This is a genomic window from Parvularculales bacterium, assembly GCA_036881865.1.
Taxonomy (GTDB): domain Bacteria; phylum Pseudomonadota; class Alphaproteobacteria; order JAPOUT01; family JBAJNM01; genus JBAJNM01.
In genome coordinates, this window is sequence record JBAJNM010000001.1 from 1 (window position 1) to 57671 (window position 57671).

Genomic DNA, 57671 nt, shown 5'->3' on the forward strand with positions numbered 1-57671 from the left:
CAAGTCGGCCCTCACCATGGCAGCCGTGAAATCCCGAGCGACAAGGGAGCCTACGAAATTGCCCCTGATGACGTTGTTTTCAATCTGCTGGAGATTATCCGGCGTCATTGTCTCGGCGGTGACTGTGCCGGGAATAACATCATCCGCCCGGATGCCTTCTTCTGTGATCTCCAGATAGCGCGTATTGGGTGTCCACAGAGACGTCACTGTCCGGCGCGCAACACCGGGCAGGAAAAACAGGTCGTCCGTCAGATCTTTATAGACCGAAAAAAACTCTCTGTTCCAGATACTGCCATGGCGGTTTTTGAGCACCACGATAACGCGGTTGGAGCCAAACAGCGTGTCACGGTATTCCTGAAAGGTCTGGATATATTCATGGCCGGCCGGCAGTTGTTTTTCAAACCCTGCATCCAGCTTCAAACTCGTCGCATAATAGCCACTGACCAGCGTAAACAGGGCTAATCCGGCAAGGATTAGAATCCGGTTCCCGAAAACAATCTTCTCGAATTTCTTTATCATGGCGAATCTGTCTCCCCGTACCGCCTCATTGACCCAAAGACAACCTTATCAAATCTTTCTTATTAAATCTTTGGTAATTATATACTTTAGTGGATGGAATTTACAAATATCCGCAGTATTCCGCCGGTTTTCGCCTGTAGAAAATTTTGAAACAATCACTTCGTTTTAATGGCGGAAAACTGCGCTAAAATGACGGTTCTTGGCTACTTAAAATGTCAGTTCTTGGCTACTAAAGAATATAATCACCAAATCTTTTTATCATGTCTTTTTATCATGGCGATCTCATGGCGAGTTCGCCTCCCCGTACCACCTCATTGATCCAAAGACGGCCTTATCAAATCTTTCTTATTAAATCTTTTTATCATGGCGAGTTCGCCTCCCCGTACCGCCTCATGGAACCCGTATTTTTCTCGTTATTTACGCACTACCGACCACACACTCAACCCCTTTTCATAGCATCTTTTTGCTATCTTGTAACCCACCTTATAGCTGTCTTAGGCATATAGCGGATTTGCGGGGCTAATCAACCTCCGATTATCCTGATCTTTCCCTCTCTACAGCCTGCCGCCAAGGCCTTAACAAGACATCAGGTGCCCCTTATAACATCACTTTTGCGTGCTATATTTACTTTTTGGTGAAAACTCGCCCTATAGGTATTATTATGCAAGCATCCTACACGAGATGAGGTAAACCCATGACCGATGTTCGACAGATAACCAAAGATGATGCCTATGACGCCGTGGCGCCGGATGATTTCGCCGCAATGATTGAAGTAGACCGCTATGCGGCGCGATCTACGGCTTTTGACAAAATTATATCGGCTACCCATGACCATTTTTGGGATCCTCTGGATGCTAAGTATATTGACTACACCACACCCTTTGACATGGACAATGAAACCATCATCCCTGAGGACATGATCATGGAAATGCGGCTAGGCTGTGTGAAACAACTCAGTGAAAAAAATCGCATTCGGTTAGGTAATGAAGTGGCCCGTTGGACTCTGTCTTCCATTTTGCATGGCGAGCAAGGGGCCCTGTCGCTGTCTGCCAGCCTGTGTCATGTTTTGCGTGACCCGGGCGCTCAAGAATATGCCGCCAATCAAGCCCGTGAGGAAGCCCGCCATGTGACTGGTTTTGCACGTTACATTGAGGCCCGGTGGGGCAAACCTTTGCCTATTGGCACCACCTTAGGGGGTTTACTTACGGACATTGTCAATAGTCCGGAGGTGTATAAAAAAATTGTCGGCATGCAAATGCTGGTTGAAGGGCTGGCTATGGGAGCCTTTGCTAGTTTGTACACCATCTCCAAAGACCCATTACTGGTGAAACTAACCCAATTGGTGATGACCGATGAGGCTTTTCATCACAAATTTGGCAAAATCTGGGCTGACCGCACCATCCCCAAACTCAATGAAGAAGAGCGCAACATTATTGAAGACTGGGCGGCGAAATGTTTCCAGACCCTTATGTTTAATCTGGTTAATCCGGAACAAAAGAAAATTATTTACGGTCAATTTGGTCTGGACTGGCAAGACGTCATGAGCGAAATGTTGGAAGCGGTCACCATGGACGAAAGACGCGAGCAGATGCAGAGGGAAACAAATATCTTCCGTGTTCTTGTGAAGACTCTTTTGAAGGCCGGCATCATCACAGAGCGCACCCGCTCATTTTATGCCACTTATGTGGATATGGACGAACTCAAGAGTGAGGGTGACCACATGATCGGTGATGATATTGCCGAAGAAGGCATCGCCTATCTCAAAACCATCAATTTTGGTGTTGAGGAAAGCACTTTTAAAAACCTCACCGCCGCCGAATAATAGTGGTTAGTTAAGAGATATTGACCCGCTTTAATTGCCGGATTTGACATCCGGCAAGGGGCGAGTCTCGCCGATACTCATAAGCCACACATCTTCAGGTTCATAGCCTCTATCGAGACCGGCTTTGCGAAATCGAACAGGAGGCTCAAAAGGCGGCTCAAGAGTGAGTGTCACCGTGCCCCAATGCATACCCACTAATGTACGTGCGCCTATATCCAGACCAATCTGGACCGCCTCCTCCGGCGTTGCATGAGAAGAACGCATAATTGTGCGGGGTTCATATGCACCTATACCCAAAAGAGCCATATCAAATGGCCCCAACCGCTCACCAATCTCGCTGAACACTGGGCCATAGCCGGAATCTCCCCCAAAGAAAAGTCGCCGCCCACCAGCCTCAAACACAAATCCCGCCCACAGCGTCGTATTGCGCTTGTACCCAATACGCCTAGACCAATGAACAACCGGGGTTGCGGTAACCGACAGACCGTAAAATGCCCCTGTGTGATACCAATCCATTTCTGTAATTTTAGAAAATCCACGTTGAGCAAAAAAATTCCCAAGGCCCAGAGGGGTTAGCACTTGTGTGTGCGCTTTGTTTGGCAAGCGCCCTAAAGTGCGATCGTCCAAATGGTCATAATGATTATGAGAGATAACGAGTATATCAATCTGGGGCAGAGCGCGAATGGCAATGCCGCTTGGCGCAAAACGGCGCGGCCCCATGACCGATGGCCCCGCCCGGGAGGTTAGATAAGGATCCGTTAAAATAGTCTGCCCCCCAAGTCTCAGCAAAAAACTAGCATGCCCCAGCCACGTAATAAAATCTCCCTCCCCCGCCATGGCTTTCTCTAAAACAGTATGAGCGTGGGTGCGGGGCACAATATGATGAGCCGGAATATCATCGGCGCGAACTTTGACGCGCATCGCCCGACGCATAAACGACAACATCCGGCCCATCCCTACCCGTGGACGAACAGGACTACCTAACGGATTACGAAATGTGCCATCAGGTAAATGATGCCAGGGCAGGTTGTGGGAAGGAGAGGCAGAAGAAGAGGAAAGGGAACCCAGATCGTCCATCTTAGTTCTCAGTGCTTTGGCGTTTAGCGCTTTGCAGAATCTTCGCCACATCCATATGACGCGCTTGTTCAGCAAGCCTCAACGCCGTACGACCAGTAACATCGGTAACATTAGGGTTTGCTCCCCCCACCAATAAGGCCTCCACAGCCGCCCCATGGCCATTACGCACCGCTAACAGAAGAGCATGCTCACTTTGATACCCCCGCTTGTCAGGGTCAGCCCCCGCCTCCAACAATAGCGTGATAATATCATCATGGCCCCCAAGAGCCGCCATGGTCAGCGCCGTACGCTTATCACGGGAAGAACTGTCTACACGCCCCTCCTTATCAAGTATAAACTTAACAATATCCGTATGGCCGAGTTCCGCCGCTACAATCAAAGCCGTAATCCGGTCGTGCCCTCTGGCATTCACGGAAACCCCCCGCACCACTTGTTCCTCATAGGCTTCAAGATCTCCCGACCGCACCGCTTCAATATAAGGCCGGTCAGAAAGGATAGGCTTACTTTGCCCATAGGCCGGAAGGGGGGACCAAGTTACCGCCCACGTCAACGGTAAAGACAAAAGACCCACGACCCAAAGACCCATTCCGGGACCTCTGATGGGCCTCATTATGTTGAGAGATACCATTTTGGCCTCACGTGGTACTCGCCCCGTTGAGTATTTCTTACAAACCACCATAATGCTGATAAAAATGCAAACATCCTCATCCATACGATTGCAATTCTAGCCCTTGCCGCCCTTGCAACATTTACTATTACGTGCCGCCTTACGCTTCTTCCTTCATCCTCAACCGCTAATTATGTCTTGAATTTAGACATCCAGATTTTGGACAGACAGCGCATTCTCGCTAATGAAATCCCGGCGCGGCTCTACAGCATCGCCCATAAGTTTACTAAATAGATTGCTCGCCTCATCGGATTGCTTAACCTGAACCTTCAACAAGGTGCGTCCTTGCGGGTCCATAGTTGTTTCCCACAATTGCTCAGCGTTCATCTCCCCCAGCCCTTTATATCGCTGTATGCTTAAACCGTGCCGCCCAGCCCCCAACACAGACCTCAGTAAATCACCTGGTGCTCGTACCATGTCTGTTTTCTCACCGCGATGCAAAGAAAGAGAATTCATATACATCTTTTGCAAATCAGCGGCAAAACTATCCATACGCCTAGCATCAGAAGAAGAAATAAGCGGGCCATCCAGAACCACCTCTTCTTCAACACCCCGCACCGTACGCGTAAAACGAATGCCCCCATCCTCAAGGGGTGCGCCCTGCCAACCGCGTTCCATTTCGTCAGCCAGCAAATCAAGACGAGCCGCAACATACTTTGCAGCCTCGGTCGCCTGTGACACATCCGACAACACGCCAGGATTAAGAATACCCGCTATAGCGGCCTGTTCAATGACAAACCGTGGATAGCGGTCAGGTAGTGCATTAAAACTCCGCTCCACCACACGGGCTTGTTGTACCAGTGCTCGCAAATCTCCACCCGAAATCTGTTCGCCATCACTTGTGGCTAACACCATGCCCTCAAGACCGCTATCAATCAGATAATCCTCAAAATCTGTTTCGTCCTTGATATATTGTTCAGAAGAACCACGCTTCACCTTGTAAAGTGGTGGTTGGGCAATGTACAGATAACCGCGATCAATAATCTCATTCATCTGCCGATAGAAAAACGTAAGCAACAACGTGCGTATATGAGCTCCATCCACATCGGCATCCGTCATGATGATGATTTTATGATAGCGAAGTTTTTCAATATCAAACTCTTCAGAGCCGATACCGGCCCCTAAGGCTGTAATGAGAGTGCCCACCTGGTCTGAAGAAATCATCTTGTCAAAACGGGCACGCTCTACGTTGAGGATTTTACCTCTTAGTGGTAAGACAGCCTGATTGTAGCGATTACGCCCTTGTTTGGCAGAACCACCAGCAGAATCGCCCTCTACTATAAATAATTCCGCCAGCGACGGATCCCGTTCCTGACAATCGGCTAACTTACCCGGTAATCCAGATATCTCCAGAGCGCCCTTGCGTCGTGTCAACTCACGCGCCTTGCGAGCAGCTTCACGGGCGGTGGCTGCTTCGACCACCTTACCCACAATTTTTTTGCTCTCTCCCGGATGTTGCTCAAACCATGCGCCCAAGTGATCATTAACGACACCCTCAACTACAGGACGCACCTCGGAAGATACCAACTTGTCTTTTGTCTGACTTGAAAAGCGCGGATCAGGCACTTTAACCGACAAGACACATGTCAACCCTTCCCGTGTATCATCACCGGTGAGTGTTACTTTTTCACGGCGCGTTAAGCCCGATGAAGTAGCATAGCCGTTGACTGTACGGGTTAACGCACCCCGCAACCCCGCCATGTGAGTGCCACCGTCCCTTTGAGGAATGTTGTTGGTAAAACACAAAACATTTTCATGATAGCTATCGTTCCACCACAATGCCACTTCCACAACAGCACCATCCCGTTCATCTCTGATAAGAATGGGGTCTTTTATCAGAGCATTACGGGCATTATCTAAAAATCGCACATATGCTTCCAAACCGCCTTCGTAGTGCATATCTTCCCAATTGGGTTTAGCGCCCCGCGCGTCGGTCAAAATAATATGGATACCAGAGTTCAAGAAGGCTAACTCACGCAACCGGTGTGCCAATGTCTGATACTCAAAATCCGTAACGGTAAAAATCTCTTCTGAGGGATGAAACACGACCTGTGTGCCTGTAATGGGCTTGCCGGTCTTTTCATCTATGGGCGCTTTGCCCACCACCCGTAACGGCTCTTCCACATCACCACTGATGAACGCCACCTCATGTTCATCTCCATTGCGCCAGATGATTAGCCTCAACCAATCAGACAACGCGTTCACCACAGAAACGCCAACCCCGTGAAGGCCGCCCGAAACCTTATAAGAATTCTGGTCAAACTTACCACCGGCATGGAGTTGGGTCATGATGACCTCAGCTGCAGACCTACCCTCTTCGGCATGAATATCTGTCGGAATACCCCGACCATTATCCATAACCATAACAGAGCCATCGGGGTTTAAGGTTACGTCTATGCGATCGCAATGTCCGGCGAGAGCTTCGTCAATGGCATTGTCTACCACCTCATAGACCATGTGATGCAAACCGGATCCATCATCTGTATCACCAATATACATGCCAGGCCGTTTGCGTACGGCATCCAGCCCCTTGAGCACCTTAATAGACTCCGCTCCATAGTGATCATTGACAGGAGAAATATGTGGTTCGTGACCTACATCCGACATAATGTTATCGTACACCATCCGGCTGAAAAATACGCCCTTCATCAACAGTAAAAATGTCCGCTTTTTTCCCAGAAGAACTAGCTCCATGAGACTCGGATTCAAGAGAACCAAACAAACTCCGGTCGCATCCGGTAATCCAGACCTGCCCACCAAGGGCGGTCGCCGCCTGAAATAATGCCGTCCGGCGCTGCTCATCCAGATGGGCTGCCACTTCATCCAACAGCACCAGAGGTGCCACCCCCCCAGCCGCCAACAAGCGGGCATGAGCTAAAACCAAACTTATAACCAGCGCTTTTTGCTCTCCGGTAGAGCACGAACTAGCAGATATATCACGAGATGTCCCGCCCCCAGTCTTGTAAAACACCAGAAGGTCTGAGCGATGAGGTCCCTCCAAAGTTCGGCCTGCCCGAGCATCTCGCTCGCGTTGGTCATGTAAGCGGGTCCGTAAAATCTCTTCTTCTTTCTCAAGAGAACTTATTTCACTTATGGCTATACCGGAAATTCCCTCCTCAAGCACCAAGCGCATTGCCGGAAAGAACGACGCCTCTGATGACCCCTGAAGCTCTGGTGTCACTAACAAATCTTGCAACTGCCCCACACAGGCCCGGCGTCCCCGCGCCAACGCAACACCACATTCGGCCATAGTATTTTCTGCCGCATCGAGCCACCGGCGATCGCCGCCCTCTTTTAATAGCCGGTTGCGAGTCGCCATAGCACGTTCATAATCCCGCACTCTACCCCCGTGGTGGGGGTCAAGCCCCAACACAATGCGATCCAAAAACCGCCGTCGGGCAGAAGCCGACTCGGTAAACAAACGATCAAGTGCCGGCGTCAGCCATGCTATTCGAACAAACTCACCTAACACGCTAGACCCCGAAACAAGTTCATGATTGACACGACATACTCGCCCCCTTGGAACTGTATCAGGCGTAGCCAGTATCTGACCGGTGCCTATTTCAACCAAATCTCCAGGTGCTACTAGCACAGAAGCCGCTACCCCCCAGCCCCCTGTGCCATCCTGCCGCCCTAACTGGCTAAACGATGCCCCCCGTAACCCTCTCCCGGGAGCTAATAGCGAAATAGCCTCAAGTACGTTTGTCTTTCCGGCCCCATTCGCGCCCACCAATACAACTATATCAGCATCTGTTTCAAGAACGACGTTTTGGTAGCATCTGAAATCTGTCAAAGTGAGTCGGTGAAGAGCAAGAGGGTAGGCCATCCCCCCAACAGAGGCTACCGGGAGAGACGTATGGTCAGGCTGGAGAGAACTCACAAGAAAAAATTTAGAGGCTTGGCACACATCTTATCTACAGCGAGCCCACCTCACGACGCCCAGAACATAGCAACTGTTATACGCGCATTGGCATGAGGACATACAACACCGTATCATCTTCACTATCACGTATAATGGTAGGTGATCCGCTATCTGCCAACTCAAAACAAGCCATATCACCTTGAAACTGGCCAGTAATATCCATCAAATATCCGGCGTTAAAACCAATCTCCAAAGGACCTCCCTCGTAAGCGACCCCCAACTCTTCTATAGCGCTACCACTTTCAGGGCTGGAAGCACTCAACGTCAAATGACCCTGTTCCATTGACAATTTCACAGAACGCGACTTCTCCGAGAGAATAATAGCTACCCGATCCACCGTATCAGAAAACACCGCAGCCGATACCGACATAGATTTATCATTCCCTTCAGGAATAACCCGCTCATAGTCAGGAAACTTTCCATCAATAAGTTTGGACGTCAACACAACATCATCAAACTCAAACCGTATCCGTGTATTAGATAAGCTTATGGACACCTCTGCCGTAATACCCTCCATCATTTTTTGGAGTTCCATCGCCGTCTTGCGAGGCAAAATAACTCCTGGCATATCAGCCGCTCCCTCGGGTAAAGGCAAATCCACCCGCGCAAGGCGATGCCCATCTGTGGCTACCGCCCGCAACACCGGCCCAACTTTACCCTCCGTACTGTGCAAATAAACACCGTTTAGATAGTAGCGGGTCTCATCGGTAGAAATAGCCGTACGGGTTTTTTGAATAAGACGAGACAAACTCGTAGCTGGCAACACAAAACTACAGGGTAGAGTATTATCAGCAGCTGCGGGGAAATCATCCTTAGGCAAACTCTGCAGCATAAAGCGCGAGCGACCAGCCACCAGATCAATCCGGCCTTCCTTATTATTATAGTTTAGCTCAACTTGCGCCCCTTCAGGCAATTTTCGCACAACATCATAAAAAATATGTGCCGGAACCGTTGCTACCCCCTCTGTTGCCATGTCAACGACAAGAGATTCCATAATCTCTATATCCAAATCCGTCGCCGTTATGGACAACCGTCCGTCTTTTGCCAACAGCAACATATGCGACAATATTGGAATTGTATTCCGCCGCTCAACAATACCTTGTACGCGGCCAAGAGATTTAAGTAAAGTACCTCGCTCAACTGTTATTTTCATAACTCATCCCGTTTACAACTTATCTTCTACACTTTTTTGCGCTCACGCTTTTCTTGTGAACCTGTTCACCTTCAATCGTCTGCAGAATACAGCAAACACTCCAAAAAAACTATAGCAGACGAACTCCCTTATCTTACAGGAAACCTCGGCTTTTCAGGTTTTATTTTTGACCTATTTGTAGGTCCGGTTTGAAGAGTTAGTTTTCGCCTAACCTTCCAGAAGCCGCATCAAGCGCTTTATGTCTTCACCGATGGATTGGTCATTGTTACGTAATTCATCTACCTTGCGGACTGCGTGAATAACGGTGGTATGGTCTCTCCCGCCGAACTTACGGCCAATCTCAGGTAAAGAAGTCGATGTTAAGTGCTTAGAGAGATACATAGCGACCTGACGAGGTCGTACAATGGGGCGAGAGCGACGGGCAGACAGCATGTCTGCCATGCGAATGTTGTAATATTCTGCCACCTGACGCTGAATACTGTCTATAGTAATAATTTGATTGTTCGCACGGAGTAGGTCGCGCAAAATTTCCTGACTTGTTTCAACATCTACGGGCCGTTTCTTAAAATCGGCATAGGCCAAGACCCGCCTGAGTGCTCCCTCCAGCTCGCGCACATTAGAAGAGATGCGCTGCGCCAAGAACTCCAAAACCTCCGGTGGTATATGAATAGTTTCCTTCTCTGCACGACTTTGCAGAATGCTCAATCGTAATTCATAATCAGTCGGGTGAATATCCGCTACCAGCCCCCAGCCAAGACGAGAGCGAATACGCTCCTCAACACCATCCAAATCTGAGGGAGAGCGGTCTGCTGACACAATAATCTGATGGTTATGCTCAACCAACGCATTGAAGGTGTGAAAAAATTCCTCCTGAGTTGAATTTTTACCGGCGATAAACTGTATGTCGTCCACCATTAGTACATCCACCTCCCGAAATTGCCTCTTGAACGCCATGGTGTCTTTGTATCTCAAAGCGCGGATAAACTGATACATGAACTTTTCCGCCGACAAATACACTACCTTGCGCTCCGGATGGCGGCGGCGAATTTCCCACGCAATAGCATGCATCAGATGAGTCTTGCCTAACCCCACACCACCATAAAGAAATAAAGGATTAAACGTAACATTTGTTGCATCCGCCACACGCTGGGCGGCGGCATGAGCCAGTTCATTGGATTTACCCACCATGAAACTCTCAAACGTTAACAACGGATCAAGAGGGGCGCCGATCTGATTTAAGACAGACCGGGAGGCCTCCTGTCCATACACCACACTTTGGGTTAGCTGGCCCGAAGTTGGTAGAGTTAGGTCACTACCCTGCCATTTCCGCTCTTGATTACCATCATAAGCTCCCCGACTTGAACCTATGTCTGCTGAGGTTAACACCACATCAACCGCCGTAATATTGGTATTTTCCTCCACCCAGTGGTTGAGCAAATTGTCGCTATGGTGGGCAACAATCCAATTACGCACAAAGCGGGATGGGGCCGTTAAAACAATGCGCTCACACTTTTCCTGACTCTGGTGTTGTGCCATTTCCGGTGCCAACGCCACCTTACCAAACCAACTGGTAAAGGCCGCCTCTCCCATCAAAGTGCGAAGCTTAATTCTAACATTTTGCCAATTTCGAAATATATCCGGCGCTACAGAATTACCGTCATTGCTTGTTTCAGTGTTTGTTGCGCTGTGCGGTGTGCGACTTGCATCACGATTATCATTCCCCTGCATGTTATCCCATCCCAACTCTAAACTGCATCACCCGAACCATGGTCTCCGTCTCTTCTTCCCGCCACCCTTCCCACCGTATTGGAAGAGATTATTTAATACACGTTATTTTTGCCTGTCGCTATATTTTTTTATCTTCACCATATTTTTATTTCTCATTAGGAACACTGCAACCATTACAAACACTTAATCCCACGATTCCCTTGCAACTCTCCCATACACCTTCAAACAACCCCCATTAGAAAGCATCATAACCCCTGAACAGTGAGACCCCTATAGCTCCTACCATTGCCCCTTTACCTATGGGTTGTCCAAACTTTATTACAGTCAGTTTCGTTATTTTATTGTTGGCGCCATGGCAATCCTGCAACTTTCCATCCATTAACAGTTGAGCGATGATGATGCGCATCTGCATCTCCCTCAAATCCTCCTGTTATATTGAAACACTGCCCATAGCCCTCTTGGCTTAGCGCTATGGTAGCAGATCGTGAACGTGCTCCTGAGCGGCAGATAAACAATATAGGGTCATCCGCCTCGTGACCTTGCTCCTCTAGATGTACCACGAGAGAGGATGAAAAATCTGCGTTGACGGCCATAGCGGGGAATTGCTGCCACTCCAAAAAAATGGCTGATTTACTCAAAATACCAAGATCTGGAACTCCCACAAAAGACCATTCTGGCGCGGTGCGCACATCTACCAGAACCGCTTGGGGTATTTCTTCCAACATCTGCCAAGCTTGAGGAGGAGATATATCTCCAGCATATTGTTTTTCCTCTAATGCCATCTCAACTCTCCTCAAATTATTTTGTTTGTCGGTTTCAATGCCTACGCTTATGACATCCGTTTTTTTACAAAACATGTCTTACAAAATTTCTTATGCAACTCTTAGGCATTACATATTTTGCTGTATGTATATAGCAGTGCGCAATCCAAGACGGATGTCAAACAGACACTCTGTTATCTTTGGGGGTAGCAGGAATAACCAACAGTAAAATCGGAAGATTCAGAAGCTATATAACCGTAGTCAAAATAACAAGGAACAGAATAGCGAAGCCCGCAAAGTCACACAATAATAAAGGTATGGCCGATGAAATAAAATAAATGTGATACATCATCAGTTGTATTATGGGCACACCAAACTCCCAAGGCGAACTTAATCTCCTTGTGGAAGATAACTAAGGGAACTTTATTTGTTCATTTACGAAAAACCCTGCTCAGTGCCTCATGATACCAGTATTACAAAGCCTCACAAGCGACCGCATGAACACTAGACTTATCGCATCGCTTGAACCCGACGTGACAAGCGGGACACTTTCCGAGAGGCCGCATTACAATGAATAACACCCTGTTGAGCCGTGCGCATAATGCGTGACTCCGCTGTTTTAAGGGCATCAAGCGCTTGTGCTTTGTCGCCACTGACAACGGCCTCTTCAACATGCCGGATAGAACGACGCATTTGCCCTAGGCGAACACGGTTGACAGCCGTTCGCCGTGCAATTTTGCGATTCATATTTTTTGCCGATTTGGTGTTAGCCATTAAAGTCACCATAAGCATCAAGAAAACAAGATAGGCCTTATACCCTGACCACCTAGACTCGTCAATATAGGCAAGAGATAACGAGGAAAAGGGCTATCAAGGCGCAGGGATAAGGCTGAAATTAATCACCGTCTCCTTGCCCTGTGCCTCTCCGTCTAAGGCGCTAAACTTAATTGCAAGTTGTTCTCCACCACGCCGAAAGACCATCTCTTTCACGCCAACCCCTTCCAGTTGCCAGCCCAGATTAACAAGTGTCTCCTCATAAAACTCCTGCACCGCCTCAACGCGCACCGTCCCCCGAGCTTCAGCCTGAACAATTCGACCCTCAGGTACATCAAAAACCAGATTCTCCTCGGTCACCTCCTGCAACCCCGCCATGAGGGGAACATCCTCCACCCCACTCAAAAAACCATCGCCCCCGGCAGTAAACCTCCCAGAAGCCATCTCCCCAAAGGCAACCCCCCCCCCCCCAATACCCCCACAGAGTCCCAACAGGGCAACAGAAAAAACTCTCGGAATAAACCTGATCATTTTCGCCTTATCATATTACCTCTGACAGATAGAACAATAGAATGTAGAGCGGCTGTTTTGCACAATACGCTTTATGCGTCCGGCGCAGTTTGGTGTCAGACAGGTAGCACCGCTACGACCATATACCGAAAAGCCATGTTGAAACCAACCCGCTGTGCCATCAGGGTGCTCATAATCCTTCAAACTGGAGCCTCCCGCCGTGATGGCTTCGCCCAGAATCGCCTGAATAGCTGCCGCTAAACGGTGGGCGCGTACGGAGGGCTTGCTACCACGCCCCATTAAAGACCCTGCCTGCCGATGGGGTGAGAGCCGCGCCCGAAACAGAGATTCACATGCATAAATGTTGCCAAGGCCTGCAATAAGACGCTGATCTAAGAGAGCCGCCTTCAAACTAAGCCGCCGCCCTGCCATAACGCTAGCCAAACTCTCGCCTGAAAATTGTTTGGAGAACGGCTCCATACCCAACCGCGCCAGATGACGATTGCCACTCTTATCCTTGTCAGAAAACAAATCCATAAACCCGAATCGTCGCGGATCTGTGTAAATGAGTTGCGTTCCATCATTGAATACAATAAGGCCATGGTCGTGAGGTCCCGCCGTGTCATTTAGACTGCCCATTCCATCTGTATCAAGGACAAAATATCCCGGTCGCACTACCCCTACATCAGGTGTGTGAATACTAAACCGGCCAGACATGCCAAAATGCACAAGCCATATCAAAAGATCGTCTTTGTCGTCGTTCTTGCCACCCAACGTTATCATCAGATATTTCGCTCGCCTCTCAACATGGTTCACACATCGCCCCTCAAGAGCGCCGGAAAACCCCTCAGGTAAAGGAAATCGTAAATCAGGTCTCCGCCACTGAGATAACACAATGCGCTTGCCGGGAAGGGCTACCGCCAACCCCCGGCGGACGGTTTCAACTTCAGGCAGTTCAGGCATAACCCCACAAGACCTATCATGGCCTCTAACCAAACACTACACTAACCCCCAAAACACCTGATATCTCCTTCATGAGTGGCACTCACAGGCTTTGTTGGCTATGGTCAAGATTACTCACGTTCATTCTCTTTTTCTTGCTCAAGGAGGTGCCCCTACAGTGCCCGATACAGCCCTATCTACCCGCGCTTCTATTGACCGCATCTTTGAACGTGCGGCCTCTCATTACGATGTGATGAATGATTTAATGTCCGGCGGTGTGCATCGGCTATGGAAGACTATGATGCTGGACTGGCTTGCCCCACCGCGTAACGATACACCCTTTCATCTGTTGGATATGGCGGGTGGCACAGGTGATATTGCGCTGGGCTGTCTGGACCGGGCTGGAGAGGGGACCTTTGTTACACTATGCGACATTAATCTCGTCATGCTAGAGGCCGGACATCAGCGCTTCAGCGCAGGGGGGCCTTATAAACCGCAGTTGCACAACAGATTGCAGATTGGATGCGCCAATGCTGAGGCCCTACCTTTTCCGGATAAATCTTTTGATGCCTACACTATTGCTTTTGGGTTGCGTAACATGGAGCATCGGGAGCAAGCTCTCGGAGAAGCATTTCGGGTTTTGCGCTCAGGGGGGCGATTTTTATGTCTGGAGTTTTCACCAATGGTTATGCCCGGCCTTAAAGAGCTCTACGATGCATGGTCGTTTTGGGGGATACCCACTCTTGGTCAGATTGTCGCCAGCGAGGATGGCCCATGGCGTTATCTGGTAGAGAGCATTCGCCAGTTTCCAGATCGTGAAACTCTTGTCCGTAACCTTGAAGAGACAGGCTTTCTTCAGATAAAAGTGCGGCCACTAACCGGCGGCATTGCCGTCTTACATTCTGGTTGGCGTCTTTAAGTCTGGCTGGCATTCTAATGAAAAATGTAACGCAACAATGATTACGGCTTTAGGCCATATTGTACGGCTAGTGCGAGCGGGTTGGGTGTTGTTGCGCTACGACGCCTTGTTTCCTGTAGATGACGTAGCCACCGACTTACCCTCATGGACGCAGGCGATACGCCGCCTTGTCGTGTATAGGGATTATTGCACACACGCCTCATCACATGAGAGCCCCCACGGCGCAACACGACCTCATTTATCTACAGCACTTCAAGCGCTTGGCCCAGCCTATATCAAACTGGGACAGTTTCTTGCTACCCGCCCTGACATTATCGGCGAGGCGCGGGCAGCGGATTTATCCCTACTACAAGATAAACTACCCCCCTTTCCTCAAGATGAGGCACGCCATGTTATAGCAACCGCTCTGGGGCAGCCGGTAGATGAGTTGTTTGAGACCTTTGGACCTCCTGTGGCTGCGGCTTCTATTGCACAGGTGCACAAGGCTTATACGTCCCAAGGGCCGGTTGCCGTTAAAGTTTTACGACCTGGAATTGAGCGAGCTTTGATAAGGGATATGGAAAGTTTTGCTTTTGCGGCTCACTGGCTTGAGAGGCTTAGTCGGTCTGTGCGTCGTCTGCGTCCTGTTGATGTAGCAGCTACTCTTATTCGTAGCGTTACCCTTGAGATGGACCTCCGGCTAGAGGCCGCCGCTATGTCGGAAATGGCGGATAATGTTCGCGATGATACAAACTTCCGAACCCCAACCGTAGATTGGAGTCGTACCACTCAACGGGTAATAACAATGGAATGGATTGAGGCCACCCCCGCCTCTGACACACAGACACTTATCAACGCTGGTCAAGATATGCCCGCTTTGGCCACACGGGTTATTCAATCTTTTTTGCTCCATGCTTTGCGAGATGGGTTTTTCCACGCAGACATGCATCAAGGTAATTTGTTTATAGAGCCGGACGGCACAGTAGTAGCTGTTGATTTCGGCATTATGGGGCGGCTTAACACCCAAAGCCGGTTTTTTCTGGCAGAAATTTTGTATGGCTTTATTATCCGTGATTATCACCGCGTAGCGCGGGTGCATTTTGAAGCTGGGTATGTGCCCGCCAATCAGGATACAGATGCGTTCTCTCAAGCTCTGCGAGCTATTGGCGAACCTATTATGGATAAATCCGCTACCGAAATATCCATGGCAGGACTTCTTATGCAATTATTTCAAGTCACCGCTCAGTTCAACATGGAAACTCAGCCTCAGTTGGTGCTGCTTCAAAAAACCATGGTGGTGGTAGAAGGCCTCGCTCGCACTTTTCATCCGGGCCATAACATGTGGGTGTGTGCTGAGCCAGTGGTCAGCCAGTGGATGCAAGAGCACATGGGGCTGGGTTCACGTCTGCGAGAGAATGCAGAGACCATTAGTGACATTACTCGCCACCTGCCCGAATGGATAACACGGATAGGCCGTATCACCCGCTTGCTGGATAAAGCACTGGATGAGGAGGGGCTACGAGTGCATCCATCCTCTTTGTCGGGCTTGTCAGGGCTCAAAACTCCCGAACAAAATGTCCCTCGTCAAAAGGCAGGGCTTTGGCTTTTTCTAGCAGTTTTTTGTGGGTTATTAGGGGGTTTATTAGGAGGATTGCTTGTTATTCTAGGGGTTGGATAAATAAACTACACATTATACCCGTTAAACCTATACTATACCCCACAATATTACGTTTTAACCATCAGTCCACACACTCATGCTAACCGACCAGCACATTGTACTTATTATAGGGGGTGGTATTGCCGCCTACAAAAGTCTGGAACTCATACGGCGACTGAAAGAGCAGAGTGCACAGGTAGACGTCATTTTGACGGAAGGCGGAGCACACTTCATAACGCCGTTGTCAGTTGCCAGCCTGTCAGGACGTCCTGCTCATACATCTTTATTTGATCTGGTCAATGAATCCGAAATGGGACACATTCGCTTAGCCCAAGAGGCCGATATTATTATTGTCGCCCCCGCAACAGCTAACCTGATAGGACGAGCCGCTAATGGCCTTGCCCCTGATTTAGCCGGTGCTGTTTTGCTAGTGCGCCGCGGGCCGGTTCTTATGGCCCCTGCCATGAACCCCCGCATGTGGAGCCACCCCGCAACCCAACGCAATGTTGCACACCTTAAGCAAGACGGCATCCACATAGTAGGGCCAGAGCAGGGGGATACAGCTTGCGGTGAACAGGGCGAAGGTCGCATGGCCGAGCCTGATATGATTGTAACCGTTGCCAACACACTCCTTGGGAAAGCCCCTCAAAAAAAAAAACATGCCCTTGAAGGACGGCGAATCTTGGTTACATCCGGTCCCACCCACGAACCGATAGACCCAGTGCGTTATCTAGCCAACCGGTCATCAGGCAAGCAAGGTCATGCCATAGCCTGCGCCATGGCTCATCTGGGAGCGGAAACAGTTTTAGTGTCTGGCCCTGTCGCCCTGCCAGACCCCCCTGGTGTTGTGGTGCATCATGTGGAAACCGCACAAGAAATGTTAGCTGCCTGTGAAGCCGCCTTGCCAGTAGATGTTGCTGTGTGTGCTGCTGCTGTATCGGATTGGCGCACCGCAGCACCAGCTAACCAGAAAATTAAAAAAACCACAGACGACACACCCACCTTCAGCCTAATGGAAAATCCGGACATTTTGGCCACTTTAAGCAGGCACAAACAAAACCGTCCACGTCTTGTTGTGGGTTTTGCAGCCGAGACAGAATCTCTTGCCATACACGCCCAAGACAAACGCCAACGCAAAAAATGCGATTGGATTATCGCCAATGACGTATCCCCTAAGCACGGTGTTATGGGTGGAGACAACAACGAAGTGTTGTTGGTGACAGAAAGCGGCATTGAGCAATGGCCCACCATACCAAAAACTATTGTAGCCGACCATCTAGCTCAGCGTGTTGCCGACCATCTGGGAAGCATATAACTCATGTCCACGTCTGCACCTCCCCCAATAACTTCCCTCACCATTGATATAACCCAACTGCCCCATGGGGCAGGCCTACCCCTGCCACACTACGAAACCCAAGGAGCAGCCGGTATGGACTTAAGCGCCGCATTGGCGGAAGGCGCCACCCTTACCCTTGAGCCCAATGATTGGGTTGGCGTTCCAACAGGCATAACTATGGCCATACCGTTAGGCTATGAGGCCCAAATACGACCGCGCTCTGGTTTGGCAACCAAACAAGGCATTACACTTCTTAACGCACCAGGCACCATAGATTCTGACTATCGAGGAGAAGTGAAAGTCTTACTTATCAATCACGGCAAATCGCCTTTTGTGATTACACGAGGTCTACGCATAGCCCAGATGGTTATCGCCCCCGTTACTACAGCGCATTGGCGTGAAACCTCAAGATTATCAGAAACAGTGCGGGGTAGCAGCGGTTTTGGCTCAACAGGCCTCAACTTAACGGGAATATAATGTTGCAACCGTCCCGTAAAGCATTGCTCGCTCTTGAGGCCATCATGGATATTGCCGTTCATGCACGTCCCGACCCGGTACAATCTCGCGATATTACTGAGCGGCAAGGCATTCCCAAACGCTATTTAGAACAAGCTATGCAAAATCTGGTGAGAGCCGGCATTCTCAAAGGCGTACGAGGACCCAGAGGTGGCTACCGGTTAGCACGAGAGCGCCGCCGCATTAGTGTCGGTGAAATTGTGCGCTTGGTAGACGGTCTGGACACACAAACACCTACAGCAACCTCTCCTCTCAACCAAAAAGTTTTACTCCCCCTCTGGCAAGAGGTTCAAAACGACCTCATCCACCGACTGGATAAGGTGACTCTGGAAGATTTATACTGCCGAGCTCAACAAGAGCAGATTGTGGTAACTACAGAGAGTACGCCGCAAAATGATTTCACCATATAACAATCATTATATAATTTAAGGATATCCATGACCGACCCTGTTTCTTCATCACCAGCTGCCGCTGGGCACGGACGCATATACAACAGCATTACAGAAACCGTGGGCAATACGCCCTTAGTGCGTCTTGGTCGCATGGCTGAGCAGGCCAATATCCGCGCTAACATACTGATGAAGTTGGAGTTTTTTAACCCTATGTCCAGTGTCAAAGATCGTATCGGCTTAGCCATGATCGACGATATGGAAAAGCGTGGTCTTACCAGCGACAAGACAGTTTTTATTGAACCTACTTCCGGCAATACAGGTATCGCATTAGCTTTTGTGTGTGCCGCGCGGGGGTATAGACTTATCTTGTGCATGCCGGAGAGTATGTCCATAGAGCGCCGCAAGATGTTGATACTGTTGGGAGCAGAGCTGGAACTCACACCCGCAGACCAAGGCATGCGCGGCGCTGTTGCCCGCGCTGAAGAACTGATGGAGTACTACCCTCACGCCATTATGCCGCAGCAATTTGATAATCCGGCTAACCCAGATATCCACCGCCGAACCACAGCAGAAGAAATCTGGAACGATACTGGAGGCACGGTGGATGTCGTCATTTCCGGTGTTGGTACCGCCGGAACATTCACAGGCGTAGGCCAGACCCTCAAAGTCCGCAAGCCATCGTTGCGCATGATTGCTTTGGAGCCAGAAGACAGCCCTGTCTTGTCGGGCGGCGATGCCGGCCCCCACAAAATACAGGGGATAGGAGCTGGCTTTGTGCCCGGCAATATGGACCGTTCTTTGATTGACGAGATTATCACTATCGGCAATGAAACAGCGTTTGAGACTGCTCGCCAAGTTGCACGCATGGAAGGTATTCCCTGCGGTATATCTTCCGGTGCAGCGGTTGCTGCCGCCATAGAGGTTGGTGGACGAGTAGATATGATAGGCAAAAGCATTGTCACTATACTCCCTTCTTTTGCCGAGCGCTATCTCTCTACTCCCTTGTTTGATATACCCGCCTGAAAAACTCGCAATACAAAAGGATATAGTGATATGAGTAAAAAGAGCATTGAGTTTCTGTTTGACTTCGGCGACCCCACTACCTACCTCGCCTGAACGCGACACCCAATGCGGACAGACCGGAAAGAGAATCTTAAGACCAACACAGAGTTAGCCGTAATACGGGTTGCTTTTGGAGCAGAAACATTTTTTGCAGGAGATGTTATGTTCTTTGAACAAGATCGGATGGACTTTGTAGAGCAGGTCATGCGTAGCTGATGCGTCCCTATGGCTTTATCTGACACTCAGGTTGAGCGCTATGCTCGCCACATTGTCCTCAAAGAAATCGGTGGGATGGGTCAACAAAAATTGCTGTCATCACGTGTCTTGGTTATAGGGGCGGGAGGGCTTGGGGCTCCATGCCTTATGTATCTTGCCGCCGCTGGTGTGGGAACCGTAGGCATCATTGATGACGATGTTGTAGCGTTAACTAATCTGCAACGACAAATCATTCACGACACAAACACCATAGGCATACCCAAAGTTGAAAGCGCTACCCAAACCCTAAGCCGCCTCAATCCAGATATTACGATCGTCCCCTACACCATTCGCCTTGAGGCCTATAACGCTATGGATATTATAAACTCTTACGACATTGTAGCGGACGGGTCAGATAATTTTGAAACCCGTCTTTTGGTAAATGATGCCTGTTATTTAACCTGCACACCCTTGGTCAGTGCTGCTGTTGGGCGGTTCGACGGACAGTTGGCAACCTTTCGCAGCTGGGAGCGTGATGAAGAAGGTGTGCCGTATCCCAACTATCGTTGTCTTGTACCTCATGTCCCGTCATCGGATAGAAGCCCACCATGCGAAGAGGCTGGCATTATAGGCGCCTTGACCGGTGTTATGGGGTCTTTACAAGCGATGGAAGTAATTAAAGAAATAACGGGTATAGGTTCAAGTCTTAAAGGTCGCCTTTTGCTATATGATGCACTGGAGATGCGTATTCGTATCATTCGGCTACGCCATGATGCAGCCAACCCCCTAACCGGAGACAATCCCACCATCCACGATTTGTCGTCTCACGTTTAAGCCCATCAGGGTTACCCGAAAGGCTTCAGGCCACCCCCTTTTCCCACCGTCGCTTGATAAGCAGGATGCTCTTTTGTGCGGCTCAGAAAATTCTTCACATGAGGATATTGTGCTATCAAATCACCACGCATCGCTCCAGCCTCAACAGGATAACCCATTTGAATATCCGCCGCCGTAAATTCATCGCCCGCAAACCATGGGGTGCGGGCTAGAGTCTGCTCCATAAATCCTAGAATACCTGCTAAGCACGGACCTATGTAAGAGCTAGTGACTTGTCTGGCTATCATGCGAGACAAAGGGCGAATAAAAAACGGTCTAGCCATCTCAAGTCGACCAAAAATAAGCGTCAGCACAAGCAAAGGCATCAGGCTACCTTCTCTGCGGCATGCGTCCAATATTGATAGGTGCAATACTCTTCACAGTCAGGTTTCGGACGCAACCGACCCCCACCATAGTGGTCAAGAATATATTCTATCATTGCACCACTTTCTGCTAACACAATATCTCCATCGGTAACAATGGGAGCAGTCCCTACAAGATGTAAACGTCTGAACTCTGGCAGTGCAAGGCCATCGCTTTTGTTGCGCTTGTATTGTTTGATATCATAGTCCAGTCCCAGTCCTTCAAGAAGTCATAAGATTCTTAAAGAGCGTGAATTTTACAGATGATGAACGGTAATCATGCACTTTATCCTTTTCAAAAATTAACGAATCTCGGGCAATACCCGATTGGGCGGTTTGTGACCATCAACAAAGGTGCGAATGTTGACGATAACCGCTTCGCCCATTTCAGTACGGCTTTCCAGAGTAGCTGAGCCCATGTGGGGCAGAACAATCACATTGTCCAACGCCAAAAGGCGGGGGTTAACAGCAGGCTCATGCTCTAACACATCCAGCCCTGCCCCGGCTATGCCTCTAGCCTCAAGAACATCTGCCAATGCTTTTTCGTCAATGACTTCACCGCGTGCTGTGTTAATTATATAACTATCAGCCCTCATGAGGTTTAACCGTCGCGCCGAGAGCAAATGCCATGTGGCGGGTGTATGAGGACAATTAACCGAGAGAATATCAACCCTAGGCAACATGTGATCTAAACTATCGTGCCATGTAGCTTCAAGAGCTTGCTCTATTACTTTGTTAACGCGATTGCGATTGTGATAGTGAATCTCAAGACCAAACGCGCGGGCTCGTCGTGCGACAGCTTGTCCAATGCGGCCCATGCCAATAATGCCGAGAGCCTTGCCATAAATCCGATGCCCCAACATCCACGTAGGTGACCAACCTGACCATAAACCCTCACTTCCCCGTAATAGTTGTGCGCCCTCTACCAATCGACGTGGCACCGCTAACATGAGCGCCATGGTCATATCTGCTGTATCCCGTGTAAGCACATCAGGCGTGTTGGTAACAATAATACCGCGCTGATGAGCTTCTTCCACGTCAATATGATCAACACCCGCTCCAAAACTGGCGATCAAACGCAATCGCTGACCGGCTTGCCTGATAAGTGTGCCGTCTATTCTGTCGGTTACCGTTGGGGCCAGAACATCTGCCTCTTGCATGGCACAACTCAGGGCCTCAGAATCCATAGGCGTATCGGTAGGATTGAGTTGAACGTCAAATATTTCCCGCATCCGACTCTCAACAAGACCTGGCAGTCTCCGTGTAACAATAACCCGTGGCTTTTGCGCCATCATCGTTATCTCCATTTGAGGTAATCTCTCTCATTCCTACCAGAACATTGTGCAACAATAAAGCGCTACTCTTTCAGGCTGTCTGATCAGCACCTTGACGAAACACATAAAATGCCCTCATAAGCAGTAATATGAACTGGCCTCTTGTTTCTCGTTTTGTATTTTTTTTAGTCCTTGTTGGTAGTTCTTTTGGGACGCTCTCGTCTGCAGTAGCTATAACGGGCGAAACCGGATTGCCAATTCCCCGTTTTGTTAGCCTCAAGTCAGACCGCGTCAATATGCGACTTGGGCCCGGCTGGGATTATGCTGTGGTGTGGGTATTTCATAGGAAGGGTTTACCGGTAGAGATTATCTCTGAGTTTGGATGGTGGCGTCAGGTTAGGGATAGTGAGGGGGATGAAGGCTGGATACATCATAGTCTGCTAGATGGCGTGCGCCATGTTCTGGTGAAGAGAACACAAGATGGAACCCTTGCACCACTTTACGAAGCGGATGAGGGAAAGGATCGTGTTGCTCAAGTGCAACTGGGTGTTGTTGGACGCCTTCTAGAGTGTAATTCTACTCGTTGCAGGGTTTCTGTTAGTGGTGAGCGAGGTTGGATTGACAAGACTCAGCTGTGGGGTGTTTATCCTCATGAAGAGCTGGAGTAGGGTTTAATCTGTCATTCAAAATCCGCCGCTAACGCGCCCCGCTACACCTCACTCAACACAGCCATGTGGCTATAATTCTCATGGGCCAACCCCAACAATGCCTGCCCATCAAGAGATCGAAACGCTGCAATATGCTCAGATGTAAAATCAAAATGAAGAAAATGCACCGATGACGTCTTGCCATCCGCTATCTTGCGCTCAACATCGTGCTCTGGACGCGCCATACTCCTAACATCCCCAACCTTCTATAAAGGCCGTTAGTTTCACATCTCCCAACCGCATCAAAACAGCACGACAATGGGCCTCATCATCAATTTCAAACATCAACGTTGCTACTAACTCCGCCTCTTAAGGAATAAGAGGATTATACGCTGCTCATTCATCAGCAATTTGTTCGTCACCACAACACTCTATGTGTAGCATCTCACGAATCTGCTGAAGCACGTGTCGAAATTTTTTAATATAAAATGTAGGGGACTTATATACATCCGTAAATAGACTAGCATATCATTTTCTAGTCAACGATTGTTATGTGAAATAGACCCATAGATTTATTGGAGGCTGTGCCCAGTTCGCCTATAGACTAAAATCAGGTGTGAAGAGATAAATACCGTTATGGAAACTGTAAACGATAGTAAGAGCGAAGCCACTTAATTGTATAGAAGCCTGAAAGCGTCCAATAGCGCTCTATGAAAGCAGCTAACGAAATTGATGGTTGGATCAGAAGAAGAGCGATTAGAGGAGTACCCAAAGGGGGAAACCGAATTAGTTCTTCCACTTTGACCAATGAATTCAGACGGTGTGTTATCGCTAATCAGGCGAGATCGAACCGATCATTGTCCATAACCTTTGTCCAGGCTTTAATAAAATCAGCAACGAATTTATCGTTGTTATCATCTTGAGCATAAACTTCTACAATCGCTCGTAATTCGGAATTGCTACCAAAAACCAAATCAATGCGAGTAGCATCACGTAGCTTTTTACCCGATTTACGATCCTGCGCTTCGTAACTATTGAAGCCTGTTGACTTCCACACAACACCCATATCTAGTAGAATTTTTAACCAACCGTTATCAAGGCTGTTGCCATCGGTCCAGATTCCTTCGCCGGTGGCGCTAATACCCAGCGAACGCAAGCCTCCAACAAGCACGGTCATTTCCGAAGGAGTGAGCCCCAGAAGTTGCGCCTTATCAAGCATCATTCTTTCAGGACTGATAGCAAACTCGCTTTCGCAATAATTTAGGAAGCCATCGGCACGTGCTTCAAGGCAGGCAAAAGATTCAACATCTGTCAGTTCCTGACTGGCATCACCACGGCCTGTAGAGACGGCAACTTTGGCCTTACAGGCTTTCTCAATACCAGCAGCACCGCCAATGACGATCACATCAGCCAAGCTAGCACCGGAAGATGTTGCAATGCGTTCGTAAACGCCAAGCACATTTGAAAGTTGATTCGGTTTGTTGACGGCCCAATCCTTCTGTGGGGATAAGCGGATACGGGCACCATTGGCCCCGCCTCGCTTATCCGATCCACGGAATGTCGATGCAGATGCCCAAGCGGTTTCGACTATTTCCTGAATTGTCAGTCCAGAAGCGGTAATTTCGGCTTTAATTAATGCAATTTCGGTATCGCTCAGGCTCTTGCCCTTCGGAATTGGATCCTGCCAGATGTAATCTTCAGCAGGAAAATCACCAGCGATATAGGTGGATTTCGGACCCATGTCACGGTGTAGCAACTTGAACCAGGCACGTGCAAAAGCTTCACCAAAGGCCTCAGGATCCTTAACAAAGCCCTCGCCAATTTTCCGATAAATCGGATCTTCCTTGAGCGCTATGTCAGCGGTGGTCATCATCGGGGTAACTTTGCTTGAACCGTCAACTTCAGGGGCCATAAGGGATTCGTCAAGATCAACGGGATGCCAGATATGGGCACCTGCCGGGCTCTTCGCCAGTTTCCATTCATAGTTGAAGAGCAATTCCAGATATGTCATGTCCCACTTGGTTGGGGTGGGTGTCCAAGGGCCTTCAAGACCGCTGGTGATGGAATCGATACCTTTACCGGATTTATGGCTGCTCAACCAACCGAGGCCTTGGGCTTCGATCGGAGCCCCTTCAGGTTCGGCCCCAACAGCATCAGCTGGGCCGTTTCCATGGGCCTTACCGAATGTGTGACCACCAGCAACAAGCGCAAATGTCTCTTCATCATTCATCGACATGCGGCCAAAGGTTTCGCGTATATCCTGTGCTGAAAGTTTCGGGTCAGGATTTGCGTTAGGACCTTCAGGGTTGACATAGATCAACCCCATCTGGACAGCGGCAAGAGGGTTTTCAAGATCCTGGCGGGTGGAGCCATAGCGGTTGTCACCCAGCCATTCATCTTCCGCACCCCAATAGATGTCCTTTTCAGGATGCCAGATGTCAGACCGGCCAAGTGCGGTGCCATGGTTAGGGCCACCCATATCCTCAATGGCGACATTGCCGGCAAGAATCAGCAAATCCGCCCAAGAAATGTTGTTGCCGTATTTCTGCTTGATCGGCCAGAGCAGGCGACGGGCCTTATCAAGATTACCATTATCGGGCCAGGAATTGAGTGGTGCAAAACGCTGGTTACCCGTACTACCACCGCCGCGCCCATCACCTGACCGGTAAGTTCCAGCAGCATGCCAAGTCATGCGAATGAAAAATGGGCCATAGTGGCCATAATCCGCAGGCCACCAGTCTTGTGAATCGGTCAGAGCTTTTTTCAAATCAGCTTTGACCGCTTTTAAATCAAGTGATTTGACTGCTTTCTTGTAGTCAAAGTTTTCGTCGTAGGGATTGGATTTGCTGTCGTGCTGACGCAGAATATCGAGGGTAAGCTGGTTTGGCCACCAGTCTTGGTCCTTGGTGCCGGAAACCGACGTTGTCTGGCTACCATGTATGACAGGACATTTACTTTGATCATTCATATTGTTCTCTCCAATGTAAAAAGGAAGGCTGGTCAGTAGTAACGACTACGGCGTCAGAAAAGTCTCCATAATCAAATGCCACAAATCAGTTTCATACAAGACATCAAACGACTAACGAGCTACCCCAGTTTGGGCTTAACGTCAACTTTAGAATTAAAATAATAATTACCGCACGTCACTACTGTCAATAGATTTTTTATACTATTTCTCGCTATTATTCAGCATCCTCAACAGGCGACGCCGTCAACCGAACCATAACATCCACTCTAGAAACCTTCATCCCCGAGGGAACATTCTGCCCCCCAGAAAACACCTCGCCAATTTTTAAACTCTCATGCCCCCATTCAACGTCAACCAGTATCCCTTCATCCTCAAGAAAATAATGATAGTGGGGCGACAAATTAGTATCAAAATAAACACCAGAATTATCCACAATTACTTCCTTGAGCAATCCAGCCTCTGTAAATTGACGAAGTGCATTGTAGACTGTCGCCAAAGAAACCCCCACGCCAGAATCCAATGCTTCACGATACAGGCTATCCGCCGTAACATGCCGTACTCCCTGCTCAAACAAAAGCCGTCCCAGAGCCATACGCTGACGTGTCGGGCGCAGCCCAGCCTGCCGTAACTGCTCAAACACCGAGGTAAAAGCACGCTTTTTCTGTGCGCCTTGCTTGTAGTCTTTTGTCTTCATAAGGTACATTCTACACAAATACCTCTATCTACTCAATAAACAACGCCAGCATTTCTCATAACCCCCCAACGCCCATAAAAAAAGCCACAAAAAAGCGTGTGTCAGGGTTTTCTTAGCCCGATAGCGCCCTATTATAATAGTATACGGGCCTTAGAGCACGTATCACATTGACAGAAAGCAATTCGGAAACATGACCGCATCCCAACCCTATCCTTCTAGTTTTAATAAAGACGCCCTGCTTGAGTGCGGTCATGGAAACCTATTCGGCCCCAACAATGCCCAACTGCCCCTGCCACCTATGTTGATGTTTGATCGCATTACAGAAATCAGCCACAATGGCGGCGATAACGACAAGGGGTATATGAAGGCCGAGATGGATAATCACCCTGACTTATGGTTTTACGATTGCCATTTTCGTGGTGATCCGGTTATGCCCGGGTGCTTAGGTGTTGATGCTTTGTGGCAGCTTTTGGGATTTTTTCTGGCTTGGGCGGGAGGCAAAGGCCGAGGACGTGCGTTGGGGGTTGGAGAAATCAAATTTATCAACATGATAAATCCTGAAACTGAAAAAATAGAATATCATGTTCACATGAAGAGAGTCATAATGAGGCGTCTGGTTGTTGGAGTTGGCGATGGCCTCTTGATTGCCGATGGCGAAACGGTATACACCGCCACTGACCTCAAGGTTGGGCTGTTTACCTCCGATACTGTTTCCTAAAGCGGGGAACACATTAAGATGAGCAACACAGGAAAGATGTAATAATGAGACGAGTCGCCGTAACAGGTATGGGAATTGTATCTTGCATTGGCAATAACTCTCAGGAAGTGCTGGCAAGCCTCCGAGAAGGTCGCTCTGGCATTACCGCCGCCGATGATCATAAAGAGTATGGCTTTCGCAGTCAGGTTCACGGTCGCCCAACGCTGGCCATAGAAGAGGTCGTTGATCGTCGTGCTCGTCGCTTTATGGGGGACGGTGCTGCTTGGAATTATGTGGCCATGGAGCAAGCTATCCAAGATGCCGGTCTTGAAAATGGTGATATTCAAAATGAGCGCACCGGCATGGTGATGGGTTCCGGGGGCCCCTCAGTGAGTACTATTGTTCAAGCTGCCGATACAACCCGTGAAAAAGGCCCAAAAAAAGTAAGCCCCATGGCAGTGCCCAAAGCCATGTCCAGCACAAATTCAGCCACCCTTGCAACGCCGTTTGGTATTCATGGTGTTAATTATTCCATTTCATCTGCATGTGCTACGTCAACCCACTGCATTGGCAATGCCGCTGAACTCATCCAATGGGGCAAGCAGGATGTTATGTTTGCCGGTGGGGGAGAAAGTTTGGACTGGGCACTCTCTGTCATGTTTGATGCTATGGGGGCTATGTCATCTAACTACAATGATACACCGTCTACCGCTAGTCGTGCTTATGACAAAAATCGTGATGGTTTTGTTATTGCAGGCGGAGCGGGAGTTCTTATTTTGGAGGAGCTTGAGCGTGCCAAAGCACGGGGGGCTAAAATATATGCTGAAGTTGCAGGCTATGGCGCTACGTCAGATGGTCACGACATGGTGCAGCCCAGTGGCGAGGGGGGTGTGCGATGCATGAAGATGGCCATGGCCAATTTAGACCAGCCTGTTGATTATATTAACCCTCATGCCACCTCCACACCGGTGGGAGATGTTATAGAAATTGATGGATTACGGGAAGTCTTTGGCGATGACATGCCGCCCATTAGTGCGACAAAATCCTTAACCGGACACTCTCTTGGGGCGGCAGGCGTTCAAGAGGCTATTTATTCTCTTTTGATGATGAATAATAGTTTCATTTGCCCCTCAGCTCATATTGAAGAAATGGACCCAGCGTTTACAGATATTCCTATTATTCAATCGCGATGTGATGATGTGCGCATTGATTGTATACTCTCGAATAGTTTTGGTTTTGGTGGCACTAACGGAACGCTAGTCTTTACGCGCTATGACTAATAAAACTGCAGGGCCTGCCATGTCCCCCCCCAGCCCCCTAATGGCGGGGCGGCGAGGCCTTGTTATGGGGGTTGCTAATGACCATTCCATTGCGTGGGGTATTGCACAGTTGCTTGCCAGCCACGGAGCCGAAATGGCTTTTACCTATCAGGGTGACGCTTTGTTGCGGCGCGTTAAACCTTTAGCTGAAAGCCTTAACGCTCCTCTTATCTTGCCGTGCGATGTAACCAACGATAATGATTTGGATCAACTCTTGAGCACCCTTGAAAGAGAATGGCAAACGTTAGATTTTGTAGTGCACGCCATTGCGTGGTCCGGGAAAGATCAACTCCAAGGGGCTTATATCAATACTGATAGAGATAGTTTTCTCAAAACTATGGATATATCCTGCTATTCCCTAACGGCTATAGCACAACGCATAGCACCCTTAATGACGGGCGAGACAGGGGGGGGAATAATCACGCTCAGCTACGGAGGCAGTGAGCGTGTCATGCCCAGCTACAACGTCATGGGGGTCGCTAAGGCTGCTCTTGAATCTAGCGTGCGATATTTGGCTGCGGACTTAGGTCCGCAAGGTGTGCGCATTAATGCTATTTCGGCAGGGCCAGTGCGCACCTTGTCGGGGGCAGCCGTTGCCGGAGCACGTAGAGTTGCCAAATGGAGCCAACGCCATGCAGCTTTACCGGACGTTACAATCGAGCCTGACCATGTAGCCGGAGCCGCTCTTTATTTGCTCAGCGACTTATCAACCAGGGTAACCGGTGAAGTTTTATATGTAGATGCCGGATACCGCACCATGGGGATGCCCCGCGGAGACAGTCTAGCTACCTTGACAGACGATGCCTAGCATCAAAACAACGCTGGCTTAACGCATCTTAATTGTTTTCGCGGCCACGACGGGGAGGGTGGTCTTCGCCAGACATTTCCTCACCAGTTTCTTGATCTACAACTTTCATAGACAGGCGAATCTTACCCCTATCATCAAAGCCTAACAATTTAACCTTCACCGTGTCGCCCTCATTGACGATATCCGTCACCTTATTGACTCGATAGGATGCCAACTGAGAGATATGCACTAGTCCATCCCGGCGGCCAAAGAAGTTCACGAAAGCTCCGAAATCCATAACCTTAACCACACGGCCTTCATAAATGGTGCCAACTTCAGGCTCTGCCACAATGGATTTAATCCAATTAATTGCGGCCTTAATCACTTCCGGATCGCTAGAGGCCACTTTAATGGCCCCATCATCGGAAATATCCACTTTAGCTCCTGTAGTCTCCACAATCTCCCGAACCACCTTGCCACCAGAACCTATTACATCACGGATTTTATCGACCGGCACATTAATCACCTCAATGCGCGGCACATATTCACCCATTTCCTCACGGGCCGTACCAAGAGTGCGATTCATTTCTGAGAGTATATGCATCCGGCCTTGTTTTGCCTGACTAAGAGCCTGAGACATAACATCTTCCGTGATGCCGGTTATTTTTATATCCATCTGTAGTGCCGTAACACCTATGTCAGTGCCAGCCACTTTGAAGTCCATATCGCCTAGATGATCTTCATCGCCTAGAATGTCAGAGAGAACCGCAAAGCGATCTCCTTCCTTAATCAGCCCCATGGCTATACCAGCTACTGGCCGTCCCAACGGCACACCCGCATCCATCACGGCTAGTGATCCACCGCAAACGGTTGCCATGGATGATGACCCGTTGGACTCTGTTATCTCAGAGACCACCCGCATAGTGTAGGGAAAATCTGCATGGCCCGGCAACATGGCCCGCAACGCCCGCCAAGCCAATTTGCCATGACCCACCTCGCGACGACCCGTAAATCCTACTCGCCCTGTTTCACCAACCGAATAGGGGGGGAAATTATAATGAAGTAGAAAATGCTCCCTATAGGTCTTATCCAACCCATCTACAAATTGCTCATCTTCACTGGTGCCCAACGTGGTAACCACCAATGCTTGGGTCTCACCACGGGTAAACAACGCGCTGCCATGGGCACGAGGCAAAATACCAACCTCACAACTTATGGGGCGTACTGTTTCAAGGTCGCGACCATCAATGCGCCGTTTGTTATCCAGAATAGCGGTGCGGACAACATCCTTTTCCAACTTGCCAAACACCTCACTAGCCACAGGGTCATGCCCATCAGCATATGCCGGCTCACCAAGAGATGCCAGCACCGTATCGCGCACTTGAGCTACAGCACTTTGCCGCTCTTTTTTATCAGCAATAGTATAAGCGCTCTTCAAGTTCTCTTCGGCTAAGGTACGTATTTTCACCACCAAATCTCTATAGTCTACCGCCTCTACTTCACGAGGCGGCTTAGCGCACGTCTTAGCCATACGAACAATTGCCTCAATTACCGGCTGCATAGAGCGATGCCCAAACATAACCGCCCCCAACATATTCTCTTCAGACAATTCTTTAGCTTCCGATTCAACCATCAACACAGCATCTCTCACCCCAGCTACAACCAAATCAAGATCACTCTCCATTACCTGACCTATAGTGGGATTTAAGACAAAATCACCATCCATGTAGCCAACACGAGCCGCCCCGATTGGCCCTAAAAAAGGAATGCCGGAAAAGGTCAGCGCCGCAGAGGTTGCCACCATAGCCACAATGTCAGGATCATTTTCTAGATCATGAGACAACACCATGGCTATCACCTGAGTATCGTTTTTGAACTCCTTAGCAAACAAAGGACGAATGGGCCTGTCAATCAACCGTGAGACCAGTGTTTCTTTTTCTGAAGGGCGTCCCTCGCGCTTGAAATAACCGCCAGGGATTTTCCCAGCCGCATAGGTTTTTTCCTGATAATTCACTGTAAGAGGAAAGAAATTTGCTCCCACTCTAGGCTGGCGCTCTGCCACCACTGTCGCCAAAACTGTTGTATCACCATAGGTGACCACAGCGGCACCATCCGCTTGACGGGCTATTTTCCCCGTTTCAATTACAAGAGGCCTACCACCCCAATCTAATTCTTCACGCACTACGTCAAACATACCTTTTTCCTATCTTTCCATCATGCAATGATCGTCATTACTCAACATTATTATTTACATCACTTAGCCTTGCCTTCAGAAACCTGCACAACTAACCTGTTTGTCAATTTGTTTGCTACCTAGCGCCTTAATCCCAACCGTTCAACGAGAGCCTCATAACGCGCGACATCGCGTGACTTTACATAGTCCAATAGTTTGCGCCTCTTGCTTACCATCTTCAAAAGACCGCGCCTCGAATGATTATCCTTAGCGTGAGATTTGAAATGCCCGGTCAGGGTTTTGATGCGATCTGTCAAAATGGCGACCTGCACCTCTGGTGAACCTGTATCTTTATCAGCTCGCGCATATTCTTTTATTATGTCTTGTTTTCTTTCAGGTGTAATAGACATCCTATATCTCCTGCCAACTCTCCTGTTTCTTACCCGTTTTCACCCAGCATTATTGAAAACCCGCGAAGGTTTCATTTCACCGCATTCATAATCTACTAATGCCACCGGATTCCCTGCAACAACCGCTACCACCTCACCGCTTTGAGCCGGCGCATCGCAACTGCGCAACACAACCGCTTGTCCTTGCCTGAGGCGCGCCGCATCCCCATCGCTGACTGTCAAGGTCGGCACACCCACAAGAACCGCAGAAAGCGGCTTCAAACAAGCAACCAAGTCCAGCGTCTTCGTCTCACTATGGCCCAACGCGACCAACTTATCCAGCGGAATTGAATGAGACTCATCAAAAATGCCCAATCTGGTGCGACGCAATGCCGTCACATGGCCATAAGTACCCAACATCCGCCCCAAATCCCGCGCTAACGCCCGAATATAAAACCCTGTGCCACAAGTCACTTCCATTTCAGTTTCGTCCGCTGAAACCATGGACAGCACCTTACCGCCCATAAACTGGACAGAACGAGGTGCTAACTCTGTGTCTATCCCCTGACGTGCCAAGTCATACGCCCGACGCCCCTGCACCCAAACCGCCGAATACCGCGGTGGGATCTGAGCCAACACTTCGTCAAAACTGCCAAGAGCGGCTACAATCTCTTCTCTGTGGGGCCGCTTATTACTTTCAGATATAATTTTTCCCATGACATCATCGGTATCCGTTTCCTGCCCCCAACGTACCGTAAACTGATAGGTCTTATCGAACCTCGTCACAAACCGCATGACTTTAGTAGCCTCTCCCAAAGCAACCGGCAAAATACCGGTCGCCAAAGGATCAAGCGTTCCCCCATGACCCGCCTTTGCCGCCTTAAAGAGACAACGTACCTTGCCCACCACCGCCGTAGAAGTGGAGCCCCCTGGCTTGTCCACAACGACCCAGCCAGTAATAGGCTCACATTTATTCTGCCGTCTCATTGCCCTGTCTCACTGGCCGTATCTGCGTATGTTGAGGCCAACAGGCGATTCATCTTTTCTACATTCTCAAACGAGCGATCTACCACAAAAGAAAGTGCTGGTGTGTTTTTAAGACGAATACGGCACCCCAATTCATACCGTAACGCACCTCGCACACGCATCAACGCCGCTACTGCTTCTTCTACATGATGACCACCAAGGGTAATGACAAAAACTGTGGCGTTTTTTAAGTCAGGACTAACCCGTACTTCCGTAATGGTTATGTTTGCTTTTTCCAATACACGGTCATAAAGACTACCCGAGCGCACAATCTCGCACAGCACCTGACGCAACAATTCGCCAACCCGTAAACATCTCTGGCTTGGTGCTCCAACGGAAGCACTGGACGTAAATCTTCTCGTCATACCGTTGTCCTCTTGAAATGCAAAATGCTGCCGGAGCATCTACAGGCTACGCTCAATACGTTCTACCTCAAAACATTCAATAACATCGCCCTGTTTGACGTCTTGATAATTTTCAAGAGAGATGCCGCATTCTTGGCCCGTTGCAACCTCGGCCACATCATCCGTAAACCGCTTTAAGGTCGCCAACGCCCCTTGATGAACGACTGTATCATCACGAATAAGACGAACATGAGTACCACGGCGCACTGAGCCCTCACGAACCTGACAGCCCGCAACCCGACCCGCTTTAGAGACAGTAAACGTCTCCAACACTGCCGCTTTACCAATAACATTTTCTCGCATTTCTGGTTCCAAAAAGCCGCTCATTACTTTTCGCATATCATCAATGAGTTCATAGATAACCGAATAACACCGAACATCAACGCCCGCTTTTTGTGCTGCCTCACGAGCTAATGCATTGGGCCTCACATTAAAAGCCAAAATGAGCCCTTCACTTGCAGAGGCTAACGCTACATCAGATTCTGTAATACCACCTGCACCTACATGGATGACACGAACCTTCACTTCATCAGAACCCGCCCCCAACCTATCCAACCCCTGAGCGATCGCCTCACCAGAGCCTTGAGCATCAGCCTTAATTACCACTGGCAGTTCGCAGCTTTCTTTTTTGCCCACCTGATTCATTAAACTTGCCAACGACCCTCGTACAACATTGCCGGCGCGTCTTTCGCGAAGTTGTCGTTGACGATATTCCGTAATTTCACGGGCTCGAGCTTCATTTTCTACTACATGAAATTGATCCCCCGATACTGGCATTCCATTCATGCCCAAAACCTCAACCGGCATAGAAGGATACGCTTCTTTTACGGCTTCACCCTTGTCATCTATTAATGTGCGCACCCGCCCCCATTCAGCACCAGCGACGAAAATATCACCAGCCCGCAATGTCCCGCGTTGCACCAGCACGGTGGCTACCTGTCCACGGCCTCTATCCAACCGTGCATCAATAATAACACCGTCTGCCGTGCGTGTTGGATTGGCTTTTAGTTCCAAAATCTCAGCTTGCAACAAAACAGCCTCTGTAAGTTTATCTACCCCATCACCAGTTTCGGCAGAAACCTCCACGCACAAGACAGCCCCCCCTCCAGCTTCCGTAATCACGCCATGTTGCAACAATTCACCACGTACCTTATCAGGATCAGCCTCCGGCTTGTCCATCTTGTTAAGGGCTACAATGATTGGAACACCAGCCGCGAGGGCATGATTGATAGATTCTATAGTTTGCGGCATGACTCCGTCATCAGCTGCCACAACAAGAATGACAATATCGGTTACCATAGTGCCTCGGGCGCGCATGGATGTAAAAACCTCATGGCCTGGCGTATCAAGAAATGTAATACGCGTACCACCCTCAAGGGTTACCTGATAGGCTCCTATGTGCTGGGTAATGCCGCCTGCTTCTCCTGCCGCTATATCCGTGCGTCGCAGGATGTCCAAAAGAGATGTTTTGCCGTGGTCAACATGACCCATGATGGTCACAACCGGTGCGCGGGAAACTATATCTTCTGGGTTATCTTCTTCACCACCAAGCCCTTCCTCCACGTCAGATTCTGCCACACGCACCACCTTATGCCCTAATTCTTCGGCAATCAGCTGGGCGGTATCTGAATCAATAACGTCATTGATTTTAGCCATAGTTCCTTGTTGCATTAGAATTTTTATTATATCCACCGCCCGTTCAGCCATGCGGTTTGCCAACTCCTGAATCGTAATTACTTCCGGAATAACAACTTCACGAGAAACTTTCTTGGTAGGCATTTCCACACCAGAGGCTTTCAACGCCTGTTTTTTTTCGCGCTCTCGATGGCGACGTATGGCTGCCATAGAACGCTGACGACTATCATCCTTCAGAGCATTAGCGATGGTTAATTTGCCCGCACGGCGGGGACGCTCTTCCCGGCGACCCTGAGAGGGCTTGCGGGGCGAGGCTCTCTCATCACGCCGTCCACGGCCTGACCCACCTTCACTATCGGTATCCACCCCTTCGTTGCTATCAGAGGCTTTCAGACGCCTTGCCGCTTCCATCTCGGCAGCTTGTCGGGCGGTTTCTTCCTCAGCCTTGCGGCGGGCTTCTTCTTCCTCACGATGGCTAGCCTCGGCAGCTTCTCGCTCCCGGCGTACACTTTCTTCTTGTTCGCGAACCCGTGCCTCTTCAGCTTTTCGACGGTCTTCTGCTTCTCGGATACGAGCTTGATCCAACGCTGAGGCACGTGCTTTTTTTTCCTCAGCCGTTAGTGTCCGCAGCACAACGCCGGGCCTGGCTCCCTCTCCTGCTCCTTCTGGTGTGATATTTTCTATTGTATTTTCTATGGATGATGCCCGTTTAGGAGTATCCCGATAGCGCTCAGCCCGCACTGCTGGTGTCGGCGAAAGCGTACCTCCCTTAGAGGAAACTGATTTTTTCGGTTCCGGTGCTGGTGTTGCAATCGCCTCTTTGGACTTAGCATCCATAGATGACGATTTAGAGACAACAACCGTGCGACGACGCTTTTTTTCCACCACCACAGATTTGGAGCGCCCACGTGAAAAACTTTGTTGCACCTGACTGCCGTCCGTTTGCGCTTTTAAAGTGCGCCGCCCACCGCCTGTTTTACTTTCTCTATCATCAGAATCTGTCATAACGCGCTCTCGCCTTTTTCTGCTTGTGCCGCCTCGCTAGAACTTCCTTCTAATCCATTTGACTCTTCTACCTCACTCTCTTTTACCTCTTGGTCTTCTGCCTCCATAGCAGCTAAGTCTTCCGCCGTAACCCAACCCGCAGCCAGACGCGCATTCATCACAAGTGCTTCTGCATCCTCAATCTCAAGGGAAAACTCTTCCAAAATCCCCGGCTCGCGACGACGCTCTCCATCAACAAACTCAACCCACCCCCTCAAGTCATCACTCGCACACCCGGCCAAATCTTCAATCGTACGGATTTCATTTTTTCCGAACGTAACCAACATGGGTAGCGTGACACCCTCAACCTCAGCAAGGGAATCCTCAACACCCAAAGAGCGCCGTTCTTCTTCCATCTCTGCGTTGCGACGTTCTATGCAATCATGCGCCCGCGATTGCAGCTCAGCTACCATGTCTGCATCAAAGCCCTCTATCTCTGTAATCTCATCGGGAGACACAAACGCTACTTCATCAATGGTGCTGAAGCCTTCTGAAGCCAACAGCTGAGCGATGACGCTGTCTACATCCAGTTCTTCCATAAAGAGATCACGGCGCTCGGCGAATTCTTTTTGACGGCGCTCTGATTCTTCAGCTTCTGTGAGAATATCTATCGTCCAACCAGAGAGTTTAGATGCTAGTCGCACATTCTGTCCACGCCGCCCAATGGCCAAACTGAGTTGATCATCAGGGACCACCACTTCAATGCAACGGTCGTCTTCGTCCATCACCACCTTAGAGACCGCCGCCGGTGCTAGCGCATTGACGATAAACGTCGCTGGATCATCAGCCCAGGTGATAATGTCGATTTTCTCGCCTTGGAGTTCATTGACCACCGCTTGGACACGACTGCCTCTCATACCTACACATGCACCTACCGGATCAACGGAGAAATCGTTGGAGATGACGGCAATTTTGGCGCGACTACCCGGATCACGAGCGATGTGTCGGATTTCTATGATGCCATCGTAAATCTCCGGCACCTCTTGCGAAAACAAACCGGCCATAAACTCCGGACGTGTGCGAGAGAGAAAAATCTGCGGCCCATGAGTTTCACGACGCACGTCATAGATGATAGCGCGAATGCGATCACCCGTGCGAAACATCTCCCGCGGCAACCCCTCGTCACGACGCATCATGCCTTCGCCACGACCCATATCTACTACTACATTGCCATATTCGGCTCGCTTAACAATACCATTTACAATTTCACCGACACGGTCTTTATATTCTTCGTATTGTTGCTCACGCTCGGCCTCACGCACCTTCTGCACAATAACCTGCTTGGCGGCTTGCGCAGCAATACGACTAAAATCAACCGGTGGCAAATCATCTGCAATCCAATCGCCCACCGTTGCCGCCGGATTACGCACTCGTGCGCCATCAATGGAGATCTGTATTGCGTCATTGTCGACCACATCCACCACCTCAAGCAGACGTGCTAAACGCACCTCACCGGTCTTGGGATTAATCTCTGCGCGAATTTCATTTTCCGACCCATATCGCGAGCGCGCCGCACGCTGAATGGCTTCTTCCATAGCATCAATCACAATCGCCTGATCAATAGACTTCTCACGTGCAACTGCATCGGCGATTTGTATTAATTCAAGCCTGTTTGCGCTTACTGCCATAATAATCTCCTGTAAAAAAACCTATAATATCAGGCCTGTGACTGCATCATACTCTGTTTTTTCAAACTTTTCCGCATCATTTCATCGGTCGCAGTAAGGCGTGCCCGAACCAACGTCTCAAAGGGCATACGCACTATTCCTTGTGTATCTGGTGTATCAAGAAGCACAATATCTCCCTCAATACCCCTTAATATGCCACGCCAATTGCGACGGTTACCTTCCGTGGAAGAGTCGGTGACTCCCTCAAGGGAGACCTCGTAGCCCACCCAGCGCTCAAAATCTTGCATACGAGAAAGGGGACGCTCAAGCCCAGGCGAAGAGACCTCTAAAACATAAGACCCTGAAACCGCATCTTCTACATCCAACAGCGCTGACAGGGCCCGGCTCAACTGTTCGCAGTCCTCAACGACCATGGTTCCGTCAAGCCGCTCGGCCATAATCTGAAGGGTCTGTCCATCCGAACCAGAAAACCGCACCCGCACCAGAACAAAGCCCATATCCTCTGCCAGAGGAGCTAAAAGGGTAGCAATCCTCACAGCGGAGCCATTTGCCACAAGATGGGTTATCTCCTGACTTGGGTGCGGAGCTTTGTCTTTGCTCTCAAATCCAGAATGGTCATTGGCCACTTTTTTATAGTTCATAGTTCCCGTTTTTGCAGACTGACTCATTATAGTTAAAGATAATAAAAAAGCGGGATACTGCCTTCGGCGTTACCCGAGGACAGCCCGCTTAAAAAGCCGGATTGTCATGTTCTCTCATTACCCTATAGATACTTAAGAACACCCCTTTTTTATAGCACCTTACCCATCACACTTCAACCATAGCTATGGTAAAATATAGCCTTAGAGTTACAGAACCGAGATTTTGCAATATTGCTATATAATCTATCCCCATGGTTGCGCACCCCTCATCACAAGAACTTACGGAGCAATTGTGCGCACTAGCCGTAGAGGCTGGTGCCGCCATCATGGACTGCTACGAAAGCCGCCACGAAGCCGTGGAAAAAGAGGATCATTCTCCGGTCACCCTAGCAGACAAGCAAAGCGACCGGACAATCACCACCGGCCTTGCCGCTATAACATCAAACATTCCAATTGTATCAGAAGAGTCAATGCCAACTCTTGAATCCAACCCCCGATATTTCTTTCTCGTAGACCCCCTAGATGGCACCAAAGAATTCATCAACGGCACACAAGAGTTCACCGTCAACATAGCCCTGATTGATAACCATGAGCCTGTTTTGGGAGTCATCTATGCTCCCGCCATGAATTGCCTGTTTTTTGCCACAGAAACTCAAGCCTTTACTCAAGAGATTACCCCCGATGGTAAAACCGCCCACGCCCCCCGTACCATAACTGTGCGGCGGCCACCCCCTGAGGGTCTTGTCGCGCTGGTTAGCCGTTCTCACCGCACCCCAGAGACAGACGATTATTTGCAGACCCACAAAGTGAGCCGTTTCAAATCCATTGGCTCCTCCCTTAAGTTTTGCCTCATCGCCCGAGGAGATGCCGATATCTACCCTCGCCACAGCCCTACCATGGCGTGGGATACTGCCGCCGGTCACGCCATCCTCAAATCTGCGGGTGGTAGCGTTACCACCCTCAACGGACAGCCGCTACTCTATGGAAAAGAACGCAGCTTCCTCAAAAATCCCGCCTTTATCGCCTGCGGCTCCTGAAGGCCACATACGTCAATATTCCCTTTAATATGGCTTTTTTGGAGTTCCACCCATGACATAAGTCTAAAAATCAGATACGTTTCTTGAAAAGGAAACTTTTCCCCCCATATACAATGGCGGTCACTGGCTATCATCTGATGCCAATGGCTTTCATTCATACCAACCACAAACACAACATCAGAGGATACAGATAGATGAGCAAGGTTATTGGCATTGACCTTGGAACCACAAATTCCTGCGTAGCCGTTATGGACGGGGCGCAAGCCAAAGTCATTGAAAACGCAGAAGGGTTTCGCACAACACCCTCCATGGTCGCCTTTAGTGAAGACAACGAACGTCTTACCGGTCAACCAGCAAAACGCCAGGCAGTCACGAATCCTGAAAATACGTTTTTTGCTATCAAACGCTTAATCGGTCGCTCCTATGAGGACCCCACTGTAGCCAAAGATAGAGATATGGTGCCCTACCACATCGTCAAGGCGGATAATGGTGACGCGTGGATTGAGGGGCGCGGCGAAAAATATTCTCCTTCGCAGATTTCTGCTTTCATCCTCCAGAAGATGAAAGAAACTGCCGAAACTTATCTCGGTGAAAAAGTTGAAAAAGCGGTCATCACCGTACCTGCCTACTTTAACGATGCCCAACGTCAGGCTACCAAAGATGCGGGCAAGATTGCCGGTCTTGAGGTTTTGCGCATTATCAATGAGCCCACGGCGGCCTCGCTTGCCTACGGCCTTGATAAAAAAGAAGGGAAAACCATTGCCGTTTATGATTTAGGCGGGGGTACCTTTGACGTATCAATTTTGGAGATTGGTGATGGGATCTTTGAGGTTAAGGCCACTAATGGCGATACCTTTTTGGGTGGAGAAGATTTTGACCTCCGGCTGGTTGATTATTTCGCTGACGAGTTCAAACAGGAAAACGGTATTGATTTAAGAGGCGACAAACTAGCTCTGCAACGCCTCAAGGAGGCCGCCGAAAAAGCCAAGGTAGAGCTTTCATCAGCCCAACAAACAGAAGTGAACCTGCCTTTTATTACGGCAGATCAGTCAGGGCCGAAGCATTTAACCATGAAGTTGACGCGTGCCAAGCTGGAATCTCTCGTAGATGCTCTTGTAGAGCGCACCCGTACGCCGTGTCAGGCGGCTTTGAAGGATGCTGGTCTAACAGCCGGAGAAATTGATGAAGTGGTGTTGGTGGGTGGACAAACCCGCATGCCGCGAATTCAGACATTCGTTAAAGAATTATTCGGCTCAGAACCCAACACAAGCGTTAATCCTGATGAGGTGGTCGCCATGGGCGCGGCCATTCAAGCGGGTGTATTGCAGGGCGACGTCAAAGATGTGTTGTTGCTTGATGTAACCCCCTTGTCTCTCGGCATCGAAACTTTGGGTGGGGTGTTCACCCGGTTAATTGATCGCAATACGACTATTCCCACGAAGAAATCGCAGACTTTTTCAACGGCGGAAGATAATCAATCAGCCGTAACCATTCGAGTCTTTCAAGGCGAACGCGAAATGGCAAGCGACAATAAGTTGCTAGCCTCTTTTGATTTGGTAGGCATCCCGGCAGCGCCACGCGGCGTACCTCAAATTGAAGTCTCTTTTGATATTGATGCAAACGGCATCGTCAATGTGTCGGCCAAAGACACGGCTACCGGAAAAGAGCAACAGATTCGCATTGAAGCCTCCGGCGGCTTGAGTGATGACGATATTGACTCCATGGTCAAGGATGCAGAGACCCACGCCGAGGAAGATAAAAAGAGACGGGAAACAGTCGAGATAAGAAATCAGGCGGAGAGTTTAATCCACACCACAGAAAAAACCTTGACCGAGGCGGGCGATAAAGTAGGCGAGGACCAACGCCAGACCGTAGAGGCAGCCATAACCGCGCTCAAATCTGCTCTTGAGGATGAAAGCGCCAGCGGGGATAACATTAAAGAAAAATCAGCCGCCCTAGCGCAAGCTTCTATGGCGGTGGGTGAAGCGCTTTACAAAGCGCAACAGGAGAGCCAGAGTGAAGAGGATGGCGCCGGTGGTGATACGGCGGACGATAGCACCGGAAGTAATAATGGCGATGATGTCGTAGAGGCCGACTTTGAACCTCTTGATGACGAACAAGATGAAAAGAAAAACAGAGCCTCTTAATTCAGCGCAACCGCGGACGGTGGGATGCGGTAGGGAGCTGGAAGCCGGTTAGAACAAGCGGCGCGCTCATGCAGGCAGGACAAACAATACAAGCGCTATGGCCAAACGTGATTTTTATGAGGTGCTCAATGTTGATCGCACCGCCTCTCAGAATGACTTAAAAAAGGCGTATCGTACGCTGGCCAAAAAATATCACCCCGACCGTAACGCCAATAATCCGGAAGCCGAGAAGCACTTTAAAGAAATCAATGAAGCCTATGATATCTTAAAAGATGATCAAGCACGGGCAGCCTACGACCAGTTTGGTCATGCAGCCTTTGAAGGAGGTGGAAGGCCCGGCCAAAGCGGTTTTCAGAGCGGTGGTTTTGGCGCAGGGACTTCTAATTTTCCCGATTTTTCCTCTGTATTTGAAGATTTGTTTGGTGGTATCGGCGGTGGACACCAAAGTCCGCGAGGTCGTCGCGGGGGACAACACCGCCGTGGCAACGATTTGCAGTTTGACATGACCATTTCTCTGGAGGATGCCGCCCGAGGCAAAGAAGCCCATATCAAAGTCCCCACCGCTGTTGCGTGTGATGCTTGCGGGGGCAAGGGTGCGGCCCCCGGCACAGAGCCGGTATCGTGTCCTACGTGTGGCGGGGCGGGAGTTACTCATGCCAGCCAAGGTTTTTTCACCATAGAGCGCACTTGTCCGCATTGTCAGGGCGGGGGACAAATTATTAAAAGCCCGTGCATCCAATGTCATGGACGCGGGCGGGTTAGCCGAACACGAGAACTCTCAGTTAAAATCCCTGCCGGTGTTAGAGATGGCAACCGCATTCGCATGGCCGGAGAAGGAGAGGCGGGGCCTCAAGGGGGAACAGCAGGGGATTTATACATTTTTCTGTCTGTCCGTCCTCATGATTTATTTCAACGGGATGGCGATAATTTGTTTTGCGATATGCCCATCACCATGACCACCGCTGCATTGGGGGGTGACATTGAAGTACCCACTTTGATTAACGGCAAAGTCCGGTTGCGTATACCGGCGGGCAGCCAGACAGGTCGGCGTTTCCGTCTTAAGGGACAGGGCATGCCAATTATGCGCTCAAGTGCTCACGGGGATCTTTATGTGCGTGTAACTGTGGAAACGCCGGTTAATCTTAGCGATAGCCAACGGGCTCTTCTGCAAGAATTTGCTGAAAGCGCGGGTGAAAAAACCCATCCTGAAAGTCATGGCTTTTTGCATCGAGTGAAGGAGTTTTTTGACGGGATTGGAGAATAATGCAACTCGTCTGACATTACGAAAACAGCGCCCTCCGTTAACCACCACCCTTAGCCTGATTGCATTTCGGACAGGCGACCTGTCCGTTAGAGACAATCGTCTTCCCACCCTTGGTGTGCGGGACGATATGGTCAGCGTGCCACTCATGCCAACCAAGCTTCTCCCCACCACAATGCATTTTTATCTGGCAAACACCTTTACCCCGTCTAAAGATCGCCAGCCGTTGCTCATGTGAGAATGCCCGGGTCTCATCCTTGAACTCAATGTCAGGGAAATCAGAGAAGAATCGACGCTCGACATAATCCAATCTCCCCTGAATAGATTCTCTCGAATCGGTCGAAGAGCTGGTTAACCCTTTATATTCGATGAGGCTCGGGTCCCGTTCTTCCTCGTCAAGATTATCGTTGTCCCTTCGCTTCTTTTCGAAGTCAATAAACCACTGGGACAGTTTGACCTCGGTTTCTTCATGGACATAGCGACCTATGAGAGTTGAGCCGAGGCAGTAGAGAGTGATCGCGTTGTAGCGTTCCAGTTCGGGCGTTTTTTCTGGAAAGGCCCGATGGAGGTAGTCAAGCACATGGATGACCTTCTTTGCATCCTTGCAGTTGTCATCAAACCGGGTGTTTTCCTGATACATTCGGTTCAAGTCGCCATCGCGAATACTGGTAGGTCCACCGGCTATCTCCAAGCAGATCATCTGAGCCGCCACAAGGTCAAATGTAAATCTAGAATTGGTGAACTTGCAGTTTTCGAAAAACGGATGCTCTGCTATCCTCTTCACGAAATCCCGCATCTGCCCTGACATCGCGTTCCGTTTCTCCTGAGCCTTCAGCGTGGTCCCGTTCTGCAAACGTAGGAACATCTCCCGCACTTCGTCTTCTTCATCCGTCTTAACGGCGTCCTCAACGACAACCACATCAAGCACATATATGTCAAAGTTCCTGCGAAGATCAAAATCCAGATCATTATAATGTTTTCCAGCTATCTCATAACTTTTTCCAGCTTTATTCACGTCAACGACTGGGTCAGCGTCCTTGGCCAATGGAAATTCGCCATCACAGAACTCCCAGAGAGTTCGAAGCCGTTGTTGTCCGTCAACTACGGCGAACTCGTGTTGTGAATCATCGTCCAGCCGTTGCCAGTACATTTTGGGAATGTCATACCCACGCAGAATAGTATCAATCAGAAGCTGTTTCTGCTTTTGTGTCCAAACGGGTGGTCTCTGGTAATCCGGGGTCGGATCAACTATATTTTTGAGACCGCAAAGCGTAGGGATGGGATATCTTTCTTTACTTGTCCGCATGAAGTAACTCCTCAAAACAATGAATTACAATCTTCCGTGAGCCTCAACATAACATCTAAAAAAAAGCCTTTTTCAAAAGCATTTGGCCTATTGCTATGACCACCATAGCCCTCTACCGCCCAACTGTGGAAAACCATGATGTTATTTGGGTCTTTTTCTAATCCTTACCATTTACCAACCAGGGTACATCAATAATATTATTAAAAATCAACCCCTTATGAATGTCTGTTTGCCCAGCGCAACCACCCTACCTCTTAAAGGATTGGGGATAAATCTGTGGGTTTGTATTTTATGTTCTCAAAAATATACGCCTTTTTAAAGGCTTAAAGGATCTGCGTACCCTAAAGCACAAAACGGGAGAGGTCCGTGTTGTCTTTCAAATCACCTATATTGTGAGCTACAAAATCTGCATCCACCACAATGTTATCCCCGGTCCGCTCTGTAGCCGTAAAACTAATCTCATCCAAAACCCGCTCCAATACCGTATGCAACCGCCGGGCGCCTATATTTTCTACTTGCGTGTTAACCGCTACCGCAATATCCGCCAAAGCATCAATACCGTCCTCACTAAAAGTCAACGTTACCCCCTCCGTTTTCATCAGCGCTTCATACTGACGGATCAAACTCGCCTCAGGATCTGTGAGAATAAGACGGAAATCATCCCGACTTAACGGATTTAATGTCACCCGAATAGGCAACCGCCCCTGCATCTCCGGCAATAGGTCAGAAGGTTTAGCTACATGAAATGCACCCGATGCAATAAAAAGAATATGATTGGTACGCACTATCCCATGTTTGGTTGCTACCGTCGCACCTTCCAACAAAGGCAACAAATCACGTTGCACTCCCTCGCGACTCACATCACCACCAGCATGATCACTACGGGCACATATTTTGTCTACCTCATCCAGAAAAACAATACCATTATTTTCGACCGCCTTTAAAGCTTCTTGAGTCATCTGGTCTTCGTCAAGTAGATTATCCGCTTCCTCCGCCGTTAAAATCTCATGCGATTCACTCACGCTTACACGCCGCTTGCGGGTACGTTGCCCCATGGCCTTGCCAAACAAATCTCCAACGTCAAACATACCCATCTGCGCACCCGGCATACCCGGAATATCAAGTGCCGCTAAAGGATTACGGTTGTCGGCTATCTCTATTTCAATTTCCTGATTGTCCAACTCACCGGCACGCAACTGACGGCGCACATTATCACACTCCTCACGGGAAGCATTTTTGCCCGCCAACGCCTTTAAAACCCGCTCTTCAGCACGAACATGAGCCTGTGCTCTTACTTCCCGATGGCGCCGCTCCCGCACCATGGCGATGCCTTCCGCCACCAAATCACGAATAATCTGCTCAACATCCCGCCCCACATAACCTACCTCCGTAAAGCGGGTGGCCTCAACTTTAACAAACGGCGCTTGCGCCAACCGGGCCAACCGCCGCGATATTTCCGTCTTTCCAACACCCGTAGGCCCAATCATCAAAATGTTCTTAGGTAATACCTCCTCACGCAAATTATCATCCAAATGCTGGCGACGCCAACGATTACGCAAAGCAATAGCAACCGCGCGTTTTGCATCGGCTTGTCCAACAATATGTCGATTGAGTTCGGATACAATCTCACGAGGACTAAAAGCAACCGAATCCGTAACTGTACGCATCATACCCCTGCCTAACTATAAATCAGTGAGCCCCTTCAATGCTCTCCATTGTCAACGTCTTGTTGGTGAAAACACAAATCTCAGAGGCAATATCCATAGAACGCCGCGCAATAGTTTCAGCATCCATAGACGAATCCATCAACGCCCGAGCCGCCGCCAACGCATACGCCCCCCCGGACCCTATACCCACAACACCGCCTTCCGGCTCCAGCACATCACCGGCACCCGTCAACACAAAGCTCGCCTGCTCATCGGCTACAATCATCATAGCCTCCAAACGCCGTAAGAAACGATCCGTCCGCCAATCCTTCGCCAACTCCACACACGCTCTCATCAACTGTCCCGGGTATTGCTCCAACTTGGCCTCAAGGCGCTCAAAAAGAGTAAGAGCATCAGCCGTAGCCCCTGCAAACCCCGCTACAACATTTTGATCCGCCGCTCCCAAACGCCGAACCTTACGAGCATTGTTCTTCATAATAATGTTGCCGGTGCTTACCTGACCATCACCCACCATCACCAGCCTACTATCCTTGCGAACACATAAAATCGTTGTACCATGCCACGGCGACGCACCAGAGGTTGACATTTCAGAAAAAATCATAGCGCCAAAACCACATCCAAATGAAAAAAGAACTATGCCCTTCATGTGGCTTTTCTTATCTCCGGTCAAGGGTCTTAGGCGTTTTTCATGGGAGATGGGCGGTTTTATAAGGAATCAGGCTGGCACAACCGCCCAAGACCTGATAGAACGCCTGAATATGTAAAGCAAATGGTGTAACATTAATCTGCCCTCAGGGAGCACCCACGGCCCATGACTCAAAAAACGCCCGCTCGAACCGCCCAGCTGGACCGGAAAACAAAAGAAACGCAGATATCCGTCAACCTTAATCTGGATGGCACAGGTCAATATGATATCAGTACCGGCATTGGATTTCTAGACCACATGTTAGAGCAGTTAGCGCGGCATTCTCTTGTTGATCTTGATGTAAAAGCCACCGGCGATTTGCACATAGACCAGCATCACACCACAGAGGACACCGGCATTGTGATTGGCAGCGCGCTAGCTAGTGCCCTTGGCGAATATCGGGGCATTTGCCGCTTTGCTCATGCTCTTATTCCTATGGATGAAGCATGCACTCGGGTGGCGTTAGACATTTCTGGACGCTCGAGTCTTGTCTGGCGGGTTGACATGCCTCACGCAAAAGTAGGTGAAATGGACACTGAATTGTTTCGGGAATGGTTTCAGGCGTTTGCTCAATCAGCCGGCGTGACACTCCATGTTGAAAATCTGTACGGAATCAACACTCACCATATTATTGAGTCATGCTATAAAGGTCTGGCTCGGGCGCTCAAAGATGCAGTAACTATAGATCCACGCCAGCAAAGCGCCTTACCCTCCACAAAGGGTGTTCTTGGTAGTGTGAGATAAGTGGAATAAAAGCCCATTTAGGAGAACGCCCAAATGCGTAGTTATACAACTTACAAAAATTCTCTTATGGGATACGACGATGCAGGAACGTTTCTGATTAAAGAAGGTTTCAGTTGGTTTGGTATTTTTATTCCACTGTTTTTTCTTCTCTATCATAAAATGTGTCGGGTGGCAGGCGGTTTGCTGGTGACACGTTTTGGTGTTGACCTTATCGGGGCTAGCTTGTTTAGCAAGTATGTAGCTGGTGTAGCACCTATGCTCGCCGATGCTATTAATGTGTTAATGGGTTATGAGGGAAATAATCTACGCCGTTGGACTCTTAACCGATTGGGATATCGTATTGTAGCTGTAGTTGTGACCTCCGATTTGTTTCAGGCCGAGAGGCGATATTTTGCCAACAGCAACCCCTTGATAGGGCTTCCCCCCACGCAAACATACTCTCCTGAAAGCGTACGATACACCGTCCCTTTCCATAGTTATTATGAATCAGCCTTTGGTGTCTTTCCGCCATACGGCAGCGTTGTGTGAGTTCCGTCTCTGTAAACCATGTCTCCATGAACGATATTTCTGTCGCCATTATTGATTATGGCTCCGGCAATCTTCATTCTGCGGCCAAAGCGTTCGAGCGTGTAGCCCACGAACAGGGTGTAGGTGGTGCCGTTCAAGTAATAGCAAAACCGGAAGATGTCTTGAGAGCAACACGAATTGTGTTGCCCGGGGTGGGAGCTTTTGGAGATTGCCAAACAGGCCTTTCACAATATGAGGGCATGATTGAAGCTCTTACCGAATCTGTTGTAAAGGCTGGACGACCTTTTCTTGGTATTTGTGTAGGTATGCAGCTCATGGCCACCCACAGCCACGAGCATGGTCGTCGTCATGATGGGTTCGGTTGGTTGCCGGGCGATGTTATAGCCCTTGACCCCCAAGACTCTCAGGTGTCACCAAAACCAAAAAAAGAAAGTATCGCCTTGCCCGTTAAGGTCCCACACATGGGCTGGAATAATTTACGTATTCTTAATGGGCATCCGGTCTTAGAGGGTTTGGACAATACTAATTTCTATTTTGCGCATAGTTATCACTTAAAGCCCGCATCTTCTAAGCATCTTCTGGCAGAGGTTGACCATGGCAGGCGGGTGACAGCCGTTGCAGGGCGCGATAATATCATCGGCTTGCAATGCCATCCGGAAAAAAGCCAACATGCAGGCCTACGGCTTATTCATAACTTCCTGCGCTGGACGCCCTAAGAGTCTCATGGTTTTATTTCCCGCTATTGACTTGAAGGACGGGGCCTGTGTACGGCTTAAGCAAGGCGACATGGCACAGGCAACGGTATTTAATGATGCACCGGCCAAACAGGCTCAGGCGTTTGAGGGGCTGGGGTTTTCGTGGTTGCATGTTGTAGATCTTAACGGGGCCTTTGTAGGGCGGCCTGTTAATGATGCCGCCGTTGACGCTATCCTCGGAGGTTGTTCTTTGCCGGTTCAGTTGGGTGGAGGCATACGGGATAGAAAAACCATTGATATGTGGCTTGAAAAAGGCGTGCAACGTGTTGTTATCGGTACCAGTGCGGTGCGGGATCCGGTTTTGGTGCGGGAGGCAGCTCGTGATTGGGAGGGTCGCATCGCGGTAGCGCTGGATGCCCGAGAAGGGCGTGTAGCGGTTGACGGATGGGTCAATGCCAGCGACCTTTCTGCCACAGAGATGGCGTTGCGGTTTGAGGACGCGAAAGTAGCGGCCATCATTCACACAGATATTGACCGCGATGGGGTTCTCACCGGCTTAAACATTGAGGCTCATGTTGCACTGTCAAAAACGGTTACCGTTCCTGTGATTGCCTCGGGAGGTCTGGCGGGCATGGGCGATCTTAAAGCGCTTAAAACAGCCAACGCTGAAGGCATTGTTGGTGTTATTGCCGGACGCGCCCTCTATGACGGACGGCTTGATGCCCGTGAAGCGCTGGCGTTTTTAGCTATCAATGAAGGCCAAACGCCATGTTGAAAGCGCGGCTTATTCCCTGCCTTGATGTAAAACAGGGGCGGATAGTCAAGGGTGTACGGTTTGTCGATTTGCGCGATGCGGGAGACCCGGTGGCTGCCGCCATGGCTTATGATGCTGCCGGTGCTGATGAATTGTGCTTTTTTGATATAACAGCGAGCCATGAAGAACGTGGTATTTTATTGGATGTGGTACACCGCACGGCAGAAGCTTGTTTTATGCCTTTGACGGTAGGTGGCGGTATACGCACCTTGGGTGATATTCGCGAACTTCTTCTAGCAGGCGCAGACAAAGTTTCTATTAACACAGCAGCTGTTGAAGATAAGTATTTTGTGCAGAGGGCGGCAGATAAGTTTGGCTCTCAATGTATTGTAGCTGCCATAGATGCCCGTCAAGATACACCCGGGCGTTGGATGGTTTACACCCATGGGGGCCGGCACCCAACAGGACTTGATGCTATTGCCCACGCCCGTAACCTAACAGATCTTGGGGCCGGGGAAATCTTGCTTACCTCAATGGATCGGGATGGCACGCGGGAGGGGTTTGATTTAGAGCTAACCCGTGCCGTATCAGACGCCGTCCCCACACCCATTATTGCCAGTGGTGGTGTAGGAACGTTGGATCACTTGGTAGCAGGCGTTCGGGAGGGGCGTGCCGAGGCTGTTTTGGCGGCTTCTATTTTTCACTTTGGTGAACACACCATAGCCGATGCCAAAAACCACATGGCACGAGCGGGGATTCCTGTGCGCTTGGCAGATATTTATCAGGCCTGATTGTGGTTATTATAGGCGGCGTGTGATAGGTTTGCCGCCTGTGCTTCCGTAAACTCAGGTTACACCACAAACAGGAGGGGAACCTATGGTATCCGCCACTCATCTTGATGATCTTGAGCGCCTTGTACAATCACGCCAGAAGGCCTCCCCGGATACATCCTACACGGCCCAGCTGTTTGCAGAAGGTGTGCCTGTCTGCGCGCGTAAGTTTGGCGAAGAAGCTGTAGAAACTATTATCGCCGCTACTACCGGCAGCACTGATGAGTTGGTGCGCGAATCGGCCGACCTGCTCTATCACTGGATCGTTTTACTGGCAGCAAGGGGGGTAAGTGCTGATAGGGTCTATGATGAACTGGCAAGACGGGCGGGCACATCTGGCCTTGATGAAAAATCCACCCGCCGTTAATCGCTGAGATTTGAAGTTCATGTCTAACAGCCAACAAAAACTGGCATTACCCGAGGTGGGGAAACCCCTTACCTATCGCCGCTTTTCAGCTAGGGAGTGGGGGGCGTTACGAGCCGAAACTCCGCTTCCCCTCTCAGAAGACGAGCTAGCCCAACTCCGCGGACGCGGCGAAACCATTTCGCTCAGCGAAGTAGAACAAATTTATCTACCCCTCTCGCGATTACTCAATCTTTATATAGCTGCTACCCAAACCTTATATGAAAGCGAGCGAGAGTTTCTTGGAACCAGTCACGCTAAAACGCCTTATATTGTCGGCCTTGCAGGTAGTGTGGCGGTTGGCAAAAGCACAACCGCACGCATATTACGCACTCTTTTGGCACGCTGGCCCAACCACCCCAGAGTAAACCTTGTTACAACAGATGGATTTCTTTATCCCAATGCAGTGCTGGAACGCCGTGGATTAATGAGCCGGAAGGGATTTCCAGAAAGTTTTGATGTATCCGCTCTCATTGATTTTTTATCAGACGTAAAATCCGGCCTATCAGGTGTTAGCGTCCCAGTTTACTCTCACGCCTCTTATGACATTGTGCCAGACGAAACGCTCACCATTGACCAATCCGATATTTTGATCGTTGAGGGGCTTAACGTTCTTCAAACATCTCGCCACGGACAAAGCTATGACATACAACCCTACGTTTCTGACTTTTTTGACTTTTCTGTTTTTCTGGATGCCGATGAAGAAATTATCCGGCACTGGTATATTGATCGTTTTCTAGAGTTGAGACGCACAGCCTTTCGTGATCCTAATGCTTACTTTCACCGATACGCTGCCCTCAATGATGATGAAACCAAAGAGGTCGCCAACGACATATGGACAAGTATAAATTTGGTGAACTTACAACGCAACATTCTACCAACCCGTGCGCGGGCTGATTTAGTGTTGCGCAAAAGCGCCGACCATGCCATCAATGAAGTATGGCTCCGCAAACTATAGAGGTATTTATTAGGTAGGCGCTTTGGCAGAATCCTCCGCAAGATCCGCAAGGGAGGTATGAGGTCGCGCTCCATAATGACTAATCGCTTCTGCCGCCGCCAACGAGCCAAGCCAGCCGCACGAAGGCATATCATCTCCCCTTACAAACCCATAAAGAAACCCCGCTGCATAAAGGTCGCCCGCACCAGTGGTATCAACTAAGTGGTCAGTAGGATGGGTCTCAACAGGATAGACCTCTCCCTCCCGAACAATCACAGACCCCCACTCAGAACGGGTTATCACCATAGTGCAATGCTCCTCGCGTGCGGCATGTAGGGCCTTGTCAAAATTATCAACTTCATACAAAGCCATCACTTCAACTTCATTGCCAAACATAATATCTGCTCCTTGCTTGAGAAGATTAAGAAAATCTGAGCGGTGGCGATCAACACAAAAAACATCAGACAAACAAAAAGCCACAAGCCCCCCCGCCTGATACACAATTTTTTGAGCCTCACGAAACGCTAGCTGCGCACCAGCTATATCCCATAAATATCCCTCCATACAAAGCACCGCCGCCTGGCTCACTAAATCTTCGGATATGTCCTGCGGCATCAATCCAACGCTAGCCCCAAGATACGTGCTCATACTGCGTTGTGCATCTTGCGTTACCAACACAAGACACCGTGCGGTAGCGGCCCCATCACTTGCCGGTAGGGTTTCAAAGTGTACACCTTGTGCGCGAATATCATGAGTAAAGACCGTTCCCAGCTGATCATCACGTACTTTGCCAATAAAAGCTGCCCGCCCCCCAAAAGATGCTAACCCCGACACCATATTAGCTACACTCCCGCCAGACATTTCCATCGCAGGTCCCATACGGGAATACAATACGTCAGCTTTGTTTTCATCAATCAGAGTCATGGTTCCTTTTACAATATTCTCACGTTCTAAAAACTCATCGTCCGCCTCGGCGATAATATCCACAATAGCGTTACCAATCGCCACAACATCAAATGCTTTTTCTCTCATTATACTCCTGTTTTTTGGCGTTTTTCTGTAGGCCTGTTCCATCATAATATAAACATCTTTTACCAACTCCAAAAATCAGCCATGGTAATTTTATTTCGTAGCGTTTTATTCTCTTCCCTGACGCTAACAACCACACACACGATTCCCTTAAACGAGGCGAATTGTTTGCAGTACAGCCATCGTGGACAGGTTTTTGTGACAGGCTTTATCATTACCTTATCATACTCGTACCCGTTCTTAATGTCATAACACCTCAGCGCTCTACATAGCTGCGTCATTATTTGGTAGCGGTTGTTTTACCCTCCCAACCACAAATGTTATGAACGACACACTCATCACAACGAGGCTTACGTGCCGTACACACATAACGGCCATGAAGAATAAGCCAGTGATGGGCATGGAGGCGATATTTTTTCGGTACACATTTATCCAGTGCATTTTCCACCTCAAGAGGCGTTTTGCCGGGAGCAAGACCTGTACGATTGCTCACCCTAAAGACATGAGTATCAACCGCCATGGTGGGTAATCCAAAAGCGATGTTCAGCACCACGTTGGCAGTCTTACGTCCAACGCCCGGCAGGGCTTCCAAGGCTTCTCTATCGGATGGCACACCCCCATCGTGCTTATCAAGAAGTTGGCGAGACAAAGCAATTACATTTTTGGCCTTGTTACGATAAAGACCGATGGTCTTGATATAATCCTGCAAACGCGCTTCGCCGAGACGCACCATTTTGTCAGGTGTTGTAACAGACTTAAACAATTTTTCCGTTGCTTTATTGACGCCTTTATCAGTCGCTTGCGCTGATAAGACTACCGCGACTAAAAGTGTGTAGGGGTTGACGTGATCCAACTCACCGGTGGGCTTCGGGCGCTGTTCCTCCAGACGCTTAAAAAATGTGCCTATTTTACGGGCCTCCATTTTGTTATTCTCCATATCTTTTTCTCCCCCGTTTTCCTCTGCTACTCTGGGTTACTTATAACAAGAAACGGGTGGCGGGAGGCGACTCTCATCCAATAAAGTGCTCCAAGTTGATAGTTCGTAGTGAAATATTTGCTGGAATCCCCATAAGTCCAATTTCGGAGTTTATGTTACCATGCCGCTTTCCTCTTCCATACTCCCTTCCCCCACCTCCCAAGACTATGACCGCATCGCCAGTGCCATAGAGTATATTCAGGCCCATTATCGCGATCAGCCTTCTCTTGATGATATTGCTACCCACATTGGCTTAAGCCCTCATCATTTTCAGAAATTGTTTTCACGCTGGGCGGGTATTAGCCCAAAGGCCTTTGTTCAATCTTTAACCTTGAATCACGCTCAGCGTTTGCTTCGGGATACGGCGTCGATTTTGGAAGCCTCCCTTGAGTCTGGGCTTTCCGGACCCGGGCGGCTACATGATTTATTTATCACCCATGAGGCTATGACCCCTGGGGATTGGAAATCCCATGGGTATGGTCTTGAGATGTTTTATGGGTTTCACCACAGCCCCTTTGGGGCGTGTCTTTTGATGGCCACAGAGCGAGGGCTTGCCGGGGTAGCCTTTGCAGATAACACAAAAGTGTCGCATACAGCCACCCTTGAGGATATGACCCGCCGTTGGCCACGGGCGCGGTTTATAGAAAATCCATCAAAAGTTGCACCCTATGCAGATAGGCTTTTTTTTACACCAACCGACAAAACACCGCTTCATCTGATTTTAATAGGCACAGATTTTCAAATTCAGGTCTGGCGAGCCTTGCTTGCCATTCCCCGTGGTGTCCTAGCCACCTATACCGATGTTGCCCGCACAGCCGGAGCCGGGAAAGCCGCCCGCGCTGTTGGTAGTGCTGTAGGCCGCAACCCCTTGTCTTATGTTGTGCCTTGTCATCGGGTTGTACGCCGCGATGGTGAATTGGGCGGATATCATTGGGGTTTGGTGCGCAAGCGCGCACTCTTAGCTTTTGAAACCGCGTAGCGGAACTAGCTTGGGGGTTTTTAAATTTTCAGGACCTCTTTGCTGGTAACAACACCAGTTGCCCCTACCCTATAAATATAAGGCTCACCAGTACCTATATTAAGAGAAAGCACCTGATCAGAGGTCATACCCTCCAAACTCATAGACAACGCCCGCAAACTATTTCCGTGAGCGGTTACGAGTACCGTTTCTCCAGCCTCAATCCGTGGCGCAATGGCCTCTTTATAGTAAGGCAGAACACGAGCGGCGGTATCTTTTAAACTCTCACCACCAGGTGGGGGGATGTCATAACTACGCCGCCAGATATGAATCTGCTCCTTTCCCCAGCGTTTGCGGGCAGCATCTTTGTTAAGACCCGACAATTCGCCATAATCCCGTTCATTCAAAGATGCATCCACCACCACAGACTTGTCAGTCTGACCTAACACCTCAAGAATAATCCGATTGGTGTGTTGAGCGCGCCTCAATGCCGAGGTGAACACCCAATCAAAAACAAACCCTAGTTCCTTAAGAGCATAACCCGCTTGTCGAGCTTCCTCTTTACCTAGTGCTGTTAGATCTGGATCACACCAACCAGTAAACAGATTTTGCTCATTCCATTCGCTTTGTCCATGGCGGACCAAAACAAGACATCCACTATTCTCTGCATTTTTGGTGCTCATCCCCTACCATCCCGATCAGATAAATTCAGAACATCCTCCATGGTATAAAGACCCGGAGAGCGTCCCCTTCCCCATAAACAGGCCGCCACCGCACCACGCGCAAAAATACTTCGGTCTTCCGCTACATGTGCTAACCGAAGGTGCTCTTTTTCTGTAGCAAAAATAACGTCATGGTTTCCTGTTACACTACCTCCCCGAAGCACAGAAAAACCAATACCCCCCTCAGGACGCAGGCCGGGTTGCCCATCACGACCACGCAATACAACCTCCTCAAAAGAAACCCCTCGACCCGTAGCAGCAGCCTCCCCTAAAAGAAGTGCTGTGCCAGAAGGCGCATCCACCTTGTGGCGATGGTGAAATTCTGTAATTTCAATATCCCATGCCTCTCCCAATACCCCCGCTGCATGACGCACTAACCCCGCCAATAGCGTTATCCCAAGGCTCATATTTCCAGATTTAACAATCACTCCATGGTGAGCGGCAGCCCTGATACGCTCCTCATCAGCACCTGCAAACCCTGTTGTGCCTACAACACAAACAATGCGTGCTTGTGCTGCCAACGCTACCGACCTAAGACTCGTCTCGGGCGTAGAAAAATCAATAATGCCATCTACCTCTGCTACAACCGGTGCGGGATCATCCGTAACCACAGCTCCCACAGGAGCGAGACCTGCCTGTACACCGATATCTTCTCCGAGAACTTTTGACCCAGCTGATTCAAATCCTCCGCTTATGACGACGCCCGGTGTTTCTGCTAGTTGCCGGATTACAGCCTGCCCCATGCGCCCAGCGCATCCTGCTATTGCAATTTTCATATCACTCATATCTATTTCGCACTTCTTAACCGCACTTTTGATCGCCATGTGATATTATGAATCATATCACAGTATTTTAGAAAAAATCTGCTAACGACAGAATCGGATTATTGTACTGGAAGCAAAATAGCAAGACGACCCGGCGCACTCATTTTACCCGCCCTGAATGCGGCCTCATCGCCGAATCCGAAAAATATATCGCCCCGCACAACACCCCGAATAGCAGAGCCAGTATCTTGGGCTACCATAAGCCGCCGCCAAAGATGCTGGCCACCACCCGGTACGGAAACTTGGGTTTCCACCCACAACGGCACGCCTAAAGAAAACACAGATTGATCAACCGCCAAAGAGCGCTCTGGAATTAGCGGAACTCCCGCCGCCCCTACCGGACCGGTATCATCGGGCTTGAGGGCTTCCGGACGGAAGAAAATATATGCCTCGTTTTCCGCCATAACTGATGCTGCTTTATCGGGGTGCGCTTTAAGCCATGCACGGATGGATTGCATTGAGACCTTTTCTTTTTCAAGGGCACCACGGGCTACCAGAACCCGTCCGATGGGGGTATAAGGCCGCCCGGTCTTGCCCTCAAAAGCTACCCGTATCTCCTCTCCTCCCTCAAGGCGCACCCGACCAGAGCCTTGAATGTGTAAAAAAAAGGCTGCCACCGGGTCATCCACCCACACAAAAGCTAAATCACGAACCTCCGGTGCTTGTGCCGCTATAGCTTCTTCGATAATGGTACGGGCAGGCCAGACCCGTGTATTAAGATCTGGTGGGCGGCGCAATAAAGGGGTTTGATAAGTTCCACCTTGACTATAGGAACCATTAAGTATGGGTTCGTAATAGCCTGTAAAAAGACTGGTGGTCTGAGAAGGCGACATAATAAAATGCGGCTGAAAATAATCTTCAAAAAAGCGTTGCGCCGCCTTATCATTATACCCCGCAGATTTTATAGCACGAGCGGCCCTACAACTGTTGCCCCAGATTTCTTCCGGCAACAATAAACAAGAACGCTTATACGCTTTAAGGGCTTGTATATGATTATCACCGTGCCATGCCTCTAGATCTTCAAAAGATGCGGGCTCTAAAGTATATCCATCCGGAAAAGAAAGGGGTGTTTCGTAGTATCTCCAGTCTGCGTATGCCATATTTAATGCATCCTGCCACCCTGCATCACACGCCGCTAGCACAAGCGCTAAGGTTAGCATACACAATCTGAAGGCACACCCACCATATAACATTAAGAAAAATTAATGGGCAGCACTAGTAGCTACTAATTTCCAGTTTGGATTGCGAGAGTTCACACTGCGCTCAAAGGTCCACACATCAATGGCCTCACGAACAGAGATGGCATCGCCTTCAATAACCCGCCCCTCGCCATCTTTCACACATGACGTCATCTCGCTGACAAACTTAACAGTTACCTGCGCTTTTTCTTGAATAATAACGGCTTTCACAATATCGGCGCTTTTTAAGCCTACAAAACTATACTCAACACTCTCTACACGCTCCTCACGTTGCGTTATAATGGAATCAAAGCTTTCAAAAACCTGCGCCGACAAAAGACCACGCAACGTTTCTCTGTCCCCACGGGGAAACGCATTAACGATGAGTTCGTGCGCTGCCTGCGCACCTGATAAAAACCCTTCAGGAGTAAACTCACTGTCCACTTCACTAATATCAACAAGTCCCTGAGAGGCCGAGCCCCAATCGCTTTTATCTCT

General features: G+C 49.4%; 55 protein-coding genes (1 of these 55 running past the window's edge). 23 read left to right on the forward strand and 32 right to left on the reverse strand.

What is annotated here, in order from left to right; all coding sequences use genetic code 11:
* The coding region (locus tag V6Z81_00005; protein ID MEG9860880.1) for a hypothetical protein at positions 1-519 on the reverse strand (519 nt) is incomplete at its 3' end.
* 694 nt (positions 520-1213) lie between these two features.
* Here V6Z81_00005 and V6Z81_00010 point away from each other — a divergent pair.
* Positions 1214-2341 (forward strand): ferritin-like domain-containing protein, encoded by a 1128-nt coding sequence (locus tag V6Z81_00010; GenBank protein MEG9860881.1) that lies wholly within the window; start codon positions 1214-1216, stop codon positions 2339-2341.
* 30 nt (positions 2342-2371) lie between these two features.
* Here V6Z81_00010 and V6Z81_00015 read toward each other — a convergent pair whose 3' ends face one another.
* The 10 genes from V6Z81_00015 to mutM all read right to left on the reverse strand — a co-directional run bounded on the left by V6Z81_00015 (position 2372) and on the right by mutM (position 13896).
* On the reverse strand, positions 2372-3418 hold the full coding sequence (locus tag V6Z81_00015; protein ID MEG9860882.1) for an MBL fold metallo-hydrolase: 1047 nt from the start codon (positions 3416-3418) through the stop codon (positions 2372-2374).
* Position 3419: 1 nt separating this feature from the next.
* Entirely contained in the window at positions 3420-4004 is a 585-nt protein-coding gene (locus tag V6Z81_00020) for an ankyrin repeat domain-containing protein (protein MEG9860883.1), read from the reverse strand.
* Between the two features lie 225 nt (positions 4005-4229).
* Positions 4230-6779, reverse strand: a complete 2550-nt coding sequence (gene gyrB, locus V6Z81_00025) for a DNA topoisomerase (ATP-hydrolyzing) subunit B (GenBank protein ID MEG9860884.1) — start codon at positions 6777-6779, stop codon at positions 4230-4232.
* Positions 6697-7911, reverse strand: a complete 1215-nt coding sequence (gene recF, locus V6Z81_00030) for a DNA replication/repair protein RecF (GenBank protein ID MEG9860885.1) — start codon at positions 7909-7911, stop codon at positions 6697-6699. The genes gyrB and recF overlap by 83 nt, the downstream gene beginning before the upstream one ends.
* 130 nt (positions 7912-8041) lie before the next feature.
* The gene (gene dnaN / locus V6Z81_00035; GenBank protein MEG9860886.1) at positions 8042-9160 is read right to left on the reverse strand and encodes a DNA polymerase III subunit beta; all 1119 of its coding nucleotides are present in this window, start codon (positions 9158-9160) and stop codon (positions 8042-8044) included.
* A gap of 207 nt (positions 9161-9367) precedes the next feature.
* Positions 9368-10888: a chromosomal replication initiator protein DnaA gene (gene dnaA / locus V6Z81_00040; protein ID MEG9860887.1), complete on the reverse strand. Its 1521-nt coding sequence runs from the start codon at positions 10886-10888 to the stop codon at positions 9368-9370.
* A 338-nt stretch (positions 10889-11226) separates the two neighbouring features.
* Positions 11227-11670 carry a rhodanese-like domain-containing protein gene (locus V6Z81_00045; GenBank protein MEG9860888.1) on the reverse strand — a complete coding sequence of 148 codons (444 nt, stop codon included), beginning with the start codon at positions 11668-11670 and terminating at the stop codon, positions 11227-11229.
* Between the two features lie 489 nt (positions 11671-12159).
* A complete protein-coding gene (gene rpsT / locus V6Z81_00050; protein MEG9860889.1) occupies positions 12160-12423 on the reverse strand; it encodes a 30S ribosomal protein S20 in 264 nt (87 codons plus the stop codon).
* Positions 12424-12519: 96 nt separating this feature from the next.
* Positions 12520-12954 carry a hypothetical protein gene (locus V6Z81_00055; protein MEG9860890.1) on the reverse strand — a complete coding sequence of 145 codons (435 nt, stop codon included), beginning with the start codon at positions 12952-12954 and terminating at the stop codon, positions 12520-12522.
* 15 nt (positions 12955-12969) lie between these two features.
* Entirely contained in the window at positions 12970-13896 is a 927-nt protein-coding gene (gene mutM / locus V6Z81_00060; GenBank protein ID MEG9860891.1) for a bifunctional DNA-formamidopyrimidine glycosylase/DNA-(apurinic or apyrimidinic site) lyase, read from the reverse strand.
* 157 nt (positions 13897-14053) lie between these two features.
* Between mutM and V6Z81_00065 the strand changes: the two genes are divergently transcribed.
* The 7 genes from V6Z81_00065 to moeB all read left to right on the forward strand — a co-directional run bounded on the left by V6Z81_00065 (position 14054) and on the right by moeB (position 20765).
* A complete protein-coding gene (locus V6Z81_00065; protein MEG9860892.1) occupies positions 14054-14794 on the forward strand; it encodes a class I SAM-dependent methyltransferase in 741 nt (246 codons plus the stop codon).
* Positions 14795-14831: 37 nt separating this feature from the next.
* Complete coding sequence (gene ubiB / locus V6Z81_00070) at positions 14832-16451, forward strand: 2-polyprenylphenol 6-hydroxylase (protein MEG9860893.1); 1620 nt, start codon at positions 14832-14834, stop codon at positions 16449-16451.
* 76 nt (positions 16452-16527) lie between these two features.
* Positions 16528-17745: a bifunctional phosphopantothenoylcysteine decarboxylase/phosphopantothenate--cysteine ligase CoaBC gene (gene coaBC, locus V6Z81_00075; GenBank protein ID MEG9860894.1), complete on the forward strand. Its 1218-nt coding sequence runs from the start codon at positions 16528-16530 to the stop codon at positions 17743-17745.
* Between the two features lie 3 nt (positions 17746-17748).
* Complete coding sequence (gene dut / locus V6Z81_00080) at positions 17749-18243, forward strand: dUTP diphosphatase (GenBank protein ID MEG9860895.1); 495 nt, start codon at positions 17749-17751, stop codon at positions 18241-18243.
* Positions 18243-18692 (forward strand): Rrf2 family transcriptional regulator, encoded by a 450-nt coding sequence (locus tag V6Z81_00085; protein MEG9860896.1) that lies wholly within the window; start codon positions 18243-18245, stop codon positions 18690-18692. Before dut ends, V6Z81_00085 begins: the two co-directional genes overlap by 1 nt.
* Before the next feature lie 27 nt (positions 18693-18719).
* Positions 18720-19697: a cysteine synthase A gene (cysK, locus tag V6Z81_00090; protein ID MEG9860897.1), complete on the forward strand. Its 978-nt coding sequence runs from the start codon at positions 18720-18722 to the stop codon at positions 19695-19697.
* A 264-nt stretch (positions 19698-19961) separates the two neighbouring features.
* Positions 19962-20765 (forward strand): molybdopterin-synthase adenylyltransferase MoeB, encoded by an 804-nt coding sequence (moeB, locus tag V6Z81_00095; GenBank protein MEG9860898.1) that lies wholly within the window; start codon positions 19962-19964, stop codon positions 20763-20765.
* 11 nt (positions 20766-20776) lie between these two features.
* Here the strand turns inward: moeB and V6Z81_00100 are convergent, their stop codons facing one another.
* Together V6Z81_00100 and V6Z81_00105 are read right to left on the reverse strand one after the other, a co-directional pair.
* Positions 20777-21130 carry a glutathione S-transferase family protein gene (locus V6Z81_00100; protein MEG9860899.1) on the reverse strand — a complete coding sequence of 118 codons (354 nt, stop codon included), beginning with the start codon at positions 21128-21130 and terminating at the stop codon, positions 20777-20779.
* A 338-nt stretch (positions 21131-21468) separates the two neighbouring features.
* On the reverse strand, positions 21469-22461 hold the full coding sequence (locus V6Z81_00105; GenBank protein MEG9860900.1) for a D-glycerate dehydrogenase: 993 nt from the start codon (positions 22459-22461) through the stop codon (positions 21469-21471).
* 128 nt (positions 22462-22589) lie between these two features.
* On the opposite strand from V6Z81_00105, the gene V6Z81_00110 reads away from it, so the two are divergent.
* Positions 22590-23108 carry an SH3 domain-containing protein gene (locus V6Z81_00110; protein MEG9860901.1) on the forward strand — a complete coding sequence of 173 codons (519 nt, stop codon included), beginning with the start codon at positions 22590-22592 and terminating at the stop codon, positions 23106-23108.
* A 41-nt stretch (positions 23109-23149) separates the two neighbouring features.
* Here the strand turns inward: V6Z81_00110 and V6Z81_00115 are convergent, their stop codons facing one another.
* The 3 genes from V6Z81_00115 to irrA form a co-directional block, all read right to left on the reverse strand.
* Positions 23150-23332, reverse strand: coding sequence for a DUF3501 family protein (locus V6Z81_00115; GenBank protein MEG9860902.1), 183 nt, complete (start codon positions 23330-23332; stop codon positions 23150-23152).
* A gap of 590 nt (positions 23333-23922) precedes the next feature.
* Complete coding sequence (gene katG, locus V6Z81_00120) at positions 23923-26055, reverse strand: catalase/peroxidase HPI (GenBank protein ID MEG9860903.1); 2133 nt, start codon at positions 26053-26055, stop codon at positions 23923-23925.
* Between the two features lie 214 nt (positions 26056-26269).
* On the reverse strand, positions 26270-26749 hold the full coding sequence (gene irrA, locus V6Z81_00125; GenBank protein MEG9860904.1) for an iron response transcriptional regulator IrrA: 480 nt from the start codon (positions 26747-26749) through the stop codon (positions 26270-26272).
* A 190-nt stretch (positions 26750-26939) separates the two neighbouring features.
* Between irrA and fabA the strand changes: the two genes are divergently transcribed.
* Genes fabA through V6Z81_00140 form a run of 3 tightly spaced genes read left to right on the forward strand, consistent with a single transcriptional unit; the run spans position 26940 to position 29573 of the window.
* The gene (fabA, locus tag V6Z81_00130) at positions 26940-27467 is read left to right on the forward strand and encodes a 3-hydroxyacyl-[acyl-carrier-protein] dehydratase FabA (GenBank protein MEG9860905.1); all 528 of its coding nucleotides are present in this window, start codon (positions 26940-26942) and stop codon (positions 27465-27467) included.
* 44 nt (positions 27468-27511) lie between these two features.
* A complete protein-coding gene (gene fabB / locus V6Z81_00135) occupies positions 27512-28726 on the forward strand; it encodes a beta-ketoacyl-ACP synthase I (protein ID MEG9860906.1) in 1215 nt (404 codons plus the stop codon).
* Positions 28727-28745: 19 nt separating this feature from the next.
* Positions 28746-29573: an SDR family oxidoreductase gene (locus V6Z81_00140; protein MEG9860907.1), complete on the forward strand. Its 828-nt coding sequence runs from the start codon at positions 28746-28748 to the stop codon at positions 29571-29573.
* Between the two features lie 28 nt (positions 29574-29601).
* Here the strand turns inward: V6Z81_00140 and pnp are convergent, their stop codons facing one another.
* From pnp to rimP, 7 genes are all read right to left on the reverse strand, one after another.
* Positions 29602-31746, reverse strand: a complete 2145-nt coding sequence (gene pnp / locus V6Z81_00145; protein MEG9860908.1) for a polyribonucleotide nucleotidyltransferase — start codon at positions 31744-31746, stop codon at positions 29602-29604.
* A gap of 119 nt (positions 31747-31865) precedes the next feature.
* The gene (rpsO, locus tag V6Z81_00150; protein MEG9860909.1) at positions 31866-32135 is read right to left on the reverse strand and encodes a 30S ribosomal protein S15; all 270 of its coding nucleotides are present in this window, start codon (positions 32133-32135) and stop codon (positions 31866-31868) included.
* Positions 32136-32174: 39 nt separating this feature from the next.
* Entirely contained in the window at positions 32175-33101 is a 927-nt protein-coding gene (truB, locus tag V6Z81_00155; protein ID MEG9860910.1) for a tRNA pseudouridine(55) synthase TruB, read from the reverse strand.
* Positions 33098-33505: a 30S ribosome-binding factor RbfA gene (rbfA, locus tag V6Z81_00160; GenBank protein ID MEG9860911.1), complete on the reverse strand. Its 408-nt coding sequence runs from the start codon at positions 33503-33505 to the stop codon at positions 33098-33100. The genes truB and rbfA overlap by 4 nt, the downstream gene beginning before the upstream one ends.
* A 39-nt stretch (positions 33506-33544) precedes the next feature.
* Positions 33545-36184 carry a translation initiation factor IF-2 gene (gene infB, locus V6Z81_00165; protein MEG9860912.1) on the reverse strand — a complete coding sequence of 880 codons (2640 nt, stop codon included), beginning with the start codon at positions 36182-36184 and terminating at the stop codon, positions 33545-33547.
* Positions 36181-37851, reverse strand: a complete 1671-nt coding sequence (gene nusA / locus V6Z81_00170; protein MEG9860913.1) for a transcription termination factor NusA — start codon at positions 37849-37851, stop codon at positions 36181-36183. The genes infB and nusA overlap by 4 nt, the downstream gene beginning before the upstream one ends.
* A 29-nt stretch (positions 37852-37880) precedes the next feature.
* Positions 37881-38492 (reverse strand): ribosome maturation factor RimP, encoded by a 612-nt coding sequence (gene rimP, locus V6Z81_00175; protein MEG9860914.1) that lies wholly within the window; start codon positions 38490-38492, stop codon positions 37881-37883.
* 251 nt (positions 38493-38743) lie between these two features.
* Here rimP and cysQ point away from each other — a divergent pair, with 251 nt between their 5' ends.
* The 3 genes from cysQ to dnaJ all read left to right on the forward strand — a co-directional run bounded on the left by cysQ (position 38744) and on the right by dnaJ (position 42940).
* Entirely contained in the window at positions 38744-39529 is a 786-nt protein-coding gene (gene cysQ, locus V6Z81_00180) for a 3'(2'),5'-bisphosphate nucleotidase CysQ (protein MEG9860915.1), read from the forward strand.
* Between the two features lie 194 nt (positions 39530-39723).
* Positions 39724-41676: a molecular chaperone DnaK gene (dnaK, locus tag V6Z81_00185; protein ID MEG9860916.1), complete on the forward strand. Its 1953-nt coding sequence runs from the start codon at positions 39724-39726 to the stop codon at positions 41674-41676.
* A 97-nt stretch (positions 41677-41773) separates the two neighbouring features.
* On the forward strand, positions 41774-42940 hold the full coding sequence (dnaJ, locus tag V6Z81_00190; GenBank protein MEG9860917.1) for a molecular chaperone DnaJ: 1167 nt from the start codon (positions 41774-41776) through the stop codon (positions 42938-42940).
* A gap of 37 nt (positions 42941-42977) precedes the next feature.
* Here the strand turns inward: dnaJ and V6Z81_00195 are convergent, their stop codons facing one another.
* From V6Z81_00195 to hslV, 3 genes are all read right to left on the reverse strand, one after another.
* A complete protein-coding gene (locus tag V6Z81_00195; GenBank protein MEG9860918.1) occupies positions 42978-44243 on the reverse strand; it encodes a DUF262 domain-containing protein in 1266 nt (421 codons plus the stop codon).
* Between the two features lie 341 nt (positions 44244-44584).
* Positions 44585-45913: an ATP-dependent protease ATPase subunit HslU gene (gene hslU / locus V6Z81_00200; GenBank protein ID MEG9860919.1), complete on the reverse strand. Its 1329-nt coding sequence runs from the start codon at positions 45911-45913 to the stop codon at positions 44585-44587.
* Between the two features lie 19 nt (positions 45914-45932).
* Positions 45933-46496 carry an ATP-dependent protease subunit HslV gene (gene hslV, locus V6Z81_00205; GenBank protein ID MEG9860920.1) on the reverse strand — a complete coding sequence of 188 codons (564 nt, stop codon included), beginning with the start codon at positions 46494-46496 and terminating at the stop codon, positions 45933-45935.
* Between the two features lie 225 nt (positions 46497-46721).
* On the opposite strand from hslV, the gene hisB reads away from it, so the two are divergent.
* The 7 genes from hisB to coaA all read left to right on the forward strand — a co-directional run bounded on the left by hisB (position 46722) and on the right by coaA (position 51507).
* A complete protein-coding gene (hisB, locus tag V6Z81_00210; GenBank protein MEG9860921.1) occupies positions 46722-47339 on the forward strand; it encodes an imidazoleglycerol-phosphate dehydratase HisB in 618 nt (205 codons plus the stop codon).
* Between the two features lie 33 nt (positions 47340-47372).
* Positions 47373-47867, forward strand: coding sequence for a DUF2628 domain-containing protein (locus V6Z81_00215; protein ID MEG9860922.1), 495 nt, complete (start codon positions 47373-47375; stop codon positions 47865-47867).
* A gap of 26 nt (positions 47868-47893) precedes the next feature.
* Positions 47894-48583 (forward strand): imidazole glycerol phosphate synthase subunit HisH, encoded by a 690-nt coding sequence (gene hisH, locus V6Z81_00220; GenBank protein ID MEG9860923.1) that lies wholly within the window; start codon positions 47894-47896, stop codon positions 48581-48583.
* Positions 48584-48590: 7 nt separating this feature from the next.
* Positions 48591-49337, forward strand: a complete 747-nt coding sequence (gene hisA / locus V6Z81_00225; protein MEG9860924.1) for a 1-(5-phosphoribosyl)-5-[(5-phosphoribosylamino)methylideneamino]imidazole-4-carboxamide isomerase — start codon at positions 48591-48593, stop codon at positions 49335-49337.
* A complete protein-coding gene (gene hisF / locus V6Z81_00230; GenBank protein MEG9860925.1) occupies positions 49331-50107 on the forward strand; it encodes an imidazole glycerol phosphate synthase subunit HisF in 777 nt (258 codons plus the stop codon). Before hisA ends, hisF begins: the two co-directional genes overlap by 7 nt.
* 85 nt (positions 50108-50192) lie before the next feature.
* A complete protein-coding gene (locus V6Z81_00235; protein ID MEG9860926.1) occupies positions 50193-50513 on the forward strand; it encodes a phosphoribosyl-ATP diphosphatase in 321 nt (106 codons plus the stop codon).
* Between the two features lie 19 nt (positions 50514-50532).
* A complete protein-coding gene (gene coaA / locus V6Z81_00240) occupies positions 50533-51507 on the forward strand; it encodes a type I pantothenate kinase (GenBank protein MEG9860927.1) in 975 nt (324 codons plus the stop codon).
* Between the two features lie 9 nt (positions 51508-51516).
* Here coaA and V6Z81_00245 read toward each other — a convergent pair whose 3' ends face one another.
* Both V6Z81_00245 and nth read right to left on the reverse strand, forming a co-directional pair.
* Entirely contained in the window at positions 51517-52518 is a 1002-nt protein-coding gene (locus V6Z81_00245) for an adenosine kinase (GenBank protein MEG9860928.1), read from the reverse strand.
* A 277-nt stretch (positions 52519-52795) separates the two neighbouring features.
* The gene (gene nth, locus V6Z81_00250; protein ID MEG9860929.1) at positions 52796-53452 is read right to left on the reverse strand and encodes an endonuclease III; all 657 of its coding nucleotides are present in this window, start codon (positions 53450-53452) and stop codon (positions 52796-52798) included.
* 160 nt (positions 53453-53612) lie between these two features.
* Between nth and V6Z81_00255 the strand changes: the two genes are divergently transcribed.
* Positions 53613-54470, forward strand: coding sequence for a bifunctional helix-turn-helix domain-containing protein/methylated-DNA--[protein]-cysteine S-methyltransferase (locus V6Z81_00255; protein MEG9860930.1), 858 nt, complete (start codon positions 53613-53615; stop codon positions 54468-54470).
* 20 nt (positions 54471-54490) lie between these two features.
* Here the strand turns inward: V6Z81_00255 and V6Z81_00260 are convergent, their stop codons facing one another.
* The 4 genes from V6Z81_00260 to V6Z81_00275 all read right to left on the reverse strand — a co-directional run.
* Positions 54491-55132, reverse strand: coding sequence for a 2,3-bisphosphoglycerate-dependent phosphoglycerate mutase (locus tag V6Z81_00260; GenBank protein ID MEG9860931.1), 642 nt, complete (start codon positions 55130-55132; stop codon positions 54491-54493).
* Positions 55129-55956 carry a 4-hydroxy-tetrahydrodipicolinate reductase gene (gene dapB / locus V6Z81_00265; protein MEG9860932.1) on the reverse strand — a complete coding sequence of 276 codons (828 nt, stop codon included), beginning with the start codon at positions 55954-55956 and terminating at the stop codon, positions 55129-55131. The genes V6Z81_00260 and dapB overlap by 4 nt, the downstream gene beginning before the upstream one ends.
* 98 nt (positions 55957-56054) lie before the next feature.
* Complete coding sequence (locus tag V6Z81_00270; GenBank protein MEG9860933.1) at positions 56055-57155, reverse strand: MltA domain-containing protein; 1101 nt, start codon at positions 57153-57155, stop codon at positions 56055-56057.
* Between the two features lie 42 nt (positions 57156-57197).
* Positions 57198-57671: the 3' portion of a Tim44/TimA family putative adaptor protein gene (locus V6Z81_00275; protein MEG9860934.1), read on the reverse strand. It continues 240 nt past the right edge of the window; 474 of the gene's 714 nt are visible here — the last part of the coding sequence; its start codon lies beyond the right edge, outside the window; the stop codon is at positions 57198-57200.

What these genes read in the sequence shown, in the direction of transcription:
- V6Z81_00215 (MEG9860922.1), top strand. Translation starts at nt 47,373, where the DNA reads ATGCGTAGTTATACAACTTACAAAAATTCTCTTATGGGATACGACGAT.
- dnaN (MEG9860886.1), bottom strand. Translation starts at nt 9,160, where the DNA reads ATGAAAATAACAGTTGAGCGAGGTACTTTACTTAAATCTCTTGGCCGC.
- V6Z81_00110 (MEG9860901.1), top strand. Translation starts at nt 22,590, where the DNA reads ATGAACTGGCCTCTTGTTTCTCGTTTTGTATTTTTTTTAGTCCTTGTT.
- V6Z81_00085 (MEG9860896.1), top strand. Translation starts at nt 18,243, where the DNA reads ATGTTGCAACCGTCCCGTAAAGCATTGCTCGCTCTTGAGGCCATCATG.
- V6Z81_00115 (MEG9860902.1), bottom strand. Translation starts at nt 23,332, where the DNA reads ATGGCGCGTCCAGAGCACGATGTTGAGCGCAAGATAGCGGATGGCAAG.
- hisF (MEG9860925.1), top strand. Translation starts at nt 49,331, where the DNA reads ATGTTGAAAGCGCGGCTTATTCCCTGCCTTGATGTAAAACAGGGGCGG.
- rbfA (MEG9860911.1), bottom strand. Translation starts at nt 33,505, where the DNA reads ATGACGAGAAGATTTACGTCCAGTGCTTCCGTTGGAGCACCAAGCCAG.
- rpsO (MEG9860909.1), bottom strand. Translation starts at nt 32,135, where the DNA reads ATGTCTATTACACCTGAAAGAAAACAAGACATAATAAAAGAATATGCG.
- V6Z81_00195 (MEG9860918.1), bottom strand. Translation starts at nt 44,243, where the DNA reads ATGCGGACAAGTAAAGAAAGATATCCCATCCCTACGCTTTGCGGTCTC.
- fabB (MEG9860906.1), top strand. Translation starts at nt 27,512, where the DNA reads ATGAGACGAGTCGCCGTAACAGGTATGGGAATTGTATCTTGCATTGGC.
- nth (MEG9860929.1), bottom strand. Translation starts at nt 53,452, where the DNA reads ATGGAGAATAACAAAATGGAGGCCCGTAAAATAGGCACATTTTTTAAG.
- V6Z81_00100 (MEG9860899.1), bottom strand. Translation starts at nt 21,130, where the DNA reads ATGCCTTTGCTTGTGCTGACGCTTATTTTTGGTCGACTTGAGATGGCT.
- truB (MEG9860910.1), bottom strand. Translation starts at nt 33,101, where the DNA reads ATGAGACGGCAGAATAAATGTGAGCCTATTACTGGCTGGGTCGTTGTG.
- V6Z81_00015 (MEG9860882.1), bottom strand. Translation starts at nt 3,418, where the DNA reads ATGGACGATCTGGGTTCCCTTTCCTCTTCTTCTGCCTCTCCTTCCCAC.
- hslV (MEG9860920.1), bottom strand. Translation starts at nt 46,496, where the DNA reads ATGTCAACCTCTGGTGCGTCGCCGTGGCATGGTACAACGATTTTATGT.
- rimP (MEG9860914.1), bottom strand. Translation starts at nt 38,492, where the DNA reads ATGAACTATAAAAAAGTGGCCAATGACCATTCTGGATTTGAGAGCAAA.
- pnp (MEG9860908.1), bottom strand. Translation starts at nt 31,746, where the DNA reads ATGTTTGACGTAGTGCGTGAAGAATTAGATTGGGGTGGTAGGCCTCTT.
- cysQ (MEG9860915.1), top strand. Translation starts at nt 38,744, where the DNA reads ATGGTTGCGCACCCCTCATCACAAGAACTTACGGAGCAATTGTGCGCA.
- V6Z81_00245 (MEG9860928.1), bottom strand. Translation starts at nt 52,518, where the DNA reads ATGAGAGAAAAAGCATTTGATGTTGTGGCGATTGGTAACGCTATTGTG.
- V6Z81_00105 (MEG9860900.1), bottom strand. Translation starts at nt 22,461, where the DNA reads ATGATGGCGCAAAAGCCACGGGTTATTGTTACACGGAGACTGCCAGGT.
- dapB (MEG9860932.1), bottom strand. Translation starts at nt 55,956, where the DNA reads ATGAGTGATATGAAAATTGCAATAGCAGGATGCGCTGGGCGCATGGGG.
- dnaJ (MEG9860917.1), top strand. Translation starts at nt 41,774, where the DNA reads ATGGCCAAACGTGATTTTTATGAGGTGCTCAATGTTGATCGCACCGCC.
- V6Z81_00260 (MEG9860931.1), bottom strand. Translation starts at nt 55,132, where the DNA reads ATGAGCACCAAAAATGCAGAGAATAGTGGATGTCTTGTTTTGGTCCGC.
- mutM (MEG9860891.1), bottom strand. Translation starts at nt 13,896, where the DNA reads ATGCCTGAACTGCCTGAAGTTGAAACCGTCCGCCGGGGGTTGGCGGTA.
- V6Z81_00045 (MEG9860888.1), bottom strand. Translation starts at nt 11,670, where the DNA reads ATGGCATTAGAGGAAAAACAATATGCTGGAGATATATCTCCTCCTCAA.
- dnaK (MEG9860916.1), top strand. Translation starts at nt 39,724, where the DNA reads ATGAGCAAGGTTATTGGCATTGACCTTGGAACCACAAATTCCTGCGTA.
- nusA (MEG9860913.1), bottom strand. Translation starts at nt 37,851, where the DNA reads ATGGCAGTAAGCGCAAACAGGCTTGAATTAATACAAATCGCCGATGCA.
- irrA (MEG9860904.1), bottom strand. Translation starts at nt 26,749, where the DNA reads ATGAAGACAAAAGACTACAAGCAAGGCGCACAGAAAAAGCGTGCTTTT.
- coaA (MEG9860927.1), top strand. Translation starts at nt 50,533, where the DNA reads ATGTCTAACAGCCAACAAAAACTGGCATTACCCGAGGTGGGGAAACCC.
- rpsT (MEG9860889.1), bottom strand. Translation starts at nt 12,423, where the DNA reads ATGGCTAACACCAAATCGGCAAAAAATATGAATCGCAAAATTGCACGG.
- V6Z81_00055 (MEG9860890.1), bottom strand. Translation starts at nt 12,954, where the DNA reads ATGATCAGGTTTATTCCGAGAGTTTTTTCTGTTGCCCTGTTGGGACTC.
- hslU (MEG9860919.1), bottom strand. Translation starts at nt 45,913, where the DNA reads ATGATGCGTACAGTTACGGATTCGGTTGCTTTTAGTCCTCGTGAGATT.
- coaBC (MEG9860894.1), top strand. Translation starts at nt 16,528, where the DNA reads ATGCTAACCGACCAGCACATTGTACTTATTATAGGGGGTGGTATTGCC.
- V6Z81_00270 (MEG9860933.1), bottom strand. Translation starts at nt 57,155, where the DNA reads ATGCTAACCTTAGCGCTTGTGCTAGCGGCGTGTGATGCAGGGTGGCAG.
- V6Z81_00235 (MEG9860926.1), top strand. Translation starts at nt 50,193, where the DNA reads ATGGTATCCGCCACTCATCTTGATGATCTTGAGCGCCTTGTACAATCA.
- V6Z81_00255 (MEG9860930.1), top strand. Translation starts at nt 53,613, where the DNA reads ATGCCGCTTTCCTCTTCCATACTCCCTTCCCCCACCTCCCAAGACTAT.
- V6Z81_00010 (MEG9860881.1), top strand. Translation starts at nt 1,214, where the DNA reads ATGACCGATGTTCGACAGATAACCAAAGATGATGCCTATGACGCCGTG.
- V6Z81_00020 (MEG9860883.1), bottom strand. Translation starts at nt 4,004, where the DNA reads ATGGGTCTTTGGGTCGTGGGTCTTTTGTCTTTACCGTTGACGTGGGCG.
- V6Z81_00140 (MEG9860907.1), top strand. Translation starts at nt 28,746, where the DNA reads ATGTCCCCCCCCAGCCCCCTAATGGCGGGGCGGCGAGGCCTTGTTATG.
- infB (MEG9860912.1), bottom strand. Translation starts at nt 36,184, where the DNA reads ATGACAGATTCTGATGATAGAGAAAGTAAAACAGGCGGTGGGCGGCGC.
- fabA (MEG9860905.1), top strand. Translation starts at nt 26,940, where the DNA reads ATGACCGCATCCCAACCCTATCCTTCTAGTTTTAATAAAGACGCCCTG.
- moeB (MEG9860898.1), top strand. Translation starts at nt 19,962, where the DNA reads ATGGCTTTATCTGACACTCAGGTTGAGCGCTATGCTCGCCACATTGTC.
- recF (MEG9860885.1), bottom strand. Translation starts at nt 7,911, where the DNA reads ATGGCCTACCCTCTTGCTCTTCACCGACTCACTTTGACAGATTTCAGA.
- hisA (MEG9860924.1), top strand. Translation starts at nt 48,591, where the DNA reads ATGGTTTTATTTCCCGCTATTGACTTGAAGGACGGGGCCTGTGTACGG.
- gyrB (MEG9860884.1), bottom strand. Translation starts at nt 6,779, where the DNA reads ATGGAGCTAGTTCTTCTGGGAAAAAAGCGGACATTTTTACTGTTGATG.
- hisH (MEG9860923.1), top strand. Translation starts at nt 47,894, where the DNA reads ATGAACGATATTTCTGTCGCCATTATTGATTATGGCTCCGGCAATCTT.
- dut (MEG9860895.1), top strand. Translation starts at nt 17,749, where the DNA reads ATGTCCACGTCTGCACCTCCCCCAATAACTTCCCTCACCATTGATATA.
- ubiB (MEG9860893.1), top strand. Translation starts at nt 14,832, where the DNA reads ATGATTACGGCTTTAGGCCATATTGTACGGCTAGTGCGAGCGGGTTGG.
- cysK (MEG9860897.1), top strand. Translation starts at nt 18,720, where the DNA reads ATGACCGACCCTGTTTCTTCATCACCAGCTGCCGCTGGGCACGGACGC.
- dnaA (MEG9860887.1), bottom strand. Translation starts at nt 10,888, where the DNA reads ATGCAGGGGAATGATAATCGTGATGCAAGTCGCACACCGCACAGCGCA.
- katG (MEG9860903.1), bottom strand. Translation starts at nt 26,055, where the DNA reads ATGAATGATCAAAGTAAATGTCCTGTCATACATGGTAGCCAGACAACG.
- hisB (MEG9860921.1), top strand. Translation starts at nt 46,722, where the DNA reads ATGACTCAAAAAACGCCCGCTCGAACCGCCCAGCTGGACCGGAAAACA.